The organism is Pseudomonas sp. RIT-PI-o (assembly GCF_001297215.1).
GTDB classification, from domain to species: Bacteria; Pseudomonadota; Gammaproteobacteria; order Pseudomonadales; family Pseudomonadaceae; genus Aquipseudomonas; species Aquipseudomonas moraviensis_A.
This window is the reverse complement of record NZ_LHPA01000037.1, coordinates 55,718-111,403: the sequence shown is the minus strand read 5'-3', so window position 1 is coordinate 111,403 and position 55,686 is coordinate 55,718. Positions and strand designations below refer to the sequence as shown.

The 55,686-nt window shown below is 61.5% G+C and carries 52 protein-coding genes, 1 other RNA gene and 1 pseudogene (2 of these 54 only partly in view); 23 read left to right on the top strand and 31 right to left on the bottom strand.

Annotated elements, in window-relative coordinates; genetic code table 11:
• Together AEQ63_RS21685 and AEQ63_RS21680 are read left to right on the top strand one after the other, a co-directional pair.
• A protein-coding gene (locus tag AEQ63_RS21685) for a GspE/PulE family protein (protein WP_064364691.1) crosses the window boundary here: on the top strand, positions 1-1,033 show its 3' portion. It extends 752 nt beyond the left edge of the window; the window shows 1,033 of its 1,785 coding nt (coding positions 753-1,785); its start codon lies beyond the left edge, outside the window; it ends in the stop codon at positions 1,031-1,033.
• A 66-nt stretch (positions 1,034-1,099) separates the two neighbouring features.
• Positions 1,100-1,420 carry a DUF2388 domain-containing protein gene (locus AEQ63_RS21680; RefSeq protein ID WP_172667868.1) on the top strand — a complete coding sequence of 107 codons (321 nt, stop codon included), beginning with the start codon at positions 1,100-1,102 and terminating at the stop codon, positions 1,418-1,420.
• A gap of 177 nt (positions 1,421-1,597) precedes the next feature.
• Here the strand turns inward: AEQ63_RS21680 and gcvP are convergent, their stop codons facing one another.
• The 9 genes from gcvP to AEQ63_RS21635 form a co-directional block, all read right to left on the bottom strand.
• Positions 1,598-4,471, bottom strand: a complete 2,874-nt coding sequence (gene gcvP, locus AEQ63_RS21675; protein WP_064364690.1) for an aminomethyl-transferring glycine dehydrogenase — start codon at positions 4,469-4,471, stop codon at positions 1,598-1,600.
• A gap of 236 nt (positions 4,472-4,707) precedes the next feature.
• Positions 4,708-5,091, bottom strand: a complete 384-nt coding sequence (gene gcvH / locus AEQ63_RS21670) for a glycine cleavage system protein GcvH (RefSeq protein ID WP_042607071.1) — start codon at positions 5,089-5,091, stop codon at positions 4,708-4,710.
• Positions 5,092-5,138: 47 nt separating this feature from the next.
• Positions 5,139-6,221: a glycine cleavage system aminomethyltransferase GcvT gene (gcvT, locus tag AEQ63_RS21665; RefSeq protein WP_064364689.1), complete on the bottom strand. Its 1,083-nt coding sequence runs from the start codon at positions 6,219-6,221 to the stop codon at positions 5,139-5,141.
• 155 nt (positions 6,222-6,376) lie between these two features.
• Positions 6,377-7,993, bottom strand: coding sequence for an ABC transporter permease (locus tag AEQ63_RS21660; RefSeq protein WP_064364688.1), 1,617 nt, complete (start codon positions 7,991-7,993; stop codon positions 6,377-6,379).
• A gap of 244 nt (positions 7,994-8,237) precedes the next feature.
• On the bottom strand, positions 8,238-9,242 hold the full coding sequence (locus AEQ63_RS21655; RefSeq protein ID WP_064364687.1) for an extracellular solute-binding protein: 1,005 nt from the start codon (positions 9,240-9,242) through the stop codon (positions 8,238-8,240).
• Between the two features lie 221 nt (positions 9,243-9,463).
• Positions 9,464-10,681, bottom strand: coding sequence for a 2-octaprenyl-3-methyl-6-methoxy-1,4-benzoquinol hydroxylase (locus AEQ63_RS21650; protein ID WP_177330612.1), 1,218 nt, complete (start codon positions 10,679-10,681; stop codon positions 9,464-9,466).
• Between the two features lie 109 nt (positions 10,682-10,790).
• Positions 10,791-11,978, bottom strand: a complete 1,188-nt coding sequence (gene ubiH / locus AEQ63_RS21645) for a 2-octaprenyl-6-methoxyphenyl hydroxylase (protein WP_064364685.1) — start codon at positions 11,976-11,978, stop codon at positions 10,791-10,793.
• Positions 11,975-13,309, bottom strand: a complete 1,335-nt coding sequence (gene pepP, locus AEQ63_RS21640) for a Xaa-Pro aminopeptidase (RefSeq protein WP_064364684.1) — start codon at positions 13,307-13,309, stop codon at positions 11,975-11,977. Before pepP ends, ubiH begins: the two co-directional genes overlap by 4 nt.
• Before the next feature lie 27 nt (positions 13,310-13,336).
• Complete coding sequence (locus AEQ63_RS21635; RefSeq protein WP_064364683.1) at positions 13,337-13,897, bottom strand: YecA/YgfB family protein; 561 nt, start codon at positions 13,895-13,897, stop codon at positions 13,337-13,339.
• 124 nt (positions 13,898-14,021) lie between these two features.
• Between AEQ63_RS21635 and AEQ63_RS21630 the strand changes: the two genes are divergently transcribed.
• The 4 genes from AEQ63_RS21630 (at position 14,022) to AEQ63_RS21615 (ending at position 15,440) form a co-directional block, all read left to right on the top strand.
• A complete protein-coding gene (locus AEQ63_RS21630; RefSeq protein WP_007911197.1) occupies positions 14,022-14,231 on the top strand; it encodes a TIGR02449 family protein in 210 nt (69 codons plus the stop codon).
• Positions 14,228-14,545, top strand: a complete 318-nt coding sequence (locus AEQ63_RS21625; RefSeq protein WP_042607079.1) for a cell division protein ZapA — start codon at positions 14,228-14,230, stop codon at positions 14,543-14,545. Before AEQ63_RS21630 ends, AEQ63_RS21625 begins: the two co-directional genes overlap by 4 nt.
• 30 nt (positions 14,546-14,575) lie before the next feature.
• A non-coding RNA gene (gene ssrS, locus AEQ63_RS21620) (6S RNA) lies at positions 14,576-14,754 on the top strand.
• A gap of 80 nt (positions 14,755-14,834) precedes the next feature.
• A complete protein-coding gene (locus AEQ63_RS21615; RefSeq protein ID WP_064364682.1) occupies positions 14,835-15,440 on the top strand; it encodes a 5-formyltetrahydrofolate cyclo-ligase in 606 nt (201 codons plus the stop codon).
• A 35-nt stretch (positions 15,441-15,475) separates the two neighbouring features.
• Here AEQ63_RS21615 and AEQ63_RS28815 read toward each other — a convergent pair whose 3' ends face one another.
• Positions 15,476-15,631: a hypothetical protein gene (locus AEQ63_RS28815; protein WP_007911192.1), complete on the bottom strand. Its 156-nt coding sequence runs from the start codon at positions 15,629-15,631 to the stop codon at positions 15,476-15,478.
• 197 nt (positions 15,632-15,828) lie between these two features.
• Between AEQ63_RS28815 and AEQ63_RS21610 the strand changes: the two genes are divergently transcribed.
• Positions 15,829-16,278, top strand: coding sequence for an EVE domain-containing protein (locus tag AEQ63_RS21610; RefSeq protein ID WP_042607080.1), 450 nt, complete (start codon positions 15,829-15,831; stop codon positions 16,276-16,278).
• 93 nt (positions 16,279-16,371) lie between these two features.
• Here AEQ63_RS21610 and AEQ63_RS21605 read toward each other — a convergent pair whose 3' ends face one another.
• A complete protein-coding gene (locus tag AEQ63_RS21605; RefSeq protein ID WP_039757432.1) occupies positions 16,372-16,779 on the bottom strand; it encodes a flagellar basal body-associated protein FliL in 408 nt (135 codons plus the stop codon).
• Positions 16,780-16,929: 150 nt separating this feature from the next.
• Between AEQ63_RS21605 and AEQ63_RS21600 the strand changes: the two genes are divergently transcribed.
• A complete protein-coding gene (locus AEQ63_RS21600; protein ID WP_064364681.1) occupies positions 16,930-17,907 on the top strand; it encodes an NADPH:quinone oxidoreductase family protein in 978 nt (325 codons plus the stop codon).
• Positions 17,908-18,164: 257 nt separating this feature from the next.
• Positions 18,165-19,514: a glycerol-3-phosphate transporter gene (gene glpT, locus AEQ63_RS21595; protein WP_039757430.1), complete on the top strand. Its 1,350-nt coding sequence runs from the start codon at positions 18,165-18,167 to the stop codon at positions 19,512-19,514.
• Here the strand turns inward: glpT and AEQ63_RS21590 are convergent.
• The 7 genes from AEQ63_RS21590 to AEQ63_RS21560 all read right to left on the bottom strand — a co-directional run bounded on the left by AEQ63_RS21590 (position 19,490) and on the right by AEQ63_RS21560 (position 27,631).
• Positions 19,490-20,158 (bottom strand): gamma-glutamylcyclotransferase, encoded by a 669-nt coding sequence (locus tag AEQ63_RS21590; RefSeq protein WP_042607082.1) that lies wholly within the window; start codon positions 20,156-20,158, stop codon positions 19,490-19,492. The two genes, glpT and AEQ63_RS21590, sit on opposite strands and share 25 nt — an antisense overlap.
• Before the next feature lie 195 nt (positions 20,159-20,353).
• The gene (locus AEQ63_RS21585) at positions 20,354-21,322 is read right to left on the bottom strand and encodes a CDP-6-deoxy-delta-3,4-glucoseen reductase (protein WP_064364680.1); all 969 of its coding nucleotides are present in this window, start codon (positions 21,320-21,322) and stop codon (positions 20,354-20,356) included.
• Positions 21,322-22,788, bottom strand: a complete 1,467-nt coding sequence (gene ubiD / locus AEQ63_RS21580) for a 4-hydroxy-3-polyprenylbenzoate decarboxylase (protein WP_042607084.1) — start codon at positions 22,786-22,788, stop codon at positions 21,322-21,324. The genes AEQ63_RS21585 and ubiD overlap by 1 nt, the downstream gene beginning before the upstream one ends.
• Before the next feature lie 80 nt (positions 22,789-22,868).
• Positions 22,869-24,830 (bottom strand): acyltransferase family protein, encoded by a 1,962-nt coding sequence (locus tag AEQ63_RS21575; protein WP_064364679.1) that lies wholly within the window; start codon positions 24,828-24,830, stop codon positions 22,869-22,871.
• Positions 24,831-24,969: 139 nt separating this feature from the next.
• Positions 24,970-26,229 carry a transcription termination factor Rho gene (gene rho, locus AEQ63_RS21570; protein WP_003229334.1) on the bottom strand — a complete coding sequence of 420 codons (1,260 nt, stop codon included), beginning with the start codon at positions 26,227-26,229 and terminating at the stop codon, positions 24,970-24,972.
• Between the two features lie 247 nt (positions 26,230-26,476).
• Positions 26,477-26,806, bottom strand: a complete 330-nt coding sequence (trxA, locus tag AEQ63_RS21565) for a thioredoxin TrxA (protein WP_064364678.1) — start codon at positions 26,804-26,806, stop codon at positions 26,477-26,479.
• A gap of 120 nt (positions 26,807-26,926) precedes the next feature.
• Positions 26,927-27,631 (bottom strand): FadR/GntR family transcriptional regulator, encoded by a 705-nt coding sequence (locus AEQ63_RS21560; protein WP_064364764.1) that lies wholly within the window; start codon positions 27,629-27,631, stop codon positions 26,927-26,929.
• 256 nt (positions 27,632-27,887) lie between these two features.
• Between AEQ63_RS21560 and AEQ63_RS21555 the strand changes: the two genes are divergently transcribed.
• From AEQ63_RS21555 to ppx, 5 genes are all read left to right on the top strand, one after another.
• Positions 27,888-28,673 carry a transporter substrate-binding domain-containing protein gene (locus AEQ63_RS21555; RefSeq protein WP_042607087.1) on the top strand — a complete coding sequence of 262 codons (786 nt, stop codon included), beginning with the start codon at positions 27,888-27,890 and terminating at the stop codon, positions 28,671-28,673.
• A 21-nt stretch (positions 28,674-28,694) separates the two neighbouring features.
• On the top strand, positions 28,695-29,363 hold the full coding sequence (locus AEQ63_RS21550; RefSeq protein WP_064364677.1) for an amino acid ABC transporter permease: 669 nt from the start codon (positions 28,695-28,697) through the stop codon (positions 29,361-29,363).
• The gene (locus AEQ63_RS21545) at positions 29,360-30,010 is read left to right on the top strand and encodes an amino acid ABC transporter permease (RefSeq protein ID WP_016772621.1); all 651 of its coding nucleotides are present in this window, start codon (positions 29,360-29,362) and stop codon (positions 30,008-30,010) included. Before AEQ63_RS21550 ends, AEQ63_RS21545 begins: the two co-directional genes overlap by 4 nt.
• Entirely contained in the window at positions 29,997-30,734 is a 738-nt protein-coding gene (locus AEQ63_RS21540) for an amino acid ABC transporter ATP-binding protein (RefSeq protein ID WP_064364676.1), read from the top strand. The genes AEQ63_RS21545 and AEQ63_RS21540 overlap by 14 nt, the downstream gene beginning before the upstream one ends.
• 208 nt (positions 30,735-30,942) lie before the next feature.
• Positions 30,943-32,445, top strand: coding sequence for an exopolyphosphatase (ppx, locus tag AEQ63_RS21535; RefSeq protein ID WP_042607090.1), 1,503 nt, complete (start codon positions 30,943-30,945; stop codon positions 32,443-32,445).
• 310 nt (positions 32,446-32,755) lie between these two features.
• Here ppx and ppk1 read toward each other — a convergent pair whose 3' ends face one another.
• Both ppk1 and hemB read right to left on the bottom strand, forming a co-directional pair.
• On the bottom strand, positions 32,756-34,981 hold the full coding sequence (ppk1, locus tag AEQ63_RS21530; protein WP_042607091.1) for a polyphosphate kinase 1: 2,226 nt from the start codon (positions 34,979-34,981) through the stop codon (positions 32,756-32,758).
• A gap of 18 nt (positions 34,982-34,999) precedes the next feature.
• Positions 35,000-36,013, bottom strand: coding sequence for a porphobilinogen synthase (gene hemB, locus AEQ63_RS21525; RefSeq protein WP_042607092.1), 1,014 nt, complete (start codon positions 36,011-36,013; stop codon positions 35,000-35,002).
• A 207-nt stretch (positions 36,014-36,220) separates the two neighbouring features.
• Between hemB and AEQ63_RS21520 the strand changes: the two genes are divergently transcribed.
• Both AEQ63_RS21520 and elbB read left to right on the top strand, forming a co-directional pair.
• Positions 36,221-36,880, top strand: a complete 660-nt coding sequence (locus AEQ63_RS21520; RefSeq protein ID WP_064364675.1) for a DedA family protein — start codon at positions 36,221-36,223, stop codon at positions 36,878-36,880.
• 167 nt (positions 36,881-37,047) lie between these two features.
• Entirely contained in the window at positions 37,048-37,716 is a 669-nt protein-coding gene (gene elbB, locus AEQ63_RS21515) for an isoprenoid biosynthesis glyoxalase ElbB (protein ID WP_064364674.1), read from the top strand.
• Between the two features lie 104 nt (positions 37,717-37,820).
• On the opposite strand, the gene AEQ63_RS21510 is transcribed toward elbB, so the two are convergent.
• Together AEQ63_RS21510 and AEQ63_RS21505 are read right to left on the bottom strand one after the other, a co-directional pair.
• Positions 37,821-38,276 carry a YaiI/YqxD family protein gene (locus AEQ63_RS21510; RefSeq protein WP_064364673.1) on the bottom strand — a complete coding sequence of 152 codons (456 nt, stop codon included), beginning with the start codon at positions 38,274-38,276 and terminating at the stop codon, positions 37,821-37,823.
• Between the two features lie 103 nt (positions 38,277-38,379).
• Positions 38,380-40,278: an FTR1 family protein gene (locus AEQ63_RS21505; protein WP_064364672.1), complete on the bottom strand. Its 1,899-nt coding sequence runs from the start codon at positions 40,276-40,278 to the stop codon at positions 38,380-38,382.
• 168 nt (positions 40,279-40,446) lie between these two features.
• Between AEQ63_RS21505 and AEQ63_RS21500 the strand changes: the two genes are divergently transcribed.
• The 5 genes from AEQ63_RS21500 (at position 40,447) to AEQ63_RS21480 (ending at position 45,213) form a co-directional block, all read left to right on the top strand.
• Positions 40,447-41,850, top strand: a complete 1,404-nt coding sequence (locus AEQ63_RS21500) for a COG3014 family protein (protein ID WP_064364671.1) — start codon at positions 40,447-40,449, stop codon at positions 41,848-41,850.
• Between the two features lie 206 nt (positions 41,851-42,056).
• Positions 42,057-43,451: a COG3014 family protein gene (locus AEQ63_RS21495; protein WP_042607098.1), complete on the top strand. Its 1,395-nt coding sequence runs from the start codon at positions 42,057-42,059 to the stop codon at positions 43,449-43,451.
• Between the two features lie 16 nt (positions 43,452-43,467).
• Positions 43,468-43,839 (top strand): YcfL family protein, encoded by a 372-nt coding sequence (locus AEQ63_RS21490; protein ID WP_016772611.1) that lies wholly within the window; start codon positions 43,468-43,470, stop codon positions 43,837-43,839.
• 36 nt (positions 43,840-43,875) lie between these two features.
• Entirely contained in the window at positions 43,876-44,463 is a 588-nt protein-coding gene (gene lpoB / locus AEQ63_RS21485) for a penicillin-binding protein activator LpoB (RefSeq protein WP_039757415.1), read from the top strand.
• A 3-nt stretch (positions 44,464-44,466) separates the two neighbouring features.
• The gene (locus AEQ63_RS21480) at positions 44,467-45,213 is read left to right on the top strand and encodes a penicillin-binding protein activator LpoB (RefSeq protein ID WP_064364670.1); all 747 of its coding nucleotides are present in this window, start codon (positions 44,467-44,469) and stop codon (positions 45,211-45,213) included.
• Positions 45,214-45,273: 60 nt separating this feature from the next.
• On the opposite strand, the gene AEQ63_RS21475 is transcribed toward AEQ63_RS21480, so the two are convergent.
• The 3 genes from AEQ63_RS21475 to AEQ63_RS21465 form a co-directional block, all read right to left on the bottom strand.
• Positions 45,274-45,906: a LysE family transporter gene (locus AEQ63_RS21475; protein WP_064364669.1), complete on the bottom strand. Its 633-nt coding sequence runs from the start codon at positions 45,904-45,906 to the stop codon at positions 45,274-45,276.
• 212 nt (positions 45,907-46,118) lie between these two features.
• Positions 46,119-46,682: a mechanosensitive ion channel family protein gene (locus tag AEQ63_RS21470; protein WP_064364668.1), complete on the bottom strand. Its 564-nt coding sequence runs from the start codon at positions 46,680-46,682 to the stop codon at positions 46,119-46,121.
• Positions 46,682-48,592, bottom strand: a complete 1,911-nt coding sequence (locus tag AEQ63_RS21465; RefSeq protein WP_016772606.1) for an ATP-binding cassette domain-containing protein — start codon at positions 48,590-48,592, stop codon at positions 46,682-46,684. The genes AEQ63_RS21470 and AEQ63_RS21465 overlap by 1 nt, the downstream gene beginning before the upstream one ends.
• Positions 48,593-48,642: 50 nt before the next feature.
• Here AEQ63_RS21465 and AEQ63_RS21460 point away from each other — a divergent pair, with 50 nt between their 5' ends.
• Positions 48,643-49,104 (top strand): TIGR02444 family protein, encoded by a 462-nt coding sequence (locus AEQ63_RS21460; RefSeq protein WP_064364667.1) that lies wholly within the window; start codon positions 48,643-48,645, stop codon positions 49,102-49,104.
• Here the strand turns inward: AEQ63_RS21460 and AEQ63_RS21455 are convergent.
• Positions 49,101-50,300 carry an AlgP family protein gene (locus AEQ63_RS21455; RefSeq protein WP_064364666.1) on the bottom strand — a complete coding sequence of 400 codons (1,200 nt, stop codon included), beginning with the start codon at positions 50,298-50,300 and terminating at the stop codon, positions 49,101-49,103. The genes AEQ63_RS21460 and AEQ63_RS21455 overlap by 4 nt on opposite strands.
• Before the next feature lie 192 nt (positions 50,301-50,492).
• Here AEQ63_RS21455 and AEQ63_RS21450 point away from each other — a divergent pair, with 192 nt between their 5' ends.
• Complete coding sequence (locus AEQ63_RS21450; protein WP_064364665.1) at positions 50,493-51,158, top strand: FKBP-type peptidyl-prolyl cis-trans isomerase; 666 nt, start codon at positions 50,493-50,495, stop codon at positions 51,156-51,158.
• Between the two features lie 57 nt (positions 51,159-51,215).
• Here AEQ63_RS21450 and AEQ63_RS21445 read toward each other — a convergent pair whose 3' ends face one another.
• The 5 genes and pseudogenes from AEQ63_RS21445 to AEQ63_RS29035 form a co-directional block, all read right to left on the bottom strand.
• Positions 51,216-51,674 (bottom strand): Rsd/AlgQ family anti-sigma factor, encoded by a 459-nt coding sequence (locus AEQ63_RS21445; RefSeq protein ID WP_039757408.1) that lies wholly within the window; start codon positions 51,672-51,674, stop codon positions 51,216-51,218.
• Between the two features lie 182 nt (positions 51,675-51,856).
• On the bottom strand, positions 51,857-52,408 hold the full coding sequence (locus tag AEQ63_RS21440; RefSeq protein WP_064364664.1) for a disulfide bond formation protein B: 552 nt from the start codon (positions 52,406-52,408) through the stop codon (positions 51,857-51,859).
• Between the two features lie 217 nt (positions 52,409-52,625).
• Positions 52,626-53,864, bottom strand: a complete 1,239-nt coding sequence (locus AEQ63_RS21435; protein ID WP_064364663.1) for a heme biosynthesis protein HemY — start codon at positions 53,862-53,864, stop codon at positions 52,626-52,628.
• The gene (locus tag AEQ63_RS29040; RefSeq protein WP_064364762.1) at positions 53,861-55,003 is read right to left on the bottom strand and encodes a uroporphyrinogen-III C-methyltransferase; all 1,143 of its coding nucleotides are present in this window, start codon (positions 55,001-55,003) and stop codon (positions 53,861-53,863) included. The genes AEQ63_RS21435 and AEQ63_RS29040 overlap by 4 nt, the downstream gene beginning before the upstream one ends.
• 36 nt (positions 55,004-55,039) lie before the next feature.
• A pseudogene (locus AEQ63_RS29035) lies at positions 55,040-55,686 on the bottom strand (uroporphyrinogen-III synthase) (its annotated part continues 100 nt past the right edge of the window); the annotation flags it as partial.

Below are 55,686 nucleotides of genomic sequence, written 5' to 3'. Positions count from 1 at the left end.
CCCGCCGCAGGTGACCATGGCAATTGTCAGTCGCCTGAAAAGCCTCGGTCGCATGAACGTCGCGGAAAAGCGCAAACCCCAGGACGGCCGGGTCAAGACCAAGACCCCGGATGGCGGCGAAGTGGAATTGCGTCTGTCGACCCTGCCGACGGCGTTCGGCGAAAAAATGGTCATGCGGATTTTCGACCCGGAAGTGCTGCTGAAGAATTTCGACCAGTTGGGTTTCAGCGCCGACGACCTGCGGCGCTGGCAGGACATGACCCGCCAGCCCAACGGCATCATTCTGGTCACCGGGCCGACCGGTTCGGGCAAGACCACCACCCTCTACACCACGCTGAAAAAACTGGCGACGCCGGAGGTCAACCTCTGCACCATCGAAGACCCGATCGAAATGGTCGAGCCGGCCTTCAATCAGATGCAGGTGCAGCACAACATCGAACTGAGCTTCGCCTCCGGGGTGCGCGCGCTGATGCGACAGGACCCGGACATCATCATGATCGGCGAGATCCGCGATCTGGAAACCGCGGAAATGGCGATTCAGGCCGCGCTCACCGGGCACTTGGTTCTGTCGACGCTGCACACCAACGATGCGCCAAGCGCCATCAGCCGTTTGCTCGAGCTCGGCGTGCCGCATTACCTGATCAAGGCGACCGTGCTGGGGGTCATGGCCCAGCGGCTGGTGCGCACGTTGTGCCCGCACTGCAAGGCGCCGCTGACGCTCGAAGAGGAAGATTGGCAAACCCTGACCCGGCCATGGCAGGCGCCGCTGCCGAGCCATGCGCAACGGGCGATCGGTTGCCTGGAATGCCGCGACACCGGCTATCGCGGCCGCGCCGGGGTCTACGAAATCATGCAACTGAGCGACAGCCTGAAAGCGCTGATCACCCCGGACACCGACCTCACCGCGATTCGGCGCCAGGCCTTCAAGGAAGGCATGCGCAGCTTGCGCCTGTCCGGCGCGCAGAAGGTCGCGGCGGGCCTGACCACGGTGGAGGAAGTGCTGCGGGTGACGCCACAAAGTGAGTTGAAATAAGTCGCCACGGAACTGGATCGATGGATCGCCGATCCAACGCCGTAGTCAATCCCCAGGAGTCACCCCATCATGCGTCTCAAACTTGCTGTCGCCACCTTGGCCCTGCTGTCGCTTCCCGTTGGTTCGGCCATGGCGGACAGCTTTTGGCGTAACGTCATCTCTTCCGGCGCCACCACCGGTTCGACCTACCTGACGTTCAAGGATCACAAGCTGATCGTCGCCGCCCAGGACGATGCCGGCAGCTTCGTCGCCAGCGACGGCGGCATCCGTGGCCCGTACCTGGAAGCAGCGATGCAGAAAGTCCGCGCCGACAACCCGGGTCTGCAGGCCTCGGACATGGAACTGGCGAACGCGATTCTGGCGAAGAACGCCGTGGCTTCCGAGTAACAAAAAATGCCGCTCGATCGAGCGGCATTTTTTTTGCCCGGATTTCAGCTCCACCACAATCCCTTGTAGGAGTGAGCCTGCTCGCGATAGCGGTGTATCAGGCAAATTCTCCGGTGACTGATTCACCGCTATCGCGAGCAGGCTCACTCCTACAGGGGAACTGTGTACACCTATGTATCAGCGATAATCATCCACCGGCACACAGGCGCAATACAGATTGCGATCGCCGTAAACGTTATCCACCCGATTCACTGCCGGCCAGTACTTGTGGGCTCGGGTGTGCGCATCCGGGGTGATGGCCTGTTCGAGGCTGTAGGGCCGCTCCCAGATCCCAGTGACATCGGCCAGCGTATGCGGGGCGCGTTTGAGCGGGTTGTCTTCGCCCGGCCAGTTGCCCTTCTGCACTTCATTGATCTCTGCGCGAATACTCAGCATCGCCGCGATGAACCGGTCGAGTTCCGCCTTGGATTCGCTCTCGGTCGGCTCGACCATTAACGTCCCGGGCACCGGAAAAGACATGGTCGGCGCGTGGAAACCGTAATCCATCAGACGCTTGGCCACGTCTTCCTCACTGATGCCGGTCTGCGCCTTCAGTGGTCGCAGATCAAGAATGCATTCATGCGCCACGCGGCCATTGCGCCCGGTGTAGAGCACCGGAAACGCGCCGGATAAATGCTGCGCCAGATAGTTCGCCGCCAGAATCGCCACCTCGCTGGCATCCGCCAGTTGCGGACCCATCATGGCGATGTACATCCAACTGATCGGCAAAATGCTCGCACTGCCCCACGGTGCTGCACTGACTGCGCCGTTCTGCGCCAGTGGCCCGTCAATCGGCACCACCGGGTGGTTAGCGACGAAGGGCGCCAGATGCACGCGAACGCCGATCGGGCCCATGCCCGGCCCGCCGCCGCCATGGGGAATGCAGAAGGTCTTGTGCAGGTTCATGTGCGACACGTCGGCGCCGATGTCCGCCGGACGGGCGAGACCAACCTGGGCATTGAGATTGGCGCCATCCATGTACACCTGGCCGCCGTGCTGGTGAATCACTGCGCAGATTTCGCTGATGCCTTCCTCGTACACGCCATGGGTCGATGGATAGGTCGCCATCAGACACGACAACTTGTTCCCGGCCTCGGCGGCTTTCAGCTTCAAGTCGTCCAGATCAACGTTGCCCGCCTCATCGCACTCGACAATGACCACGCGCATCCCGGCCATCTGCGCCGAAGCCGGATTGGTGCCGTGGGCCGACGACGGAATCAGGCAGATCTCCCGCGCGCCCTCGCGCCGGCTCTCGTGATATTTGCGAATTGCCAGCAAGCCTGCGTACTCGCCTTGGGCGCCGGAGTTGGGCTGCATGCAGATCGCATCGAAACCGGTAATTGCACACAGCCAACGCTCGAGCTCTTCGATCATCAGCGTGTAACCGGCGGCCTGCTCTCTCGGCACGAACGGATGCAGATTGGCGAACTGCGGCCAGGTGATCGGGATCATCTCGCTGGTGGCGTTGAGTTTCATCGTGCAGGAGCCGAGGGGAATCATCGACTGGTTGAGCGCCAGATCCTTGTTTTCCAGTTGTTTGAGGTAACGCAGCATCTCGGTTTCGCTGTGGTGAGCATTGAATACTGGATGGCGCAGGTACGGCGTGCTGCGCTGGAGCTCACTTGGAATTCCCGAGGCGATGTCTTCGGCATCCAGCGCGTCGACGCTCAAGCCATGATCGGCACCGAGCAGCACATCGAACAGTTTCGCCACGGTGTGTTCATCACAGGTCTCGTCCAGACTCAGACCGACGCGGCCGCGACCGAGAATGCGCAGGTTGATCTGCGCTGCCTGAGCGCTTTCGATGATCGCCGTTTGTGCGCCGCCGACTTCCAGAGTCAGCGTGTCGAAGAACTGGGCGTTGAGCCGTTTGATGCCGTTGCGCTCAAGTCCAGCCGCGAGGATGCAGGTCAGACGATGCACGCGCTGGGCGATACGCTTCAAGCCCTCGGGGCCGTGATACACCGCATAGCAACTGGCGATATTCGCCAGCAGCACCTGTGCCGTGCAGATGTTCGAGTTAGCCTTCTCGCGGCGGATATGTTGCTCGCGAGTCTGCAGGGCCATGCGCAGCGCGACGTTGCCGCGAGCATCCTTCGACACGCCGATGATCCTTCCCGGAATCGCCCTCTTGTACTCTTCGCGGCTGGCGAAGAACGCCGCGTGGGGGCCGCCATAACCCATCGGCACGCCAAAACGCTGGGACGAACCAAACACCACATCGGCACCCAACTCACCCGGCGGCGTCAGCACCAGCAGGCTGAGCAAGTCGGTGGCAACGCAGGCCAGGGCCTGCTGCGCGTGCAGGTGATCGATCAGCGGTTTCAGATCGCGGATTTCGCCGTGGGTGTCGGGATATTGCAGCAGCGCACCGAACACCTCGTGCTGCGCCAGGTTATCCACCGCGTCGACGATCAGCTCGAAGCCGAAACCTTCGGCGCGGGTCTGCACCACGGAGAGGGTTTGTGGATGACAGTTTTCATCGACGAAAAACGCATTGCTCTTCGACTTCGCCACGCGCTTGGCCAGAGCCATGGCTTCGGCGGCAGCGGTGGCCTCATCGAGCAGCGAGGCGTTGGCCAGCTCCAGGCCGGTGAGGTCGATGGTCAGCTGCTGAAAATTCAGCAGCGCCTCGAGCCGGCCTTGGGCGATCTCTGGTTGGTATGGGGTATACGCGGTGTACCAGCCGGGATTTTCCAGCACGTTGCGCAAGATCACGGTTGGCGTGACGGTGCCGTGGTAGCCCATGCCGATCAGGCTGGTGAACAGCAGATTCTGCTCGGCGTAACCGCGCAGTTTCGCCAGCGCAGCTTGCTCGTCGAGGGCCGGCGGCAGATCCAGTGCGCGATTGAAGCGAATGCCCGGGGGCACGGTCTGCTCGATCAGCTCGGCGCGACTGCCCAGGCCCAGGCTGTCGAGCATCGCCTGCTGCTCGGCAGCATCCGGGCCGAGGTGACGGCGCAGAAAGGCTTCGGGATCGCGTAACTGGCTCAGGGACGGCGACTGGGGCATGACGGGCTCTCCTGGCTGGGGCTTGGCGTCAATCGACACGGTCAAACCAGCATAGCAGGCGAATTTTCAAGATCACGCCAGCCCTGTGGGAGCGAGCCTGCTCGCGAAAGCGGTGTTTCAGACACATTGGCATTGACTGATATGGCGCTTTCGCGAGCAGGCTCGCTCCCACAAAGGGATATTCGTCGCCCATAAAAAAACCCCGACGAATCGGGGCTTTGGGTCATGCCGGCAGGTTACTCGCCGATGGCAGCCTTGTAAGCCGCCGCATCCAGCAGCTTGTCCAGCTCGGCCTTGTCGCTTGGCTTGAGCTTGAAGATCCACGCGCCGTACGGGTCGGAGTTCAGCAGCTCGGGCGAGCCACTCAGCTCTTCGTTGATCGCGATGACTTCGCCGCTGACCGGGGCGTAGATGTCGGAGGCGGCTTTTACCGACTCGACCACGCCGGATTGGTCACCGGCGGCGAACACCTTGCCGACTTCGGTCAGTTCGACGAACACCACGTCGCCCAGCGCTTCCTGTGCGTGATCGCTGATGCCCACGGTGACGGTGCCGTCAGCTTCCAGACGCGCCCATTCATGACTTTCGGCAAAACGCAGTTCGGCAGGGATATCGCTCATCTTCGGTTCCTCGGAAATTGGTCAGCGGTCATGCCCGCCAGAAAAGGTTAGATCAAGGTTTTGCCATGGCGTACGAAGGTCGGTTTGACCACCCGTACCGGGTACCACTTGCCACGGATTTCCACTTCGGCGCGGTCGGCAGTTGCCATCGGCACACGCGCCAGGGCAATCGATTTGCTCAGCGTAGGAGAGAAACTACCACTGGTGATCTCCCCTTCGCCAACATCGGCGATGCGAACCACCTGGTGAGCGCGCAGAACCCCGCGTTCTTCGAGCACCAGACCGACCAGTTTGTGCGCCACGCCGGCGGCTTTTTCCGCCTCCAGCGCCGCGCGGCCGATGAACTGACGCGACGCCGGTTCCCAGGCGATGCTCCAAGCCATGTTCGAGGCCAGCGGCGAAACGTCCTGGTGGATGTCCTGACCGTAGAGGTTCATCCCGGCCTCGACGCGCAAGGTGTCGCGGGCGCCAAGGCCGATCGGCGAAATGCCGGCGCCGACCAGGTCGTTGAAAAAACCCGGCGCCTGATTCGCCGGCAGGCAGATCTCCAGACCATCCTCGCCGGTGTAACCGGTGCGCGCGATGAACCAGTCGCCGTCGATGGCGCCTTCGAAAGGTTTGAGTTGCTGGATCAGCGTGGCGCGGGACTGAGTCACCAGTTCGGCGATCTTGTGCCGGGCCTGCGGGCCCTGGATGGCAAGCATCGCCAGCTCGGAGCGCTCGTGCAGTTGCACGTCGTAAGCACCGAGCTGGGCGTTCATCCAGGCCAGATCCTGATCGCGGGTAGAGGCGTTGAACACCAGCCGGTAAGCGTCGTCGAGGCGGTAGACGATCATGTCGTCGACGATGCCGCCACGCTCGTTGAGCATGGTGCTGTACAACGCCCGGCCGGGATGCTGCAGGCGCTCGACATCATTGGCCAGCAGATGCTGGAGCCAGGCCTTGGCCTGGGCACCGGTGACATCGATCACGGTCATGTGGGAAACATCGAACACCCCGCAATCGCGGCGCACTTCGTGGTGCTCCTCGACCTGCGAGCCGTAATGCAGTGGCATGTCCCAACCGCCAAAATCGACCATCTTCGCGCCGAGCGCGAGGTGCAGGTCATACAGAGGCGTACGCTGTCCCATGGGTTTCTCCTTCCGGGCGTGGCGAGGGTGCGGACCGCCGCTATACGGCTGAAAGCCTTGATGGATAAGGCTTGCAGCCGATTCCAGCGCACGGGTCTGTCAGACGAACCGCACCGAATGCCGCGCATTGTAGCCGCATGATGTAGGACTCACTACTAAGTGTTTCGGTGCGCTGAGCGTCGAATCAATCCGATCACTGGCAATAGACCAACCAGCACCAGGGTCAATGCCGGCAATGAGGCGCGCGCCCATTCGCCTTCGCTGGTCATTTCAAAGATGCGCACCGCCAGCGTGTCCCAGCCAAACGGGCGCATCAGCAGCGTCGCGGGCATTTCCTTGAGCACATCGACGAACACCAGCAACGCGGCGCTCAGCGTGCCGGGCAGCAACAGCGGCAGATACACTTTGAAAAACAGTCGCGGCCCACTGACACCCAGGCTACGTGCTGCTTCGGGCAAAGATGGCCGTATACGCGCCAGACTGCTTTCCAGCGGCCCGTAAGCGACGGCGATAAAACGCACCAGATAAGCCATGAGCAAAGCGGCGAGGCTGCCGAGCAACAGTGGTTTGCCGGCACCGCCGAGCCACGCGGAGAGTGGAATCACCAGTTCCCGATCCAGATAACTGAAAGCGAGCATGATCGACACCGCCAGCACCGAACCGGGCAACGCGTAGCCGAGATTGGCCAGGCCGACGCCGGAGTTTATCGTAGGGGTCGGCGCCAGACGCCGGGCGAACGCCAGCAACAACGCAACGCTGACGGTAATCAGCGCCGCCATCGCGCCCAGATACAGCGTGTGCAGGATCAGCCCGGCGTAGCGCTCGTCCAGATCGAAGCGCCCGCGCTGCCAGAACCACACGATCAGTTGCAGCACCGGAATGACGAAGGCGCAGGCGAACACCAATCCACACCAGCCCGTCGCCGCGAATGCCTTGATTCCCCGCAGGTGATACAGCGCTTTCACCCGTGGCCGCTCATTACTGGCCCGATTCGCTCCGCGTGCCCGGCGTTCGCCGTACAGCACCAGCATTACCACCAACAGCAACAGACTCGCCAATTGCGCGGCGCTGGGCAGGCTGAAGAAGCCGTACCAGGTTTTGTAGATGGCGGTGGTGAAGGTGTCGAAATTGAACACCGATACCGCGCCGAAATCGGCCAGGGTTTCCATCAGCGCCAGCGCCACGCCCGCGCCGATCGCCGGACGCGCCATCGGCAACGCGACCCGCCAGAACGCCTGCCACGGCGATTGCCCGAGCACCCGCGCCGCCTCCATCAAGCCTTTGCCCTGGGCCAGAAACGCGGTGCGCGCCAGCAGGTAAACGTAGGGATAAAACACCAGCACCAGCACCACAATTACCCCGCCGGTGGAGCGCACCCGGGGCAGGCGCAGGCCCGTGCCGAACCATTCGCGCAACAGGGACTGCACGGGGCCGGCGAAATCCAGCAGGCCGACGAAAACGAACGCCAGTACATACGCCGGAATGGCAAAGGGCAGCATCAGCGCCCAGTCGAGCCAGCGCCGGCCGGGGAATTCGCAGAGGCTGGTCAGCCAGGCCAGGCTGACACCGAGCAGCGTCACGCCGACACCGACGCCGAGGATCAGCGTCAGCGTATTGCCGAGCAGACGCGGCATCTGGGTTTCCCACAGGTGCGACCAGATCTGCTGATCGATGGTCTGCCACGACAGCAGCAACACGCTCAGCGGCAACAGCACCAGCGCAGCGATGGCGAAGACGATGGGGTACCAGCGGCGTTGGGCGGGGTGGGCCACTTTTGGGTCTCTGGAGGTATTGGCGTGGTCTTGGATTGCGTATTCCAGGTTGAGAGTGCTGCCCTCACCCTAGCCCTCTCCCGGAGGGAGAGGGGACCGACCGCGTCGCTTGTACGTATTATGCCGATCTGAGGTAGCAAGCCGAACTCAGGTTCGAATCCAACACAAATCGGCTCCCTCTCCCCCCGGGAGAGGGCTGGGGTGAGGGCAGCGATCTAAAGTAAACGGTGTTATCGGAACAGACTCAATTCCACCCCGCCCGATCCATCATCCGGATCGCTTCGGCCTGGCGTTTGCCCGCGACCTCGACCGGCAAGGTATCGGCCACGAACTTGCCCCACGCCGCGACTTCTTCCGAGGGCGCCACCGCCGGGTTGGCCGGGAACTCCTGGTTCACGTCAGCGAAAATCTTCTGCGCCTCAGGCGTGGTCATCCATTCAACCAAAGCCTTGGCCGCTTCCGGGTGCGGCGCGTGTAGGGTCAGGCCGATGCCCGAAAGATTCACATGCACACCGCGATCGGCCTGATTGGGCCAGAACAGCTTCACCGGCAATTCCGGCTTCTGCTTGTGCAGGCGACCGTAGTAATAAGTGTTGACGATGCCGACGTCACACTGCCCGGCGTTGATCGCTTCCAGCACCGCAACGTCATCGGAGAACACGTCAGTGGACAGGTTGTTGACCCAGCCCTTGAGGATTTTCTCAGTCTTCTCGGCGCCGTGGACTTCGATCATGGTCGCGGTCAGCGACTGGTTGTAGACCTTCTTCGCCGTGCGCAGGCACAGGCGACCTTCCCAGTTCTTGTCGGCCAGCGCTTCGTAGGTGGTCAGTTCGCCCGGTTTCACCCGCTCGGTGGAATAGGCGATGGTCCGGGCGCGCAGGCTCAGGCCGGTCCAGGCGTGAGTGGAGGAGCGATATTGCGGCGGAATGTTGGTGTCGATGGTTTTCGAGGTGAACGGCTGCAGAATGCCCATCTGCTCAGCCTGCCAGAGGTTGCCGGCATCGACAGTGAGCAGCAGGTCGGCGGTGGCGTTTTCACCTTCGGCCTTGATGCGCTGCATCAGCGGCGCTTCCTTGTCGGTGATGAACTTGATCTTCACCCCGGTCTTGGCGGTGTAGGCATCGAATACCGGCTTGATCAGCTCATCGATACGCGACGAGTAGACCACCACCTCATCGGCAGCCTGGGCAGTGGTGCTGCCGATCAGGGTCAGGGCCAGTGCGGTCAGAAGACGCTTGGGTGCCAACATGGGAGTGGTCTCTCGGTCGGAAAATGTGAGCCAAATGATAAGGACTCACATTTACCACCACAATCGAACACTGGGGGAAGGCGTTACCAGATGTTGCACAGTCCGAATGCTGTGGTTGAATCGACTGGCGCCATCGCGAGCAGGCTCACTCCTACAATTGGAATGCATTCCCCTGTAGGAGCGAGCCTGCTCGCGATGAGGCCATCAGCCTTGAACAGATTTCAGGGCTTTGCCAGGGTGGGGAGATCACCCGTCAACCCCAGCGCCTCGCGCACAAACAACGCCTTGGCCTCAGGCATCTGCTCGACCAGTTTCAGCCCGGTATTGCGCAGCCAGCGCAGCGGCAGCGGATCGGCCTGGAACAAGCGCTCAAAGCCTTCCATCGCCGCCATCAGCGCCAGGTTATGCGGCATGCGCCGACGCTCGTAGCGGCTCAGCACTTTCACGTCCGCCAATCGCTCGCCGCGCTCATGCGCTTGCAGCAACACTTGCGCCAGTACCGCTGCATCGAGGAAACCGAGATTCACGCCCTGCCCCGCCAATGGGTGAATGGTATGTGCCGCGTCACCGATCAAGGCCAGGCCTTCCGCGACGTAGCGCTTGGCATGGCGCTGACGCAGCGGCACGCACAGACGCGGATCGGCGCTGATCACTTCACCGAGGCGTCCCTCAAAGGCTCGCTCCAGTTCGGCGCAAAACCCAGCGTCGTCCAGAGCCATCAAGCGCTCGGCTTCACTTGGCGTGGTCGACCAGACGATCGAGCACCAGTCCTGCTGGCCATCGCGTTCCAGCGGCAGAAACGCCAACGGCCCGTGATCGGTAAAGCGCTGCCACGCGGTTTTGCGGTGCGGCTGGCTGCAGCGCACGCTGGTGACGATGGCGTTATGCAGGTAATCCCACTCGCGAGTGGCCACGCCGGTGAGACGGCGCACTGCAGAGTTGGCGCCATCCGCCGCGATCACCAGCGGCGCGCGCAGGGTGCGGCCGTCAGCCAGGGTCAGCAGCCAGTCATCGCCGGAGCGACGCATCTGCTCCAGCCGCGCATTGGCGAGCAGGCCCAGATCGCAGTTGTGCAAACGTTCGAGCAGGGCGTCCTGGACCACGCGGTTTTCAACGATGTGGCCGAGCACATCGGCATGCACGCTGCTCGCCGAGAAATGAATCTGCCCGGTGCCGCTGCCGTCCCAGACGTGCATGTCGGTGTACGGACTGCTGCGCCGTTGGGCGATGCCATCCCACACGTCGAGGCGTTCGAGGATGCGCTGGCTCGCCGCCGACAACGCACTGACCCGCGATTCAAACGCCGCTTCGGCATCGAACGGCTTCACGCTCAACGGGCTGCCATCGAGCAGCAGCACTTCCAGGCCGCTGTCCTGTAGTGCCAGCGCCAAGGCGCTGCCGACCATTCCGGCTCCGACAATCAGCAGATCTGCGCGCATTTCCATGCTTTAGGCCTGTCTCGCTTGCGGCTTGCGCCGCACGTAATGGGTTTTACCGAGCGCGCCAGTGGGCGGCGCGATCCTGAAAATGAAAGTGCCGGGCAGCCACTCAAGCATCCGGACGCGTCCCCAAGCCCATCGCCTGACGGGCGAACCAGCGTTTCGCCGGCGGCAGCAGATCGAGCCCGAGCAGGCCGAGGTTGCGCCCCAGCGACACCAGCGGCTGGGTGCTGCCGAACAACCGCGTGACCTGATCGGAGAAGCCCACGGTCAGGTCCTGATCGAGGCGCTGCCGCTCGCGGTAGGCCTGCAACGTGGCGAAGTCGCCCAGCGGCTTGTCACTGGCCAGCAGCGCAGCCGCCAAGGCGTCGGCGTCACGCAGCGACAGGTTGAAACCCTGGCCGGCGATCGGATGCAGGCTGTGTGCGGCGTTACCGAGCACAGCCAGGCGCGAACGCACCTGTTCTTCAGCCTCGATCAGTGACAGCGGATACAGATGCCGCGCGCCGACCTGTTTCAAGGTGCCGAGGCGGTAACCGAACACGCCTTGCAGCTCGCTGAGAAATTCGCGCTCGCTCAACTCGGTCAGGCGCTGCGCATCCATGCCCAGTCGGGTCCAGACCAGCGCGCAGCGGTTGTCCGGCAGCGGCAGCAGGGCCATTGGCCCTTCGTCGGTAAAGCGCTCGAAGGCCATGCCGTTGTGCGCTTCACTCGGGGTGATGTTGGCGATCAGCGCGCTCTGGTTGTACGGGCGCTTGCGCACGTTGATGCCCAACTGTTCGCGCAACCCGGAGCGGCCGCCATCGGCGAGCACCGCGAGGTCGCATTCCAGGGTGGTTTCATCGTTGAGGGTCAGGCGATAGCCATCGGCCAACGGCTCCATGCGCGTGACTTCCGCCGGGCAGCGCCAAGTGATCACGTCTTTGTCGAGGTGCTGCCACAGGCACTGGCCGAGCCAGGCATTTTCCACCACGTAACCGAGCGCGGGCACGCCCTCTTCCATCGCCGACAAACGCGCGGTGGAGAAACGGCCCCGGTCGGAGACGTGAATCTGTTTGATCGGCTCGGCGCGGCGGGAGATTTCCTGCCAGACGCCGAGGCGCTGGTAAATCTGCCGCGAGCCGAACGACAGCGCCGAAGAGCGTGCGTCGTAGCTCGGCTGCCAGCTGTCTCCGGGAGCGAACGGCTCGATCAGGACGATTTTCCAGCCTTGCGCCTTGGCTCCGGCCTGCAAGGCCAACGCCAGACTGGCCCCGACCAGACCGCCACCGATAATTGCAAGATTGACTCGACTCATGCTGCGTGTGTCCTTGCCTGTGCCATCAGCGCTTCGATCTCGGCGACGGTTTTTGGCACACCGCTGGTGAGAATTTCACAACCGGATCGCGTTACGACCACGTCGTCCTCGATGCGCACGCCAATGCCGCGCCATTTCTTCGGCACGCTCTGATTGTCCGGGGCGATGTAGATGCCCGGTTCCACGGTCAGCGCCATACCGACTTCCAGCACGCGCCATTCGCCGCCGACCTTGTATTCGCCGACATCATGCACATCCATGCCCAGCCAGTGGCCGGCGCGGTGCATATAAAAAGCCTTGTAGGCTTCGCTGGCGATCAACTCGTCAACTTCGCCCTGCAACAAGCCAAGTTTCACCAGACCCGTGGTAATGATTCGCACCGTGGCTTCATGGGCCTGGTTCCAGTGCTTGTTCGGGGCGATCTCGGCGAATGCTGCTTCCTGGGAAGCCAGCACCAATTCGTAGATCGCTTTCTGCTCGGGCGAAAACTTGCCGTTGACCGGCCAGGTGCGGGTGATGTCGCTGGCGTAGCAGTCGATCTCGCAACCGGCGTCGATCAACACCAGATCACCGTCCTTGAGCAGCGCGTCATTCTGCTGGTAATGCAGGATGCAGCTGTTGCGTCCGGCGGCGACGATCGAGCCGTAGGCCGGCATCTTCGCCCCGCCCTTGCGAAATTCGTAATCCAGTTCGGCTTCGAGGCTGTATTCATACAGTCCGGGACGGCTGGCCTGCATCGCGCGGATATGCGCCTGCGCGGAAATCCGCGCGGCTTCGCGCATCACCTTCACTTCTGCCGCCGATTTATACAGGCGCATGTCGTGCAGCAGATGATCCAGGGCAACGAATTCATTCGGCGGCTGCGCACCAAGGTGCGCCTTGGAGCGGATCACGTTGATCCACTCCATCAGGTGCCGATCGAATTCCGGGTTGCTGCCCATCGCCGAATAGACCCGGTCGCGGCCTTCGATCAGGCCCGGGAGGATGTCGTCGATGTCGGTAATCGGAAACGCATCATCGGCGCCGTATTCGCTGATCGCGCCTTCTTGCCCGGCGCGCAAGCCATCCCACAATTCGCGCTCGGCGTTGCGTTCACGGCAGAACAGGATGTACTCGCCATGCTCGCGCCCGGGCATCAGCACGATGACGGCTTGCGGCTCGGGAAAACCGCTGAGGTACTGGAAGTCGCTGTCCTGACGGTAGACGTGCTCGACGTCGCGGTTGCGAATAGCGACCGCGGCGGCGGGCAGGATCGCGATGCTGTTGGGTTCCATCTGCGCCATCAGGGCCTTGCGGCGACGGCTGTATTCCGCTTTGGGGATATGGGTCATGGGCAGATGGCTTTCCCTGGCACGCGATTAATGCAGCGACGGCTTGGCGGCTGGCGGTACATCGGATTTCTTGGTTTCCGAGAACAGCAGCAGCGGCGCGACCCGCAGGTATTCCATGACTTCCATGTAGTCGGATTCGCCGTCTTCGGATTCTTCCAGCGCATCCTGGACCTGAGAGATCGCCGCCAGATCCTGCAGCACTTCGGTGGCCTCGGTGCTGAGCATGCTGCTGTCGCGGCAGTTCAGGCCGAAACCGCTGAGGAAGCCCTGGCACCATTCGCCCAGAGCAGCGGCGCGGTCGGCCAGCGGTGCATCGTCGGTCGGCAGCAGCAGAACGACGGTGACATCGTCGCCGGTCAGCTCGCCCCTGACCATCTCCTGCAGGCCGATCAGGGCGTTGCGGACGTTGTCCTGGATATCGCCTTCGAGCAGTTCGGCGGCGTCGATCAGCCAGCCTTCATGATCGAAGCCGGCCCCGGCGCAACTGCGCCCGAGCAGCACGCCGTGCAGTTCGGCAGGCGAGACGTTGTGGCCGCTGGCAGTCAGCAGGGTGGCAAAGGCTTGGTACGGGGAATTCGCAATGGTCATGGGCAGCTAGGCGCCAGACGGCGCTATGTCTAGAATGAAGGCCTTGTATCCTACATCGACAGCCCCGCCAAGACCATTAAAGGCTGTCCGCCAGTCACCCCCATCAGACGAACACGTGGACCCAATGGAAGACACCGACCTGCAAGCGCTGATGGCCAGACTCGAACTGCTGATTGGCCGAGTCGAGCAACTTAAGAGTCAAAACGCACTCTTACTAGCTCAGGAAAAAACCTGGCGCGAGGAACGCGCTCACCTCATTGAAAAAAACGAAATCGCCCGGCGTAAGGTCGAATCGATGATTTCGCGCCTCAAGGCCCTGGAGCAAGACTCATGAGTTCAAGCAATAGCGTTACCGTGCAGATCCTCGACAAAGAGTATTCGATCATCTGCCCGCCGGAAGAACGCAGCAATCTGGTCAGTGCCGCCCGCTACCTGGACGGCAAGATGCGCGAGATCCGCAGCAGCGGCAAAGTCATCGGTGCCGACCGCATTGCCGTGATGGCCGCGCTGAACATCACCCACGACCTGTTGCACAAAGAAGAGCGCCCGGATATCCAGGCCAGCGGTTCGACCCGCGAACAGGTGCGCGACTTGCTCGATCGTGTCGATCTGGTCCTCGCCGACGATCAGAGTACCGCCAAGGGCTGATTCGACTGGCAGCTTGAGGTATACTCGCCCCACTCCCTGGGGTGCTTGCCAGTTGACGATGTCCCGGAGCCGATTCGCACTACCCTGGAAGTTGCACGTTGGGCTGGTGTGCATGTCCGCTAGACGGAAAGCCTTAAAGTCTACTGCTTCTTCCACCTTGAACTTTCGGGTTCAAGGGCTGAGTTGACAGCGGTTCATCCGGGGAGCCTGATTCGAATCCGATGTCGGTACATGCCGACATCGGATTTTTTATGCGTACGTTTTTGCATCCACCTGCCGAAGCCGAACCATGACCGAACCCGCCCTGCTGCCCCGCCCGCAACTCCGCCGCCTGCTGCGCAAGGCGCGCCGCGCACTGACGCCGGGCGAACAACGTCAGGCTGCCAAGGGTCTGTTCCGGCAATTGGCCCAAGACCCGCATTTTCGCCGGGCGAAACATATCTCTCTGTATTTGCCCACCGACGGTGAGATCGATCCGCGCCTGTTGCTGCGTGAAGCCCAGCGTCGCGGCAAGGCAACTTATCTGCCGGTACTCAGCGCCTGGCCACGAACGAAGATGGTTTTCCAGCGTATTCGTCCCGGCGAAAAGCTCAATCCCAATCGTTTCCGCATCCTTGAGCCTCGGGCCAATCTGGCTCGACAACGCAAGGTCTGGGCGCTGGATCTGGTGCTGTTGCCGCTGGTCGGGTTTGACGATGTTGGCGGGCGCCTGGGCATGGGCGGCGGATTTTATGATCGCAGCCTCGCCTATCTGGCCCGACGCAAGAACTGGCGCAAGCCGACGCTGCTGGGCCTGGCCCATGAATGTCAGAAGGTCGAGCGTTTGGCGCAGGCGAGCTGGGATGTCCCGTTACAAGGCACGGTCACCGACAAGGCATGGTATTTCGCAGAGTAGACGCCGCACAGAACAGCGGCGTCGAAGAGACAGGTTCAGCGTTTGAAAGCGGTCGACTGTTGCACCTGTTGCGCCACTTCAATCGGCGCGTCGGCCTTGTTGGCCCACAGGCTCTGCGCGTAACCGGTGGTTACCACGCCCAGGCCAAACAAAATTACCAAAGTCCATAGCAAATCCGGTTTGCGTTTCATCGATTGCCCCCCTCAAGGCACATCATCACGATGACAGCAGCGGTTTCCGTTCGTAGGCCGTGCAGCAGCGTCAAGCTTTAAAGGCCGGCATTTTGCGGCAACGTGAACCTGTGCGCAAACGCTGACGTCAACCGACTGTCGGTTTGTCATAAAATTGCCCGACAACCTGCCCAATGACCGCTTCAGGAGCAAATGACATGGCCTACTGGCTGATGAAATCGGAGCCCGACGAACTCTCGATCAAGGGTCTGGAAAAGCTCGGCAAGGCGCGCTGGGACGGCGTTCGCAATTATCAGGCGCGCAATTTCCTGCGGGCGATGGCGGTGGGCGATGAGTTCTTTTTCTATCATTCCAGCTGTCCGGAGCCGGGGATTGCCGGAATCGGCAAGATAATCGAAGCGGCGTACCCCGATCCGACCGCACTTGAGCCCGACAGTCACTACTTCGATCCGAAAGCTACGCCGGAGAAAAATGCCTGGAGCGCGATCGATGTCGAGCATGTCGAAACGTTTGCGCGGGTGTTGAAGCTGGATTATCTGAAGCAGCAGACGGCGCTGGCCGAGATGCCGTTGGTGCAGAAGGGCTCGCGGTTGTCGGTGATGCCGGTGACGGCGGAGCAATGGGCCGCGGTAATTGCGTTGCGTTAACGCGCAAAAAGATCGCAGCCTTCGGCAGCTCCTACAGGGAAACGTATTCCAGGGTAGGAGCTGCCGAAGGCTGCGATCTTTTGATTTTATGTCTTACTGGATGATCAGGTTGTTGAACAACAGATCCTCAACCACTGGCTTGCCGGTCTCGTCATTCATGACCTGCTGGGTCTGCTTCAACGCTTCCTGACGCAGCTTTTCCTTGCCCTCGATGCTGCCCATCGCCTCGGTGGTCTGCTGAGTGAACAGCGCCACCAGTTGATTGCGGATCAGCGGCTCGTTGGCCTTGACCAGTTTGGTCGCCTCTTCGCCAGTGACGCGCAGGGCCACGTCGGCCTTGTAGACCTTGAGCTTGGCGGTGCCATCGAGGCCGTAATTGCCGACGAACGGCGGGCTCAGGGTGATGTAATTGACCTTCGGCGCCTCGCCTTCTTTGGCTTCTTCGGCCAGTGCTGCCACAGGCAGAGACAGGGCCAGCAACAACATGATCCACGCTTTCACAATTCGCTCCTTATCCGGTTTGCGGCCTAGCATAACGACCCGCCGCGCAAGCACAAGCTTATGGCTGACTATCAGGGTCGGGCATGCTCGTTGACCCGTTGATTCACACACCTACACTTATCGGCCATCACTCCCAAAGGAATAGCCCTGATGAAAGCCGTGCTGTGCAAAGCCTTCGGCCCTGCCGAATCGCTGGTGCTGGAAGACGTCGCCAGTCCTGTCGCCAAGAAGAACGAAATCCTGCTGGACGTGCACGCCGCCGGGGTCAATTTCCCGGACACGCTGATCATCGAGGGCAAATACCAGTTCAAACCGCCCTTCCCGTTCTCGCCGGGCGGTGAAGCGGCCGGGGTGGTGCGCGAAGTCGGGGAGAAGGTCAGTCACCTGAAAGTCGGCGACCGGGTCATGGCGCTGACCGGTTGGGGCAGTTTTGCCGAGCAGGTTGCGGTGCCGGGCTACAACGTGTTGCCGATTCCGCCGTCGATGGACTTCAACATTGCCGCTGCGTTCAGCATGACCTACGGCACCTCCATGCACGCGCTCAAGCAGCGCGCCAACCTGCAAGCAGGCGAAACCCTGCTGGTTCTCGGGGCATCCGGTGGTGTGGGCCTCGCCGCGGTGGAGATCGGCAAAGCCATGGGCGCCCGGGTGATCGCCGCCGCCAGCAGCGCCGAGAAACTCGCGGTGGCCAAGGCTGCCGGGGCTGACGAGTTGATCAACTACAGCGAAAGCAATCTGAAGGACGAAATCAAACGCCTCACCGACGGCCAGGGCGCCGACGTGATTTACGACCCGGTCGGCGGCGACCTGTTCGACCAGGCCATCCGCGCCATCGCCTGGAACGGCCGCCTGCTGGTCGTCGGCTTCGCCAGCGGACGCATCCCGGAACTGCCGGTGAACCTCGCCCTGCTCAAAGGCGCGGCGGTGCTTGGCGTATTCTGGGGCTCGTTCGCCCAGCGCCAGCCCCAGGACAATGCAGCGAACTTTGCGCAACTGTTCGGCTGGTTCGCCGAGGGCAAACTCAAACCGCTGGTGTCGCAGGTGTATCCGCTGAGCAATGCCGCGCAAGCGATCGATGATCTTGGCCAGCGCAAGGCTGTGGGCAAGGTTGTCGTTCAGGTTCGTTAAGACTACGGCGCGATCCGGGCCCGCAACCCGGATCGCTTCAATACTGAGATCCGCCTCTTCAATACGTTAAACCGCAGAAAGCCACCTGAGCCACCATTCCCTCCGCGCCGCATAGTTATCTCAGAGCGACATGTTCATAAAGGAACGCTCAACTGCGCAAATTTCCGCTGTTTTGCCGACGTGAAGCAATGCTATTTTCGGTAACGAAACTGTAACATTCGCATCCGCAGTCAAAACAAGAAAACTGGAGCTCTTGAATGTTTGCTTTCTTTCGTCCTGCCGCACATCAGGCTCCTTTGCCTGAAGAAAAAATAGACAGCACCTACCGACGCCTGCGCTGGCAGATCTTCGCCGGTATCTTTATCGGCTACGCCGGTTACTACCTGCTGCGCAAGAACTTCTCCCTGGCCATGCCCTACCTGATCGACGAAGGCTACAGCCGTGGCGACCTCGGCCTGGCGATGTCGGCGATCGCCATTGCCTACGGTCTGTCGAAGTTCCTCATGGGCCTGGTGTCCGACCGTTCCAACCCGCGTTTCTTCCTGCCGTTCGGTCTGCTGGTCTCGGCCGGGGTGATGTTCATTTTCGGTTTCGCGCCGTGGGCAACATCCAGCGTGACGATGATGTTCATCCTCCTGTTCATCAACGGCTGGGCGCAGGGCATGGGCTGGCCGCCGAGCGGACGGACCATGGTGCACTGGTGGTCGCAGAAGGAACGCGGCGGCGTGGTGTCGGTGTGGAACGTGGCGCATAACGTCGGCGGCGGTCTGATCGGCCCGCTGTTCCTGATCGGTATGGGCCTGTTCAACGACTGGCACGCGGCGTTCTACGTCCCGGCAGCGGTCGCGCTGGGCGTTGCGGTGTTTGCGTTCATCACCATGCGCGACACCCCGCAATCGGTCGGCCTGCCGCCGATCGAGCAGTACAAGAACGATTATCCGGAAGGCTACGACGCCAGCCACGAGGACGAATTCAGCGCCAAGGAAATCTTCGTCAAATACGTGCTGCGCAACAAAATGCTCTGGTACATCGCCATGGCCAACGTTTTCGTCTACCTGCTGCGCTACGGCGTGCTGGACTGGGCGCCGACCTACCTGAAGGAAGCCAAGGGTTTCACCGTGGATAAAACCTCGTGGGCCTACTTCTTCTACGAGTGGGCGGGCATTCCGGGGACGCTACTGTGCGGCTGGATGTCGGACAAGATCTTCCGTGGCAACCGTGGCCTGACCGGCATGGTGTTCATGGCGCTGGTGACTGTGGCGACGCTGGTGTACTGGCTGAATCCGGCCGGCAACCCGATGGTCGACATGATCGCCCTGTTGTCGATTGGCTTCCTGATCTACGGCCCGGTTATGCTGATCGGCCTGCAGGCACTGGAACTGGCGCCGAAGAAGGCCGCCGGCACCGCAGCGGGATTCACCGGTCTGTTCGGTTATCTGGGTGGTTCGGTCGCGGCCAGTGCGGCGATGGGCTACACCGTTGACCATTTCGGCTGGGACGGCGGTTTCGTCCTGCTGGTCGGCGCTTGTCTGCTGGCGATGGCCTTCCTCGCGCCAACGCTATGGCACAAGCAGGTCGCCAGTCAGAGCCGCGAAGCGGTCGCCTGATCGCTGTGTGATTTACAGCGCTTGAGCCGCGCCTCCAGATTGCGGTCTGGCATGGCGTGGCTGCGCAGGGCGTGCACGGTCTGCTCGACATAATCGCGAGTGGTGCCGTAACGCCCGCTGGCGCTGGCGAACACCTGGCTGAGCACATGATCCGGCAAGTTGCCGGCATAGCTCGGCAGGTGACGCTCCAGCACGAATCCCAAGGCCTGCACCTGAGTGCCATCTTCGAGCCGGCAATTGAGCCAGTGCGGACGATACGAGGGAAACGGCATCTCGCGTTTCCACAGCGCGTACAGCGCGGTATCGAGATTGTCTTCCGGCAAGCGGTAGGCAAAACCGCTGCAGGAACCGCCACGATCCAGACCGAACACCAGACCGGGCATCTCCGGCGTACCACGGTGCTCATGCGACCACAGGTACAAGCCGCGATGGTAACCATGCACGCGACCGCGCATACGCTCAACGGCCGTGCATTCCGGACGCCAGATCAGCGAGCCATAGGCGAACAGCCACACCGGCCCGCCCTTGTGGCGCGCCATGGTCGATTGCATGGAAGCGAGAAGTTGTTCGTGCGTCAGCTGCGGCCCAAGATCGAGCCGCGGAGGGTAAGCCAGATTCAGAATTGCGTTTTCAATGGCGCTCATGGCGAATAGCGTTCAGCTCCCCGCGGGTGAAGAATTACTTAATAGAACGCACCGCTGTAACAATAAGGCACATATGTTTCGAGGCAAATTAAGTGCCATGACACTGGCGGTGATTAATTACCTGATTGATATATAACCTAGCGGTATTTGTGCAATTACATAAATACCGATCGGCTATATACCCAGTTATAAGTATCAGCCGCGCGGGGCATAGGCGAACACGTCGGCGCGCATCTGATGCGCATCCATTCCCGCCTCAACCAGCGCGTCCAGCGTGCCATAAACCATCGCCGGCGAACCGCTGGCATAGACGTGCAGCGGCTTCAGGTCAGGGAAATCCTCGCAAACCGCCTCGTGCAACATGCCGCAGCGCCCTTCCCAGCCGCACTGGTCGCTGACGACCTTGTGCAGAAACAGGTTGGGCAGCTTCAGCCATTCGTCCCAGTGCTCGATCTGATAGAAATCTTCCGGACGGCGCACACCCCAGTACAGATGCACCGGATGCTTGAAACCTTCGGCGCGGCAATGCTCGATCAGGCTGTGAATCTGGCCCATGCCGGTGCCAGCGGCAATCAGCACCAGCGGGCCTTCGGGCAGCTCCGCAAGGTGTGTGTCGCCAAACGGCAGCTCGACACGCACCATCGGGTTGCGTTGCAGCTGTTCGATCAGGCTCAGCGCACTGGCTTCGCGCGCCAGCACGTGGATTTCCAGATCACGCCCGCCGTGGGGTGCCGAAGCCATGGAGAACGCCGATTTCTCGCCGCTCTCACGCTCGATCATCAAATACTGCCCGGCGTGATAACGCGGTGGCTTGCCCGCCGGTGCACGCAGACGCACGCGCCAGGTATCGCCGCCCACCTCGCGGCACTCGATGACCTGACACGACAGGCTGCGCACCGGCAGCTCACCCAATGCGAGCACGCCATCCCACAACAGCACGCAGTCTTCCAGCGGTTCGGCGATGCAGGTGTAGAACTCGCCGTGGTCGTGGACTTTGCCGGCCTGCTCGACGCGGCCTTCGACCAGCAGCGCGGCACACACGTGGCAATTGCCGTTGCGGCAGCTTTGCGGGCAGTCATAGCCCAGGCGCCGCGCGCCGTCGAGAATCCGCTCACCGGGTTGAATCTCGAGCACCGCTCCGGAAGGCTGCAGGGTTACACGCATCAATCTATTCCTAACTGATTCCAGATGGCATCGATCCGTTGGGTGACGGCGTCGTCCTTGACGATCACGCGGCCCCACTCGCGGGTGGTTTCGCCCGGCCACTTGTGGGTGGCATCCAGGCCCATTTTCGAGCCCAGGCCGGAAATCGGCGAGGCGAAGTCGAGGTAGTCGATCGGCGTGTTATCGATCATCACCGTATCGCGCTTGGGGTCCATGCGCGTGGTGATGGCCCAGATCACGTCGTTCCAGTCGCGGGCGTTGATATCGTCGTCAGTGACGATAACGAACTTGGTGTACATGAACTGTCGCAAAAACGACCAGACGCCGAGCATCACGCGCTTGGCATGCCCCGGATACGACTTCTTCATTGTCACCACGGCCATGCGGTACGAGCAGCCTTCCGGCGGCAGGTAGAAGTCGGTGATCTCCGGGAATTGCTTCTGCAGGATCGGCACGAACACTTCATTCAGCGCCACGCCGAGAATCGCCGGCTCATCCGGCGGACGGCCGGTGTAAGTGCTGTGATAAATCGGTTTGATCCGGTGGGTGATGCGCTCGACGGTGAACACCGGGAAGCTGTCGACTTCGTTGTAGTAACCGGTGTGGTCGCCATACGGGCCTTCGTCGGCCATTTCGCCCGGATGAATCACGCCTTCGAGGATGATTTCGGCGGTGGCCGGCACTTGCAGGTCGTTGCCACGGCACTTGACCAGCTCGGTGCGGTTACCGCGCAAGAGACCGGCGAAAGCGTATTCGGAAAGGCTGTCCGGCACCGGGGTTACAGCGCCAAGGATAGTCGCCGGATCAGCGCCAAGGGCCACCGACACCGGAAACGGCTGCCCCGGATGCTTTTCGCACCACTCGCGGAAGTCGAGAGCACCGCCACGATGGCTGAGCCAGCGCATGATCACCTTGTTGCGAGCGATCACTTGCTGACGGTAGATGCCGAGGTTCTGACGTTCCTTGTTCGGGCCTTTGGTGACCGTCAGGCCCCAGGTGATCAGCGGGCCAACGTCGCCGGGCCAGCAGGTCTGCACCGGCAGCATTGCCAGATCGACGTCGTCGCCTTCGATGACCACTTCCTGACACACCGCGTCTTTGACGACTTTCGGCGCCATGGAAATGATCTTGCGGAAGATCGGCAGTTTCGACCATGCGTCCTTCAAGCCCTTCGGCGGCTCCGGTTCCTTCAGGAAGGCCAGCAGCTTGCCGATTTCGCGCAGTTCGCTGACCGACTCGGCGCCCATGCCCATGGCCACGCGCTCGGGGGTGCCGAACAGGTTGCCGAGCACCGGGATGTCGTAACCGGTGGGTTTTTCGAACAGCAGCGCCGGGCCTTTGGCCCGCAACGTGCGGTCGCACACCTCAGTCATCTCCAGCACCGGCGAGACGGGAATCTGGATGCGTTTCAACTCTCCGCGCTGCTCAAGCTGCTGCACGAAATCCCGAAGATCCTTGAATTTCATTGACGATGGCACCCTCAAAATAGGCGTACATCCTACCTGCTCTGACGGGCAAACAGCAGCCCGTCAGTGCCCGGCATCGCTCAATTGTGGCTAGCACCCAGCAGCATCGGCGCAAACAACGGGCTGAGTCTGGCGCTGCCGGCGTCGGAAAGATGGTCGGCATCCTTGTACTGCGAATGGCCGTCGACATCGATCATGCACAAGCCGTCCTTGCACATCAACGGCGTCGGATCGATGACGTGCACCCCGGCATCCGCGGCATTCATCGAGCCGAACAGCTCGGTGAAAAACTGCTGGCGAGCCAGATGCTCGGCGAGCGGGCGGCCCAATCCTTCGGCCGAGCGGCCAATACGCGCCAGACTGGTCAAGCGGCTGATGTAACTCTTGTGCTGCAGTGGCACCTCCTTGAACAACCAGACCTGCACGCCCGCCTCACGCAATTCGCTGACCTGAGCCTTGATCGCCGCTGCCATGCGCTTTTCCGATTGCGCGACATTGCGCGAAGGGTCGAGGAGGAACTGCTTGTCGCCGTCACCGTCCTCGCGGCCGTAGACATACAGACTCCAGTTCGCCGCCAGCACCACGTCCTTGATACCCAGCTCGCGGACCAGCTGCATATTGCGCTGGTTGAACTGCTTGCATTGCGCGCGCAGGGCGTCGTCGATGATCGGTGGGCATCCGGTGAGGCTGTACAGCCACACCGGCTGACCGTCACGCTGGCTATTGCCTTCGATGGCGGGCAGCAGCGCGGCGGTGTGGCTGTCACCCCAGAACATTTTCGTCGGCGCAATTTTCTGATCGCCGCCCACGCGACACGCCTTGTCCAGGGTTTTGTCCTTGCTCATGTGCATGCATTGCATCTGCCCGGCGTTCCACTCCTGGGACTGGGCATATTCCAGCGCTTTGCCGCTCAGGCGCTCAGGCACGCCGTCCGCCGAACGGATGGCCGAACCGACCACCGCCAGGACGGCAATCGACACCAGGCCACCGACCAACACCGAGTTTCGACTGGCGAACACGCGTTTTTCGCGAAACGGCAGCTCGACAAAGCGCAGACTCAGCCAAGCCAGTGCGACCGCCAGCGCGATCCAGCCAAGCGCTTCAAGCGGCTGGATGCCGTCGATCGAGATGGCATTGGCATACACGTAGATCGGCCAGTGCCACAGGTATAGCGAGTAGGACAACAGACCGATCCACACCATTGGCCGCAGGCTCAACACCTGGCCGGCCAGGGTCGGGCCGCGAGCGCCCGACCAGATCAATGCGCTGGTACCGAGCACCGGCAGCAACGCTGCCCAGCCCGGGAACACGGTGGTTTTGTCGAATGTGAAGATTGCCAATAGCACCGCCGCCAGTCCGGCCAGGCCGACGGTCTGCCGAAACCAAAGCCGCGGCGCATGTTTTGCTGCCGGCAACACTGCGAGCATGGCGCCGCAGAGCAATTCCCAGGCGCGGGTCGGCAGGGAGAAGAAGGCGAATTCCGGGCGACGCTCGATGTAGACGATGTTCAGCCCGAACGACACCAGCAGCACGGCGAACAGCATCCAGCGCCAATGCCGGACATAGCGCATCAGCAGCACCATCATCAGCGGGAAGAAGATGTAGTACTGCTCCTCCACGGCCAGCGACCAGGTATGCAGCAAGGGTTTGAGATCGGAGGCCGGGGCGAAGTAGCCGTCCTCGCGCATGAACAGGATGTTGGAAATGAACAGCGACTGATAGCGAATCGTTCGTCCCAGATCGGACAGATCCTTGGCGGTCAGCAGCAACCAGCCCAGCGCCAGAGTCACCACTACGACCAGCGTCAGCGCCGGCAGAATGCGTCGAGCGCGACGGCCCCAGAAGTCGAGAAAGCTGAAGCGCTGGGCGCTGATTTCGCGAAACAGGATCGAGGTGATCAGAAACCCGGAGATGACGAAGAAAACATCCACGCCGACAAAGCCGCCGCTGAACGTATTGAATCCGAAATGAAACAGCACGACGGGAAGAACCGCGAGCGCGCGTAAACCGTCGATATCACGGCGATTGCCAAACGTGTGCATGAAAAACCTTACCTGTTCTGGATACAGAATCCCTTGAAGGCGCGACGTTAGCAGCCGCGCAAACTTCAATCCAGATACAAATAATCGCGGGCAAAAAAAAGCGCCCCTCGCGGGACGCCTTTTTTAACAGCGCAGAATATTACTTGCGCTTCATCGACAAGAAGAACTCGTCGTTGGTCTTGGTCGTCTTCAGCTTGTCGACCAGGAACTCGATGGCGGCAACTTCGTCCATCGGGTGCAGCAGCTTGCGCAGAATCCACATGCGCTGCAGTTCGTCGTCGGCAGTCAGCAACTCTTCGCGGCGGGTGCCGGAACGGTTGATGTTGATGGCCGGGAACACACGCTTCTCGGCAATCTTGCGATCCAGAGGCAGTTCCATGTTGCCGGTACCCTTGAACTCTTCGTAGATCACTTCGTCCATCTTCGAGCCGGTTTCAACCAGCGCGGTGGCGATAATGGTCAGCGAGCCGCCTTCTTCGATGTTACGCGCGGCACCGAAGAAACGTTTCGGCTTCTCCAGGGCGTGGGCATCGACACCACCGGTCAGGACCTTGCCGGAGCTCGGGATCACGGTGTTGTAGGCACGGGCCAGACGGGTGATGGAGTCGAGCAGGATCACCACGTCTTTCTTGTGTTCGACCAGGCGCTTGGCCTTCTCGATCACCATTTCAGCTACCTGGACGTGACGGGTCGGCGGCTCGTCGAAAGTCGAGGCAACCACTTCGCCGCGCACGGTGCGCTGCATTTCGGTCACTTCTTCCGGACGCTCGTCGATCAACAGCACGATCAGGTGAACTTCAGGGTTGTTGCGGGCGATGTTCGCTGCGATGTTCTGCAGCATGATCGTTTTACCGGCCTTCGGCGGCGCAACGATCAGACCACGCTGGCCTTTGCCGATCGGCGCGCACAGGTCGATCACGCGGCCGGTCAGGTCTTCGGTGGAACCGTTGCCGGCTTCCATCTTCATGCGCACGGTCGGGAACAGCGGGGTCAGGTTCTCGAAGAGAATCTTGTTTTTCGCGTTCTCCGGACGATCGAAGTTGATCGTGTCGACCTTGAGCAGGGCGAAATACCGCTCGCCTTCCTTCGGAGGGCGGATCTTGCCAACGATGGTGTCACCGGTGCGCAAGTTGAAGCGGCGGATCTGGCTCGGCGAGACGTAGATGTCGTCAGGGCCGGCGAGGTAGGAAGCGTCTGCGGAGCGCAGGAAGCCGAAGCCGTCCTGGAGAATCTCCAGCACGCCATCACCGGAGATTTCCTCGCCGCTTTTCGCGTGCTTTTTCAGCAGGGAGAAAATCACGTCCTGCTTGCGCGAACGGGCCATATTTTCTATGCCCATCTGTTCGGCCAATTCGAGCAGTTCGGTAATCGGCTTTTGCTTGAGTTCAGTCAGATTCATATAGGAATGACGTAATCATTTATGGAGGGGGGAAATTAAGCTTTTGGCTTAATGAGGCCGCGCCGCGGAGAAGGCGACAGGATCGCGAACTAATTCGAAAAGGAGTGCGTCGGCGACGGCTAGCAGGGGGCATTGGAGAAACCAGTGCGGGGCCGAATGTACCACCTGAGTTTCGGAGCGTCCAGCCCTGAATACGCAAAAAGCCCCGCGAAGTGCGGGGCTTTTTTTCAGCGTTTTACTGCGACGCTCAGACGTTGGCGTCGAGGAAAGCCGCCAGCTGCGACTTCGACAGTGCGCCGACCTTGGTCGCTTCAACGTTGCCGTTCTTGAACAGCATCAGCGTCGGGATACCACGCACGCCATACTTGGCCGGGGTTTCCTGGTTTTCGTCGATGTTCAGTTTGGCGACGGTCAGCTTGCCTTTGTAGGTCTCGGCAATCTCGTCCAGAACCGGTGCGATCATTTTGCAAGGGCCGCACCATTCAGCCCAGTAGTCGACCAGGACAGCGCCTTCGGCCTCGATTACGTCAGCATCGAAGCTAGCGTCGCTAACGTGTTTGATCAGATCGCTGCTCATGGAGTTCTCCAGGTTGTAAGCAAAAAAACGTGGCCCATCATAGCCGCCCTTCCCTTGTTCCGGAAGCCGCAGATGATTGAGTGTTGCTATGGCCCCTGATGAGTTTGGGTATAGCTCAAGTCACGCCGTGGCGGGAGCGATGAAGGCGATTCCGGTGCGCAGGGCGGCGTTGCGCACGTGTTCCTGCATGGCTTTCTGCGCCGCCCCCGACGCGCGGCGCGCCAGGGCACGGAGGATCTTGCGATGTTCCTGCCAGGTTTCCATGGCGCGCTCGGCGCGGATGAACGGCAGTTTCTGGCTCTCGAGAAAGATTTCGGCGCTGGCGGTGAGGATGCTCAGCATCGCCTGATTGCCACTGGCCAGGAGGATGCGCCGGTGAAATTCGAAGTCGAGTTTCGCCGCCGCTTCGAAGTCGCCGCCGCGCAATTGCTCGCGCATCGCCGCGACATTGTCTTCCAGCGCATCCAGATCAAACGTGCTCAAGGTTGTCGCGGCAAGCCCGGCGGCAAAGCCCTCCAGCGCGTAGCGCAACTGAAAGATGTCCAGCGGCGAGGCTTGCGCCGCGAATGGCCAGCCCGGCGCTTCGCCGCGCGACAATTCGACCGGCGACTGCACGAACACGCCCTTGCCCGGCTGAATGCTGACCACGCCCAGTGCACTGAGCGACGACAGCGCTTCACGCAACGATGCCCGACTGACGCCCAGTTGCAGCGCCAGATCCCGTTGCGAAGGCAACGCGTCGCCGGCCCCGAAGCCCTGTTCGGTGATCAGTTTGCGGATCGCTTGCAGCGCCACTTCGGGTACGGCGCGGGAGATCGAATTCATGATGTGCGGACGCGTCAGTGCCAAGGTGCGGCTAGTTGTAAAGCTATTCGTCGAGTCCGGCAAGTCGTGCCCCAGCGGGGTTCGGCGCGCACTGCCGATGCGCCATCGCAGTGCGAAAACCGAGTTGACTGTTCAGACCAGTAAGACCGAACCAAGCCGCTGATGCCGCGGCCTGCCGGGGCGAAATCTGCCTCTTGGCACGGCCCATGCTCTGTCCGATCGCAGCAACCACTTCCCGCCGATCCGGAGATTGTCCATGACCCAGCGTTACAGCGCCCTCCTCGCTTCCCTGTTTGCCGGCCTGCTGCTGTGCCAGGCCCCCGCTCACGCCGACGGTCTGGACGACGTGGTCAAACGCGGCACGCTGAAAGTTGCCGTGCCCCAGGACTTCCCGCCGTTCGGCTCGGTCGGCCCGGACATGAAGCCGCGCGGCCTGGATATCGACACGGCGAAACTGCTCGCTGACCAACTCAAGGTCAAACTCGAACTGACCCCGGTCAACAGCACCAACCGCATCCCGTTCCTCACCACCGGCAAAGTCGATCTGGTGATTTCCAGCCTCGGCAAAAACCCCGAGCGTGAGAAAGTCATCGACTTCTCCCGCGCCTATGCGCCGTTCTACCTCGCCGTGTTCGGTCCGCCAGACGCCGCGATCACCAGCCTCGACGACCTCAAGGGCAAGACCATCAGCGTCACCCGGGGCGCCATCGAAGACATCGAGCTGAGCAAAGTCGCCCCCGAAGGCGTGACTATCAAACGTTTCGAAGACAACAACTCGACCATAGCCGCTTACCTGGCCGGCCAGGTCGATCTGATCGCCAGCGGCAACGTGGTGATGGTTGCCATCAGCGAGAAGAACCCCAAGCGCGTGCCGGCGCTGAAAGTGAAGCTCAAGGATTCGCCGGTCTATGTCGGCGTGAACAAGAACGAAGCGGCGCTGCTGGCCCGGGTCAACGACATCCTCAACAGCGCCAAGGCTGACGGCGCGCTGGAAAAGAACTCGCAGACCTGGCTGAAAGAGCCGCTGCCGGCCGATCTCTGATCGACTGCGTGGGAGACCTTCATGGCTTATCAATTCGATTTCCTGCCGGTGGTGGAAAACACCGACCTGCTGCTGCGCGGCGCGCTGTTCACCCTTGAGCTGACGGCCATCGGCGCACTGCTCGGGGTTGGCGTCGGCATTGTCGGCGCGCTGGTGCGGGCGTGGCACATCCGCCCGTTCTCGGCGATCTTCGGCGTCTACGTCGAGTTGATCCGCAACACGCCGTTTCTGGTGCAACTGTTCTTCATCTTCTTCGGCCTGCCGTCGCTCGGCGTGCAGATTTCCGAGTGGCAGGCGGCGGTGCTGGCGATGGTGATCAACCTTGGCGCCTATTCGACCGAGATCATTCGCGCCGGCATCCAGGCGATTGCGCGCGGGCAACTGGAAGCGGCTGCGGCACTGGCGATGACTCGCTTCGAAGCGTTCCGCCACGTCGTCCTGCTGCCGGCGCTGGGCAAGGTCTGGCCGGCGCTGAGCAGCCAGATCATCATCGTCATGCTCGGTTCGGCGGTGTGCTCGCAGATCGCCACGGAGGAATTGAGCTTCGCCGCCAACTTCATTCAGTCGCGCAACTTCCGCGCCTTTGAAACCTATGCGCTGACCACCCTGATCTATCTGTGCATGGCGCTGCTGATCCGCCAGTTGCTCAACTGGTTCGGCCGTCGCTTCATTGCCAGGAGCAGCCAATGAGCGATTTCACTTTCTGGGACATCCTGCGCAATCTGCTCACCGGTCTGCAATGGACGCTGGCGCTGTCGCTGGTGGCGTTCATTGGCGGCGGCCTGGTCGGCCTGCTGATTCTGGTCATGCGCATCTCGAAAAACACCCTGCCAAGCAGCATCGCCCGCACCTGGATCGAGCTGTTCCAGGGCACGCCGCTGTTGATGCAATTGTTTCTGGTGTTCTTCGGCGTGGCGTTGGCCGGGATCGAAATTTCGCCGTGGATGGCCGCGGCGATCGCTTTGACCTTGTTCACCAGCGCCTATCTGGCGGAGATCTGGCGCGGTTGCGTCGAGGCGATTCCCCACGGTCAGTGGGAAGCTTCGTCGAGCCTGGCGCTCAATCCGCTGGAGCAACTGCGCTACGTGATTCTGCCGCAAGCGCTACGCATCGCCGTGGCGCCGACCGTGGGGTTCTCGGTGCAAGTGGTCAAGGGCACAGCGGTGACCTCGATCATCGGCTTCACCGAGCTGACCAAGACCGGCGGCATGCTCGCCAATGCCACGTTTGAACCGTTCATGGTCTATGGCCTCGTCGCCCTCGGCTACTTCCTGCTCTGCTACCCCTTGTCCCTCAGTGCGCGCTACCTGGAAAGGAGACTGCATGCCTCTGCTTAGAATTTCCGCCCTGCATAAATACTACGGCGATCACCACGTGCTCAAAGGCATCGACCTCAGTGTCGAGGAAGGCCAGGTGGTGGCGATCATCGGCCGCAGCGGCTCGGGCAAATCGACCCTGTTGCGCACCCTCAATGGCCTGGAGTCGATCAACGATGGCGTGATCGAAGTCGACGGCGAGTACCTCGATGCCGCCCGCGCCGATCTGCGCAGCCTGCGGCAAAAGGTCGGCATGGTCTTTCAACAGTTCAACCTGTTCCCGCACCTGACCGTCGGCGAAAACGTCATGCTCGCGCCGCAAGTGGTGCAGAAAGTGCCCAAGGCCAGGGCAGCCGAACTGGCGCGGGAAATGCTCGAGCGAGTCGGGCTCGGGGAGAAATTCGATGCCTTCCCGGACCGCTTGTCCGGCGGCCAGCAGCAGCGGGTGGCGATTGCACGGGCCCTGGCGATGTCGCCGAAGGTGTTGCTCTGCGACGAAATCACCTCGGCACTCGACCCGGAACTGGTCAATGAAGTGCTCAGCGTGGTGCGGCAACTGGCCAAGGAAGGCATGACGCTGATCATGGTCACCCACGAGATGCGCTTCGCCCGGGAAGTCGGCGACAAACTGGTGTTCATGCACCATGGCAAGGTGCATGAGGTGGGCGATCCAAAGATGCTGTTTGCCAATCCGCAGACGGCGGAGCTGGCGAACTTTATTGGCACCGTGGAAGCGACAGCCTGAAGATTTTCTGAGGCAGTGATGCCCTCTTCGCGAGCAGGCTCGCTCCCACAGGGGGAATGCGCTCACCTGTGGGAGCGAGCCTGCTCGCGAATGGCCGCGCCGCGATCTCCAGACTTTCTGTGCTGAATCAAGGCTTTGCGCCATGCGCGTTGGCGTCGGCGTTTGATCGTGGCACGATGTCGGGGTTATCGACCGAGACCCCCTGACCATGCCGCAATCCCAAGCCAAGAATCTGTCCCTGATCGCCGCAATCGACCTGGGCTCCAACAGCTTTCACATGGTCGTGGCCAAGGCCCGGAACGGCGAAATCCGCATCCTCGAACGCCTTGGCGAGAAGGTCCAACTGGCCGCCGGCATCGACGATGCGCGCCAGCTCAATGAAGAATCGATGCAGCGCGGCCTCGATTGCCTCAAGCGCTTTGCCCAACTGATCAACGGTATGCCCCTGGGCGCCGTGCGCATCGTCGGCACCAACGCCCTGCGCGAAGCGCGCAACCGTGGCGAGTTCATCCGCCGCGCCGAGGAAATCCTCGGCCATACCGTCGAAGTCATCTCCGGCCGTGAAGAAGCGCGCCTGATCTATCTGGGCGTCTCGCACACGCTCGCCGATACGCCGGGCAAACGTTTGGTCGCCGACATTGGCGGCGGCAGTACCGAATTCATCATTGGCCAGCGCTTCGAACCATTGCTGCGCGAAAGCCTGCAGATGGGCTGCGTGAGTTTCACCCAGCGCTACTTCAAGGACGGCAAGATCACCCCGGCCCGCTACGCCCAGGCGTATACGGCGGCTCGGCTGGAAATCATGAGCATCGAACACGCTCTGCATCGCCTGACCTGGGATGAGGCCATCGGCTCCTCCGGTACGATTCGCGCCATCGGTCTGGCACTGAAGGCCGGCGGCCATGGCAGCGGTGAGGTCAACGCCGAAGGCCTGGCGTGGCTCAAGCGCAAGCTGTTCAAACTGGGCGACGCCGACAAGATCGATTTCGAAGGCATCAAGCCTGATCGCCGGGCGATCTTCCCGGCGGGTCTGGCGATTCTCGAAGCGATTTTCGATGCCCTCGAACTGCAACGCATGGATCACTGCGACGGCGCGCTGCGCGAAGGCGTGCTCTACGACCTGCTCGGTCGCCACCATCACGAAGATGTGCGCGAACGCACCCTGACCTCGCTCATGGAGCGCTATCACGTCGATCTTGAACAGGCGGCGCGGGTCGAGCGCAAAGCCCTGCATGCGTTCGATCAGGTCGCCGTGGACTGGGAGCTGGACGACGGCATCTGGCGCGAACTGCTCGGCTGGGCGGCGAAAGTGCACGAAGTCGGGCTCGACATCGCTCACTATCACTACCACAAGCACGGTGCCTACCTGATCGAGCACTCTGACCTGGCCGGCTTCTCCCGCGAGGATCAGCAGATGCTCGCGCTGCTGGTACGCGGGCACCGCCGCAACATTCCCAAGGACAAATTCGCCGAGTTCGGCGATGACGGCATCAAGCTGATTCGCCTGTGCGTGCTGCTGCGTTTTGCGATTCTGTTCCATCACATTCGCGGAACCCAGGCGATGCCGCAGGTGGTCCTGCATGCCGAGGGTGACAGCCTGGATGTGGAGTTTCCCGAGAACTGGCTGGAGGAGAACCAGCTGACCCAGGCGGATTTCGCGCTGGAGGCGGACTGGTTGACGCGGGTGGGCATCGTTCTCACGGTGCACTGATCTGCGTTGCAGGAACTGCCGCAGGCTGCGGTCTTTGATCTTGCCTTTAAAGATCAAGATCAAAAGATCGCAGCCACGTTGCACTCGACAGCTCCTACAGGCCATTCCAGGCACAAAAAAGGCGATCCGTCGGGATCGCCTTTTTTATTGGGTCCGGTTTGAGGAACTGCGTGAGCCTTGCCCCTCACCCCAGCCCTCTCCCGAGGGAGAGGGAGCCGATTTGTGGGCTTTTTAAATCCTGAGTTCGACTCGGTCAGTCCCCTCTCCCTCCGGGAGAGGGTTAGGGTGAGGGGCTTTTGACTTCCAGCACTTAACTGCTAACGGGCAATATCGGGCTGCCCAACCGCTCCAGCAACGTCGCCTGCGCACTGCGCGGGTTCTGGTTGCCGGTGGGCGTGTTGCGAATGTAGCGGCCGTCCGACTGCAGGCTCCAGCTGTGGGTGTTGTCGGTCAGGTACAGCTCCAGCTCTTTCTTGACCCGGGTCAGCAGCTTCTTGCCTTCCACCGGGAAGCAGGTCTCGACACGCTTGTCGAGGTTGCGCTCCATCCAGTCGGCGCTGGAGAGGAACATCTGCTCGTCGCCGCCGTTGAGGAAGTAGAACACCCGCGTGTGCTCGAGGAAGCGGCCAATGATCGAGCGCACATGAATATTGTGCGAGACCCCGGCAATGCCCGGACGCAGGCAGCACATGCCGCGCACCACCAGATCGATGCGCACGCCGGACTGGCTGGCCTTGTACAGCGCGCGGATGATCTTCGGATCGGTCAGCGAGTTGAACTTGGCGATGATGTGCGCCGGTTTGCCTTCGAGGGCGAACTGGGTTTCGCGGGCAATCATGTCGAGCATGCCCTTCTTCAGGGTAAACGGCGCGTGCAGCAGCTTTTTCATGCGCAGGGTCTTGCCCATGCCGATCAACTGGCTGAACAGCTTGCCGACGTCTTCGCACAAGGCGTCGTCGGAGGTCAGCAGGCTGTAGTCGGTATAGAGCTTGGCGTTACCGGCGTGATAGTTACCGGTGCCGAGGTGCGCGTAGCGGACGATCTCGCCAGCCTCGCGGCGCAGGATCAGCATCATCTTGGCGTGAGTCTTGAAGCCGACCACACCGTAGATCACCACTGCACCGGCCGCTTGCAGACGGCTGGCCAGTTGCAGGTTGGACTCTTCGTCGAAGCGCGCGCGCAGCTCGATCACCGCAGTGACTTCCTTGCCGTTACGCGCGGCGTCGACCAGCGCATCGACGATCTCGGAGTTGGCCCCGGAGCGATACAGCGTTTGCCGTACGGCGAGCACGTGCGGGTCTTTCGCCGCCTGACGCAACAGGTCGACCACCGGGGTGAACGACTCGAACGGGTGCAGCAGGAGGATGTCCTGCTTGCTGACCACACTGAAAATGTTTTCGCTGTTCTGCAGCAGTTTCGGGATCTGCGGGGTGAACGGCGTGTATTGCAGCTCCGGATGGCTGTCCAGACCGGTGATGCTGAACAGCCGCGTCAGGTTGACCGGGCCGTTGACCTGATACAGCTCGGTCTCGCTCAGGTTGAACTGCTTGAGCAGGTAGTCCGAGAGGTGTTTCGGGCAGGTGTCGGCGACTTCCAGACGCACCGCGTCACCGTAGCGCCGCGAGAACAGCTCGCCACGCAGGGCGCGGGCCAGGTCTTCGACATCTTCGGAGTCGAGGGCCAGGTCGGCGTTTCGGGTCAGGCGGAACTGGTAGCAGCCCTTGACCTTCATGCCCTGGAACAGGTCATCGGCGTGAGCGTGGATCATCGACGACAGGAACACATAGTTGTCGCCGGCGCCGCCGACTTCTTCCGGCACCTTGATGATCCGTGGCAGCAGACGCGGCGCCGGAATGATCGCCAGACCGGAGTCGCGCCCGAAGGCGTCGATGCCTTCGAGCTCGACGATGAAGTTCAGGCTCTTGTTCACCAGCAGCGGGAACGGGTGCGTCGGGTCGAGGCCGATCGGGGTGATGATCGGGGCGATTTCGTCGCGGAAATAACGACGTACCCAGGTCTTGAGCTTGGTGGTCCAGTTGCGCCGACGGATGAAGCGCACCTGATGCTTTTCCAGCTCGGGCAGGAGGATGTCGTTGAGGATCGCGTACTGACGGTCGACGTGACCGTGGACCAGCTCGCTGATCCGCGCCAGCGCCTGATGCGGCTGCAAGCCGTCAGCGCCGGCCTGTTCACGGGCGAAGGTGATCTGCTTTTTCAGCCCGGCAACGCGGATTTCAAAGAATTCGTCGAGGTTGCTGGAGAAGATCAGCAGGAACTTCAGCCGCTCCAGCAACGGGTAGGACTCGTCCAGCGCCTGTTCCAGCACGCGGATATTGAACTGCAATTGCGAAAGCTCGCGGTGGATGTACAGGCTGCTGTCATCCAGGCCGGGAATGGCGATCGCCGGCACCGCCGCGGCAGTTTCGGCAACCGGCGCGGGTGGCGCAGGTTCCATTTCCGGCGGGGTTTCGGTGATCTGCTCGACCACCGGCTGAGCTTCTTTTACGGCAACTTCAGTGAGTCCTTCGGTATTCATGGAATGTTCCTGGGAGGGCTATTTCTGCTCTCGTAACAATTGAGCGGCACGAACGGCAAAGTAAGTCAGGATGCCATCTGCACCGGCACGTTTAAAGGCGGTCAGTGACTCGAGGATCACCGCTTCGCTCAACCAGCCATTCTGGATAGCGGCCATGTGCATGGCGTATTCGCCACTGACCTGATAGACGAAAGTCGGCACCTTGAAGGCATCTTTGACCCGAAAAAGAATGTCCAGGTAGGGCATGCCCGGTTTGACCATGACCATGTCCGCGCCTTCGGACAAGTCCGCACCGACTTCGTGCAGCGCTTCGTCGCTGTTGGCCGGATCCATCTGGTAAGAGGCCTTGTTGGCCTTGCCGAGATTCGACGCCGACCCCACCGCATCGCGGAACGGGCCGTAGTAGGCGCTGGCGTATTTGGCCGAGTAGGCCATGATGCGCACGTTGACGTGACCGGCTATTTCCAGCGCTTCACGAATGGCCTGGATGCGGCCGTCCATCATGTCCGATGGCGCGACGACCTGAGCGCCGGCCTCAGCGTGGGACAGCGCCTGACGTACCAGCGCATCGACGGTGATGTCGTTCTGCACGTAGCCGTCTTCGTCGAGAATGCCGTCCTGACCATGGGTGGTGAACGGGTCCAGCGCCACGTCGGTGATCACCCCCAGTTCAGGGAAGCGCTCGCGCAGAGCGCGAGTGGCACGCTGAGCGATACCTTCGCGATTCCACGCTTCGGCGGCATCCAGGGATTTCAGTTCGGGCGGAGTGACCGGGAACAGCGCCAGCGCTGGAATCCCCAGCTCGACCCACTTCGCCGCTTCTTCCAGCAGCAGATCAATCGTCAGCCGCTCGACGCCCGGCATCGAGGCTACGGCTTCGCGGCGATTCTCACCGTCGAGCACAAATACCGGCAGGATCAGGTCATCGACCGTCAGCACGTTTTCACGCACCAGCCGCCGGGAAAAATCATCACGACGATTGCGACGCAGGCGGGTGGCGGGAAACAGACGATTGGCGGGGGTAAAGCTCACGGCAGACTCCTGAGCCCGGGCAAACGGGCGAGCGTGACAGTTATAGACGGCCATTATGACCAACAGATGACAGTTGTGTGAGACCTGTGACGGGTAGCCGCTTTCCATTCTCGGTGTAGGAATTGTTCACGTCGAGACACATTTGGACACTTTCATGAATGTGCCCGAAGGGTTAGGCTGCGCGTTCATTTCGCCAGCACCCAGACAATGCTCCAACAATTTCTGCACGACTTTGGCTACTTTGCCTTGTTTCTCGGCACGTTCTTCGAAGGCGAAACCATCCTGGTGCTCGCAGGCTTCCTCGCGTTCCGTGGATACATGGACATCAACCTGGTGGTGGTCGTGGCGTTCTTTGGCAGTTACGCCGGCGATCAGCTGTGGTACTTCCTGGGGCGCAAGCACGGGCGCAAGTTGCTCGCGCGCAAACCGCGCTGGCAGATGATGGGCGACCGCGCGCTGGAGCACATCCGCAGGCATCCGGACATCTGGGTCCTGAGCTTCCGTTTCGTCTACGGCCTGCGCACGGTGATGCCGGTGGCGATCGGTCTGTCCGGCTATCCGCCGGGACGCTACTTGCTGCTCAATGGTATCGGCGCGGCGATCTGGGCCAGTGCACTGGCTGCTGCGGCTTACCACTTCGGCGCAGTACTGGAAGGCATGCTCGGCAGCATCAAGAAGTATGAGCTGTGGGTGCTCGGTGCGTTGCTGATCCTCGGCCTGGGTCTATGGCTGCGGCGCCGCTTCAAGAATGCGCAACTGGCGAAGAAGATCTATGAGGATGAGCAGATCGCCAAAGCCGCCGCGACCGAGCAGTTGCGTCAGGCCGAAGCGACCCATCCCGCCGAGCCTAAAACGCCAGCCGAATAAGCCTCGCGCTGGCGGCTGACGCGCGCAGCCAAGGCAAATAATGAACACCCCGCCGCCGTTGCGATCCATTGAGAGAGCGCTCTGCCCCCGCGTGCGTCGCCCATGCCCCTATGGCAACGCGTGACGATTTAAGGGACATTGAGCGCCATGAATCTGGAGAGAAGCCCATGAGCAAAAAAGTTGCAGTGATCCTGTCCGGCAGTGGCGTGTACGACGGCGCCGAAATCCAGGAAAGTGTCATCACCCTGTTGCGCCTCGACCAGCGCGGCGCGCAGGTACAGTGCTTCGCGCCGAACATTGCGCAACTGCATGTGATCAATCACCTGACCGGCGAAGAAATGCCGGAATCGCGCAACGTGCTGGTGGAGTCGGCGCGGATTGCCCGCGGCAACGTCAAGGATATCCGCGACGCCGATGTCGAGGACTTCGATGCGCTGCTCGTGCCCGGCGGTTTCGGTGCGGCGAAAAACCTGTCGAACTTCGCCATCGAAGGCGCCGGTTGCACCGTGCAACCTGAGGTGCTCGCCCTGGCCGAGGCGTTTGCCGAAGCGGGCAAACCGGTCGGGCTGATCTGCATCTCCCCGGCGCTGGCAGCAAAAATCTACGGCCCCGGGGTGACCTGCACCATCGGCAACGACGCCGACACCGCTGCGGCAATGAACAAAATGGGCGCCACCCACGAAGAGTGCGCCGTCACCGACATCGTCGAAGACAAGGCGCGCAAACTGGTGACCACCCCGGCGTACATGCTGGCGCAGACCATCAGCGAAGCGGCTTCGGGCATCAACAAACTGGTCGACCGTGTGCTCGAACTGACCCACGAAAACGACGCCTGAAATCAAAAGATCGCAGCCTTCGGCAGCTCCTACAGGTTTCGTGTCGCGCCGTGATATTGCGGCATACACCGCCCCTGTAGGAGCTGCCGCAGGCTGCGATCTTTTCAGGGCTTGCGGATGAGCCGGGTCAGAATCCGGTCCAAAGCATTGGCAAACGCCTGCTTCTCGCGCTCGCCAAATGGCGCCGGGCCGCCGCTCATCTGACCCTGTTCGCGCAAATCGGTAAACAGATTCCGCACCGCCAGACGCTCGCCCATGTTCTGCGCATCGAACTCCTTGCCGCGCGGATCCAGCGCCGCCACGCCCTTCTTCACCAGCCGATCGGCCAATGGAATATCGCTGCAGATCACCAGCTCACCCGGCACCGCGTGCTCGACCAGATAATCATCCGCCGCGTCCGGCCCGCTCGGCACTACGATCAGTTTGACGATGGCCAAACCCGGTTTGATCTGCGGCTGCCCGGCCACCAGGACCACTTCGAACTGGCGCTTGAGGGCGAACTTCACCACCAGATCCTTCGCCGCCCGCGGACAGGCGTCGGCATCGATCCATACACGCATGTTCTTGCCTCCAAAAAAATTCGCGAGCAGGCTCGCTCCCACAGGATACAGACCGAACCTGAGGGAGCGAGCCTGCTCGCGAATATGAGCGCAGCGAATGCTTTCAGGCAGCCGCAACCCGGCGCTTCTCCGCCACCCAACTACGCCCATACAACAGCACAATCGCCACAATCGCTATCGCCTGCGCAATGAGCGAATAGGCATCGGCGTGGATCCCCAGCCAGTCGAATTCAAAGAACGCCACCGGCCGCGTGCCGAAGATCCCGGCTTCCTGCAAGGCCTTCACGCCGTGCCCGGCGAAGACCACCGACAACGCGCACAGCAGCGCGGCATTGATGCTGAAGAACAAGGTCAGCGGCAGCTTCGCCGAGCCACGCAGAATCACCCAGGCCAGACCGACCAACAAAACCAGAGCCGTCGCGCCGCCGGCCAGCACGGCGTTGTGCCCGGCAGGCCCGGCCTGCAACCACAGGGTTTCGTAGAACAGGATCACCTCGAACAGCTCGCGGTACACCGAGAAAAACGCGAGGATCGCGAAGCCGAAACGTCCACCGCCGCCGACCAGGCTGCTCTTGATGTAATCCTGCCAGGCCGCGGCATGACGCCGGTCATGCATCCACACCCCAAGCCACAGCACCATGACGCTGGCAAACAGCGCAGTGGCGCCTTCCAGCAGTTCACGCTGCGAACCGCTGACATCGATCACATAAGCCGCCAGTGCCCAGGTGCCCAGGCCCGCCAGCAATGCCAGCCCCCAACCCACGTTGACGCTGCGCACCGCTGACTGCTGGCCGGTATTGCGCAGGAAAGCGAGGATCGCCGCCAGCACCAGAATCGCTTCCAGGCCTTCACGCAGCAGGATCAGCAGGCCGGAGATGTAGCTCAGCGACCAGCTCAAGCCATCGCTGCCCAACAGGCCGGCGGACTCCTTGAGCTTGGCCTTGGCCGCGTCCAGACGCTGCTCGGCCTGCTCGACGGGCAGGCCGTCCTGCAGCGACTGCCGATACGCCATCAAGGATTTTTCGGTGTCCTTGCGCACGTTGGCATCGACGTTATCCAGCGAGCTTTCCACCAGTTCGAAGCCTTCCAGATACGCCGCTACCGACAGGTCATAGGCCTGATCGTGCTCACCGGCGCGATAGGCCGCGAGGCTCTTGTCCAGCGTGGCGGCGGTGTAATCGAGCAACTGCCCCGGGCCGCGTTTGACCTGCGGTGGTTGCGCGCGCTGGGCACGGAATGTCGCTGCGATCTCTGCGCCCTCGGCATTCTTCACTTCGGCCGGGGTCTGGCGGGCCAGATCGGCGATGTTGTAGACCTTGGCGGACTTGGCCGCTGCCGCATCGGCACTGAAGCCGGCGATATAAGTAGCCAGATCCCAACGCTGGCGATCATCGAGCTGATCGGCGAACGCCGGCATGTCGGTGCCTTCGACGCCTTGGCCAAGGGTGCTGTAGATCGCGTACAGGCTCAGGTGATCCATGCGCGCGGCGTCGCGCAGATTGGCTGGCGCTGGGGTCAGGCCGACGCCGGCCGGGCCGTCGCCAGCGCCTGTATCCCCGTGGCATACCGAGCAGTTCTGCGCGTACAGCGGCGCACCGCGCGTCGGGTCCGGGGTAATGATCGGCGCTTGGCTGACTTCATACGCCACGGCCAGTTTCGCCCCCAACTGTCGGGCCTGACGCGCAACATCGGCGCCATCCTGCTTCGCACTGATCGCGGAGTGCAAAGACTTCACGCCCTGCTCCAGAGCGACTTTTTCGGGTTTGGCTGGCAATGCGGTAATCAAGCCTTGCAGAACCTGGGTGAACTCCAGCTGTTCACGGTATTCACCATCGTCGATGACCTTGCCTGCCGCGACCGTCGGCGGGTAGTCGGCACTGATGTAATCGAGCAGGTGCAACGCTTGCGGCGCGCCTTCCACGGTATCGGCCAGCAGCGGCAGGCTGCTCAGGGACAATAACGGGAACAGCAGCCAGGCCAGCAATCGGGACGAGGCAGTCATGAACGAATCTCAAATGGAAATGCGAAGTTACATATTGTTCACTTCGCAGACGTTTCTCTCAAGCTTTGTCGGTGCTTACAGGGAATGATTCATATCGTTGAAGCGATGTGCCACCATCGGCTCCAATAACGTAAATGCTCCCGCTTTGTTCAAGGAAGACCCCACTCAATGCGCCCTTGCCTTCTGCTTCCCCTGCTGCTGACCGCTATTGCGCAACTGGCGGGTTGCGCGGCTTATCGCAATTACGATCTGGAGCTGGAACAGACCACCGAGCAATTGAAGCAAGGCAATGTCGCCGGCTCACTGGCTTTGCTTGAAACACATAACCCGGACGAGCAAAAAGATCTGCTCTATTACTTCGAGAAAGGCGCGGTGTTGAGTGCGGGCGGCGAACTGCCCCAGAGTCAGGTGGCATGGCGCAGTGCCGAGCAAATGGTGGTCGAGCGCCAGGACACCATTGAAACCACCGGCGACAAACTCTTGGCTGCCATGGGTAATCACTGGGGCAGCATCATCAATGACAAGTTGCGCCGCTACGACGGCTATGACTATGAAAAAGTCATGCTGACCACGCAGATGGCCCTCAACCAGCTGGCCGTGAATGATTTCGACGGCGCCCGCGCCGACATCAAGAAGACCCATGAACGCGAAGCGCTGATCGCCCGGCAGCGCGAGCTTGAATATGAGCGCGTCGAAGAGGTAGCGAAAAAGCAGGGCGTGCGCGTGCACTACAAGGACCTGCAGGGCTATCCGGTAGTCATGCTGGACGCGCCGGCGGTGATCGCCTTGAAGAACGGTTACCAGAGCGCGTTCAGTCACTACCTCGCGGGCTTTACCTATGAAGCGCTCGGGGAAAAGAATCTCGCCGCGCCGGGCTATCGCCAGGCCATCGAATTACGCCCGGACCTGCCGTTCTTCCAGCAGGCATTGCGTGACCTCGACAGTCCCGGCCTCAAGGGTGACGAAAGTGACGTGCTGATCATCGTGCAAAGCGGCCTCGCTCCTGCACGCAGTTCGCTGCGTGTGCCGTACCCGGTGAAGCTGGCAGACGGTCAGGTCATTGTCGCCAACATCTCGTTCCCGGTGATGGTGCCCGACACTTCAACGCCGTCGTTCAATCAGATCGGCATCGATGGACGGCAGAAGAAACTGATACCGGTCAACAGCATCACCGACATGTCCTTGCGTACGCTGCGCGATGACATGCCCGGCATCATCCAGCGCACCACCTACCGAGCCTTTCTGGCAGCCGATGTGCAAGCCACCGACAACCGACGCGACCCGAGCAAAGCATCGTACGTGACCCATTGGGATGGTTTCGAACAGGCCGATACGCGTACCTGGCGCACACTGCCCAACCTGACTCAGGTGCTGCGCCTGCGCCTGAAGAAAGGCGAACACGCGATCACCCTGCCCCACGTCAACAACGCCGCGCCGCTGAAGATCCGGATTGATCAGAACCGCCAGGTCATCACCCTGCGCGCCCTCGGCGATCGGGTTTTCGCCAATGGCAGCGCGTTCGGACCCGGTAAAACAGCGGCCGAACGCGTCGTGAGCAACTTGCCGAAGTGATGGCACGACCGTTCGTTAAGCCATCAAAAAGACATTACATAGCCACCACCCAACGCTTATAATGCCGCGCCCTCGCCCAGCGAGCCGGCACCAAAGCTCCTCTCCCGTGAGGAATTGGCAGGAGGCCAGTGCCGCCGTCGATAGGTCACACCAGCCCGACCAGCACCCGCGGCTGCAAGTTTTCGTCACTCAGGGAAGAAGTACCCATGGCATTCCGCGCTCCCATGCTGCTCGCGCTCAGCGCCGTCACGCTGTTGTCCGGCTGTGCAGCGTTTCGCAACTACGATTCCGAACTGGCCCAGACCAACCAGCAACTGGCTTCCGGCAACGTCGACGCTGCTCTGACCCTGCTGGAAAAGAACAACACCGGCACCGATAAAGACCTGCTCTATTACTTCGAGAAAGGCGAACTGCTGCGCGCCAAGGGCGACCTGTCGGGCAGCCAGAACGCCTGGGGCAGCGCCGATCAGGTGGTCGGTCAGTGGGAAGACGCGGTCAAGCTCGACTCGGCCAAGTACCTGGCGCAGTTCGGCAGCTTCATCGTTAACGACAAGGTGCGCCGCTACGAAGGCTATGACTATGAAAAAGTCATGCTGACCACGCAGATGGCCCTGAACCTGTTGGCGGTCAACGATTTCGATGGCGCCCGCACTGCGATCAAAAAGACCCACGAACGCGAAGCGGTGATCGCCGACCTGCGCGACAAGGAATACCTCAAGAGCGAAGAACAGGCCGAGAAGGAAGGCATCAAGACCCAGTACAAGGATCTGCAGGGTTATCCGGTGGCCAGTCTCGACGCACCGGAAGTGGTCGGCCTGAAAAACAGCTACCAGAGTGCGTTCAGCCATTACCTCGCCGGCTTCGTCTACGAAGCTCTGGGCGAGAAGGATCTGGCTGCGCCGGGTTATCGCAAAGCCGCCGAACTGCGCCCGAACACACCGCTGCTCGAGCAGGCGCTGGTCAATCTCGACAAGCCTTCGAAGTCTGACGACAGCGACATTCTGATCGTGGTCCAGAGCGGTCTGGCCCCGGCGCGCGACTCGATTCGCGTTCCGCTGCCGCTGCCGATTTCCAACAACGTGGTGATCACCCCATTATCGTTCCCGATCATCAAACCGGACACCTCCACCGCGCCGTTTGCGCAGATCGGCGTCGACGGCAAGCAGGTCGACCTGACCGCGCTGAACAGCACCACCGCCATGTCCCGCCGCGCCCTGCGCGATGACATGCCGGGGATCATCGTCCGCACCACCGTACGCGCAATCACCAAAGGCGTGGCGCAGAAGCAGATCAACGAAACCAACCCGCTGGCCGGCCTCGCCGTAGGCATTTCTTCAGCAGTGCTCGAAGGTGCCGATACCCGTACATGGCGCACCCTGCCGGACAACACCCAAGTGGTGCGTCTGCGCCTGAAAAAGGGGGAGCATCAGGTTACCCTGCCGAGCGCCGTCGGCGGCTCGGTGGTCAGGGTCACCGTCGATCAGCGCTATCAAGTGGTCAGCCTGCGTGCCGTGGGCAACCAGGTATTCGCTGGCGGCATCGCCGCACACGTTATGCCGAGCGCTGGCGCGACCAACGTCGCCAGCCTCAAACAACCTTAAGAACGGAGTCTTTGCAATGCGCTTGAAGATCATCGCCGTCGCCGCCCTCGCCTTGCTGGCAGGCTGCGCCACCCCGCCACCGCCAGAGCCGGGCAGCGCCGCGAGCAAAGTCGTGGCCATGGGCCCGCAGAAACACATCGTCGTCGGCGCCATGCGCGTCGCCCGCGAAAACGGCTTCATGACCGTCAACGTGCAGCTGAGCAACACCCTCAACAGCAACAAGATCTTCTACTACCGCTTCGCCTGGCTTGGCGCCGAAGGTTTTCCGGTTGCCGAAGAAGAAGTCTGGAAAAGCCAGATGATGTACGGCGCCCAGACCAGCTTCATTCAGGCCATCGCCCCGACCCCGAAAGCCGTGGATTTCCGTTTGGAAATCAAGACGCCTTAAGCCCGCCACCCTATTTCTGATTGAGAGAGCTTTCTCATGTTTGCACGCTTTTCCTGCATCGCCGTCATCGCCCTGCTCGCCTCCGGTTGCGCCAACACCTCGCCGACTCTGGGCAGCAAGAACATCAGCTACGGCGACACCAAAGCGGTTGAAACCGTGACCAACGAATTCGGTTCGACCGACCTGCAAATGATCGCCGAGTCGATGACCCGCTCGCTGGCCCAGTCCGGCATCCTGCAGGGCCGTCCGGTGGTTCAGGTCTACGACGTGAAGAACAAGACCAGCGAGTACATCGACACTCGCGAAATCACCACCAGCATCAAAACGCAGTTGATGAAGACCGGTGTCGCGCGCTTCGCCAGCGACAACAATGCGATGCAGAGCCAGGTTGATCAGCTCAAGCTGCAGAACCAGAGCGGTCTGTACAAGAAAAGCACCGTGGCCAAGACCGGCAACATGATCGCTGCCAAGTACCGCATCGAAGGTTCGATCAGCTCGATCGTCAAGCGCAGCAGCGATTACAAGGACGTCTTCTACAAATTCAGCCTGCAGTTGATCGACGTCGAAAGCGGTCTGGCCGAGTGGATGGACGAAAAAGAGATCCGCAAAACCACGGAGCGTTAATCGATGCGCACATGGATTGGCATGATGGCCCTGGCTTGCGCGTTCAGCGTGCAGGCGGCCCCGAAAGTGGCGGTGACGGATCTGGCGTATCAGGAGCGCGTGGAGCAATACATCCACATCGTTTCGGCGCAGAGCAATCACCGCGAGAGTTACTACAGCGCCAGCGGATCTTCGAGCTACAACGAGATCGAAGCGACCACCAGCTACATCGAACAGGGCGAGTTGCGCAAATTCACCGGCGACATCAAGGGTGAAATCCTCCGTACCGGCATGTTCCAGCTGGTGCAGGGCACGCCGTACACCGCGTCCTCCAAGGGCGATGTGTATGACGTGATCAAGCGCATCAAGGCCGGCAACTTCAAAGGCGCCGACTACGTGCTGTTCGGCACCGTGTCCGACATCGATTTCACCCAGGACATCAACGAGCTGGCGCACACCGACAGCTATTCGGCGGTGCTGGGCCTGACGCTGGTGGCGGATTTCAGCCTGATCAACACCAAGACCTACGAAATCACCTCGGCCTTCACGGCGAGGGGTGAAGCGCAGGACACCAAACTGGTGAACCATCGCGACATCAAGATCTCGCTGAACCGCCCTCGAGTGGTGCGTGAGGTGTCCAAAGCTTTGGGCGAGGACGTGGCCGGGCAATTGAGCATGCAGCTCGGTGGCGGTGACGCTTATGAGCAGCCGCGTGAAGCGTCGCAGCGCAATAATCTGCCGCGTGATACGGCGCCGGTGATCCTGCGCTGACTGACCGAGAGAAACAAAAAAGGCGACCCGCAAAGGTCGCCTTTTTTCTGCCCGGGCGGTTTACGCCGCCGCTTTGCGCAACGTCGCCATGAACGCCGCCGCGCCAATGAACAATCCGGCAAAGGTGCGGTTCATGCGCTTCTGCTGCTTGGGCGTGCGCAACAGGCGCAGCACCTTCGACGCCAGCCCGGTGTAGCCGGCCATGACGATCAGATCGACGAACACCATGGTCACGCCGATCACCACATATTGAATCAGCAGCGGCGCGTGAGGGTTGATGAACTGCGGCAACACCGCGAGCATGAAGATCAATGCCTTGGGGTTGCTGATGTTCACCAGAAAGCCACGGAATACCAAGGCCAGCGGCTTGCCGATCGGCCGCACCGCGGCGTCATCGTTCATGTCCATGGGCAGCGCCCGCCACTGCTTGATCGCCAGATAAACCAGATAGGCAACGCCGAACCATTTGATCGCGTGGAACGCCGTGGCCGAAGCGGTGAGCACAGCGCCAACACCCGCGCCGACAATCGCGATCTGCATCGCCAGACCGATCTGCAGGCCCAGCGCGTTCCAATAGCCGCGCCAGAACCCGTATTGCAGGCCGCTGGACATCGACGCAATGGCGCCCGCGCCCGGGGACAGACTGATCACCCAGCAGGCGGCAAAGAATGCCAGCCATGTTTGAAGCTCCATCGCATACCTCGGCTGATGCTTGTGACAAATGCCTAAGCTAATGCGGCTTCGTGAGGATGACTACCGATTTCTTGCTGAATGTTGCAGGTGTTGCTGATGACCCCTTCGCGAGCAGGCTCGCTCCCACAGGAGAACGCATTTCGAATGTGGGAGCGAGCCTGCTCGCGAAGGCGTCCGAACCGACGACGCGAAAGCTACTTCTCGAAGCCACTCTACGGAAACACATCGGTCCCGCGCCAACGCCGCACCGAACGCTGGAAGAACAGGCTGTTGGGCACCTGCACCATGGCGCTGCCGGTGCCCAACTCTTCGGCTTCGACCAGCGTGGTGTAGAGCAGATTGATCGCGATCACCCGACCTTTGACGCCAGGCTTGTCGGTGGTGTCCACCAGCTCGACTACGTCGCCGAGGCGGAACGGCCCGACGGTGAAGATGAGAATCGCGCACAGCAGGTTCGACAGCACGCTCCACATGGCGAAGAACGCCACCGCCGCCACCGCGACAAAACCCGATAGCGCCGTCCACAACACCGTGGCGGAGACGCCAAGGCGCTCGAGCACGAAGAGCAGCGCGCTGCCCATGATCAGCCAGCGCAACACGCCGCGCAGTGGCATCAGCAATTGCGGCGGGAACGGATAGCGCTCACCCAGGCGAGTCAGGCCTTTGGCAACGAAACGCTGGGTCAGGTAACCGGCCAGCAGAATCAGCAGAATCTGCGCGGTGAACCAGATCGGCTCGACCCATACCGCCGAGAACGGCAGTTTGAAGGCTTCCATCAGGACAACGCCTCCAGCTCCGCCTGCATGCTTTCCAGGGTTTCCAGCGCTTCCATCCAGGCCTCTTCCAGCTCGGCTTCACGAACCTTCAGTTTCGCCTGCTCGGCCAGCAGGTCGCGCAATTCGTTCTTGCGCGCCGGCTCGTAGATGTCGCTGTCACCGAGGCTGGCATCAACCTTGGCGAGTTTTTCGTGAAGCTTGCCCAGTTCAGCTTCAAGCTTGTCGGCCTCGCGCTTGTGCGGCGCCAGTTGCTGACGCAACGCTGCCGCTGCCTGACGCTGAGCTTTCTTGTCAGTCTTGTCCGGATTGACCGGCGTGTTGCTGACCGGCGCATTGCGCTGGCGGTATTCCACCAGCCAGCGCGCGTAGTCTTCGAGGTCGCCATCGAACTCTTCGACCTTGCCGTCGGCGACCAGATAGAAGTTATCGGTGGTGCTCTTGAGCAAGTGCCGATCGTGAGACACCACCAGCACCGCACCGCTGAATTCCTGCAGGGCCATGGTCAGCGCCAGGCGCATTTCCAGGTCGAGGTGGTTGGTCGGTTCGTCGAGCAGCAGCAGGTTCGGCCGTTCCCAGGCGATCAACGCCAGGGCCAGACGCGCCTTCTCGCCACCGGAGAAATTCAGCACCGGCTCATCGATGCGCGCCCCCCGGAAGTCGAAGCCGCCGAGGAAGTCACGCAAAGTCTGCTCGCGCTCACCCGGCGCCAAACGCTGCAAGTGCAGCAACGGGCTGGCCTTGGAATCCAGCGAGTCGAGCTGATGCTGGGCGAAATAGCCGACCACGGTGTTCTCGCCACGGGTCAGGCGCCCGGCCAGCGGTTCGAGCTCGCCGGCGAGGTTCTTGATCAGCGTCGATTTGCCCGCGCCGTTCGGCCCGAGGAGACCGATCCGCGCACCTGGGGTGAGTTGCAGCTTGACCTTCTCGAGGATGGTCTTGTCGCCATAACCCAGGCGTGCGTCGGACAGATCGATGAGCGGGCTGGAGATCTTCGTCGACTCGCGGAAGACGAAGTCGAACGGCGAATCGACGTGGGCCGCCGACAATTCTTCCATGCGCTCCAGCGCCTTGATCCGGCTCTGCGCCTGACGGGCCTTGGTCGCTTGCGCCTTGAAGCGAGCGATGTAGCTTTCCATGTGCGCACGCTGCGCCTGCTGCTTCTCGTAGGCCTGTTGCTGCTGGGCCAGACGCTCGGCACGGGCGCGTTCGAACGCGGTGTAGCCGCCACGGTAGAGGGTCAGTTTGCGCTGATCGACATGCGCAACGTGATCGACCACCTCATCGAGGAAATCGCGGTCGTGGGAAATCAGCAGCAAGGTGCCCGGATAACTCTTCAGCCACTCTTCCAGCCAGATGATCGCATCGAGGTCCAAGTGGTTGGTCGGTTCGTCGAGCAGCAGCAGATCCGACGGGCACATCAGTGCCTGCGCCAGATTCAGACGCATCCGCCAGCCACCGGAGAAATCGCCTACCTGGCGGTCCATCTGCTCGTTGGTGAAGCCAAGACCAGCGAGCAGCTTGCGCGCCCGCGCATCGGCGGTGTAACCGTCGGCACTGTCGAGTTCGGCATGCAGGCGCGCCAGCGCGGTGCCGTCGTGCGCCTCCTCGGCGGCGGCAAGCTCGCGCTGCACCTCGCGCAGACGCAGGTCGCCATCGAGCACATAATCGACCGCAAGGCGCTCGAGGGTGTCGACCTCCTGACGCATGTGCGCGATGCGCCAGTCGGCCGGCAGCAGGCAGTCGCCCGAATCCGGGTGCAACTCGCCGCGCAGCAAGGCGAACAGGCTGGATTTGCCGGCACCGTTGGCGCCGATGAGGCCGGCTTTGTGGCCGGCGTGCAGGGTCAGCTCGGCGTCTTCTAGCAGACGTTGCGGGCCACGCTGTAAAGTCAGGTTCTGAAGTCGGATCATAATGGCGGCGGAGTCTACCAGCTTCGCTCACAACTGGCGCGAGTAGCACGATGTCCTCTGACCTGTGGAGCTTTGCCCTTGATGTCTACGCCCGACCCGGCGTGGAAGATGCCTGCCTGCGACTGCAAACGGCGGGCGCCAATGTTTGCCTGCTGCTGTGCGGTTTGTGGCTGGAGCAGCGTGCAGTGGCCTGCGATGAACCGCGCGTGGATTTGCTCAAGGCCCTGACTGCGCCTTGGGATATCGAAGTGGTGCAGCCGCTGCGAACCCTGCGCATGCAATGGAAAGCGCGGGCCGTCGATGATGCGGTGGTAAAAGGCATGCGCGAGCAGATCAAATCACTCGAGCTGGAAGCTGAACGAACCTTGCTGTCGCGGCTTGAAGGTGTGGCGCAGGAATGGACGCGCAACGAGGGAGGTTCGGTGACCTGGCTTGAAGGTTTGGCCGGCACTGCCGCCAGCCTGGACCGCGACGCGCTGCAAGTGCTGCGCGTCGCGGCAACCGGCACTTAGGAAGCGCTGGTTGGCGTGCTGCTGGCGTTCGACGAAGCGGCTGGCGCTGGCGCAGTCGAAGGGGTCGAGTGAGCAGCGGACGACGGTGCCGACGCGGCAGGAGCAGCCGGGGTTGCCGGGGTGGCTGGCTTGGCCGCTGGAGTAGTAGCCGGTTTGCTGGCAGCTGGCTTGGCAGCGGCAGCCTTTTTCACCGCTGGTTTAGCGGCTGGCCTGGACGCTGGTTTGGTTGCAGCAGGTTTCGCAGCAGCGGTCGCAGGCTTGGCAGCAGCCGGTTTCGCAGCAGGTTTGGTGGCCGGTTTCGCGGCGGTTTTTGCCGCAGGTTTTGCCGCGGATGTTGCCGCTGGTTTCGCAGCCGGTTTTACCGCTATTTTCGCAGCAGGTTTGACGGCGGCCGGCTTAGCCGCAGTCTTGGCAGCTGGCTTCGCAGCGGCCGCTCTGGCAGCGGGTTTTACCGCGGCTTGGGCCGCAGGTTTGGCGGCTGCGGTTTTAGCTGGCGCGGCTTTGGTTGCGGCCGGTTTTGCAGTCGATCTGGCAGCGGTGGTCTTCGCTGCTGGCTTGGTTGCAGCGGGTTTGGCTGCAGCCGTTTTCGCCACTGGGTTGGCCGCGCTGGCCGCAGCGGGGTTCTTGGCGGCGGGTTTCGCTACAGGTTTGGCAGCCGCTTTCAACGGCGCCTTGGCCGCTGGTTTGGCAGCGGCGCTGGCATCAACAGGCTTGGCCGCAGCGGTCTTCGCCGAAGCTTTGTTTGCAGCAGGTTTGGCAGTGACTTTCTTCGCCGGCACTGCTGCCGGTTTGGCCGAGCGCGACGACAATACTTTGCCCACTGCTTCTTGAACACGGCCAACACCCTGGGCCAGTTTCAGGCTTTCCTGAGCATCACGCTTGAGTTGCAGAATGTAGCTGCGGGTCTCGGACTGACGATCTTTCAGTGCGTCGAGCAGCTCTTCGAGTTCTTTCACGGAAGACTTGGCTTTGTTCTGAGCCTTGGCTTTGCCGGCAGTGGCGGCGTCCTGCAATTTGGTGCGCGACTTGTGCAGTTTTTCCTGCGCCTTGCCACGCTGTTTTTCCAGCTTGGCGAGCAATTTTTCAGCATCAGCCAAGGCTTGCGAGCAAGCGTTTTCCAAATGCTCGAGCAGGCTGCCCGACAACTGTTGGAGTAGGTGCAACGGAGTATTTACAGGCTTCTTGGTGGCCGACATGGTTTACCTCCTGGCTGACGTGAGTGCGGCTCATACTAGACCTCTGCTGATACCGCCGCTAGGGCATGTTGACAGTATCTCTGCCGTTGCGTTGCACCGACGCCGAAATGTTCTGCACCGATGAAAAAGCAGTTCACCGATGCAGGCGTTCGCACTGGCATAATCCCCCGCATCTCAGGTCGGAGAGTGCCCATGTCGCGCTACATTATTTTGTCCCTCTGCGTGTTTTTTTCGGCGGCGTATGCTGATGAAAAAACTACCGCGAACGATGCTCATGACCTGGCTTACAGCCTCGGTGCGAGCCTAGGCGAACGACTGCGTCAGGAGGTTCCGCAGTTGCAGATCCAGGCGCTGATTGAAGGTCTGCAACAGGCTTATCAGGGCAAGCCACTGGCATTGAGTGAAGCGCGCATCGAACAGATTCTGGCCGATCACGAATCGCGCAATGCCGAGCAGGCCTCACGCCAATCGAGCGACGCCGCGATGGAAAACGAGCAACGTTTTCTCAGTGCGGAAAAAGCCAAACCGGGGGTGAAGGAACTGGCCGATGGCATCCTCCTGACCGAGCTCGTTCCGGGCAGTGGCGCCAAGGCCGGCCCCGATGGAAAAGTGCAGGTGCTGTATGTCGGCAAGCTGCCGGATGGCACCGTGTTCGATCAGAACACCCAGCCGCAGTGGTTCAACCTCGACAGCGTGATCGCCGGTTGGCGCACCGCCTTGCAGAACATGCCGGTGGGTGCGAAGTGGCGGCTGGTGATTCCATCGGATCAGGCCTATGGCGCCGACGGTGCCGGCGACCTGATCGCGCCCTTCACGCCGCTGGTATTTGAAGTGGAACTGCGTGGTGCGACGAGCTGATCGGGCATAAAAAAACGGTGCGCTTTCGGGCGCACCGTTTTTCATGAAGGTCGTGGATCAGGCCTGAACCGGATCTTCTGCCTTGTGTGCCGTGTGCAGCACTTCGATCAGGCAGTCTTCAAGTTCGAAGCGCTCGTGCAGCAACCCCCCGAGCTCCTTGAATTTCTCTGCAACGCATTTGCCTTCATCGCACAGGTCGTTGAACGCGAGCAGCTTCTCGGTAATGACGTCGATGCGCGGGTAGATCGTTTCGGCGAGTTCCAGACCGCGCTTGTCGTTGAACGCCTTGGCTTCGCCAGTCAGCTGTTCATAGATTTCGAAGTGCCCCGCCGATACGTAATCGACCAGCACACCGCAAAATTCCAGCAAAGGCTTGCGGCTTTCGGACAGCGAATCAGGCTGCGCACCGAGTTTGTCGTAGGCGCCGATCAGCTCTTCACGCTCCTGCAACCAGCGGTCGATCAGCAGATGAACCCCACCCCAACGTTCCTGAGCATTCTGACAACTTTCGAGCATGGCGATCTCTCTTCCCTTGTGGGTCATGCTGCTCTACACCCGCGCCCCTGTTCTGATTTGACTGGGTGGACGATCGGGCAGAGCGTCATCGAGCAACATAAATCCAATGACACGTGCCGGCCAGATTATGCCCGCACGCCTATGGCTTCAAGGTACGCAGGAGATAAAGTTCATACAAGTGTTTAATCCCTGACCAGCGAGTGATGCGACGCTTCGTCGCTGACCGGTCGCTGCAGAGCGCTCCAGATCAGACGCAGCAACTGATAAACCGCAAGAATCGAGACACCGACAAAAAACAGCAGACTCCATTCCGGGATGCTCAGATCGAACAGCGTCCATGAGATTTCCGCGCAATCGGCGCCACCGTTGAACATCCGTTGCAAAGCACATATCCACGGCAAGCCGCTGAAAAGCGATTCCACGGTGGGCGAGCATTTGACCAGTTGCAGCATGGAGTCACTCTGGATCAACACCTGCCGCCAGGCAGCGGTGGTTCCGCCCAGACTCGCGCCCAGCGCAAACAGCCAGTACCACCACATGCCCACACGCCGCGGACCGTGCACCGCCGCCACGCCGCTGACAATGCACAGCAGAGTGAGGAACAGCCGCTGCACCAGGCACAAGGTGCAAGGCGTCAGGCCGACCACGTATTCGAGATAATAGGAAGCTCCCAGAGCAAAGGCCCCCGCAATGAAAGCCATGAAGAACAAGGAGCGTGAGCAGGCCAACGACATGGCTTTTCCGTAACAGTAGAGACAGACGGTTACGGTAGAGGAAAGCGTGTCAGCCTTTCAAGGCGAGGGCCTGCCGACAGTTCACCAGAGGTGTAGGGAAAACCCGACAGGGCCGGAGGGAAACGGTGAACCACCCTGTAGGACTTTGCCTCAGGCACCTGAAGAAGTGGAATTTTCACTCATTGAAAGTTCGCGAGGGAGCCAGCTCCCCCGCCTTTCAGACCTTCGCTGCAACCGGCAAAGGCGCCGCCAGTAGCCGCTCATCGAGCAGCCCCAGACCTTCCTGGAACAACTGATTGCTGCGTTCGGTATCGCCGAGCTGTGCAAGCAGACGCGCCAACTCCGCACAGGTTTCTGGATTGCGCTGCACACGCAGACTGCTTTCCAGATAATCACGGGCCTTGCCCCACAGACTGGTTTGCAGACACAGACGCCCGAGGGTCAACAGCAGGCTTGGGTCGGCCGGATGCTCCTTGAGCCAGCCTTCGGCAGTCTGCAACTGACGCGCAGGATCACTGCCACGAACCAGGCCATACAGACGCGCCAGATGGCTGTCGTATTTGCGCTTGAGCGCGGTGCGCAGCACTTCTTCGGCCTCGACCTGAGCACCAAGCTGGCGCAGTTGCTCAGCATAGGCGAGCACCAGCGGCGCTTCCTGACGCTGCGCCGAAGTCAGCTGCTCCCACGCACGCTTGAGCGATTGCAGACCGACCGTGCCGTCTTCTTCGCGATGCGCGGCCAAGGACAGGTTTTCACCCCAGGCGCGGCGCTCGAGTTCAGCCAGTTCTGCTGGCGGCAGCACTTTGTCTTTGCGCAACTCTGGCAGCAGACGAATCACCGCCGACCATTCGCCACGCTGCTGATGCAGACGCTGCAATTGACGCAACGTTTGCGCGCTGCGCGGATGCCGTTCGTGCATCGCCTGCAAGGTCACCAGCGCACCGTCGGTGTCGCCGCGATCGGTCTGCAGTTGGGCATGACTCAAGGCAATCGCCAACTCGGCTTGCGGCTGACGTTCCAGCGCACGCTCGAGCAAACGGTCGCTTTCGTCGTACTGACCCTGTTCGTTCGCCGCACGTGCGGCGCCGAGGTAGTAAAGCAGTGGCTGGCGCTCGGCTTCCGCAGCGCGGGTCAAATGCCGTTGCGCACTGGCCCAGCGACCTTCAGCCAGATCCAGTTGCCCGTGTTCGATCGCTACTTGCACGCGGCGGCTGCGATTGCGCCGCGACCATGGATTGACCACGCCGGTAGAGGTCATCACCAGCTCGACCAACACCTTGATGCCCCAGAACAGCAGCCACAGCACCGCGATCACTGCCAGTGTCGCCCACAGGCTCGACTCGTAGCGGAAGCTCTTGTACGCCACCAGCACGTAACCGGAATGCTCGGCGATCGCCAGGCCCAGCGCTGCTGTCGCAGCGATGACCAGAAACACGATTACATAGAGGCGCTTCATGGGGTCGCCTCCTGCGCCGGGTTGGCGGCAGGCTTGGCGAACGGTTTCACCGATTCTTCGGCATTGACGTTACGCCGCTCGAGATACCCCTGCACCGCACTCAAGGTGCCGGTCAGATCCGGGGTTTTGACCGTGACCGGTTCCTTGCTCAGTTCGCCGACCTGCTCCAGCATGGTTTTGCTTTGCGGGTTGTCCGGGTTGAAATTGCCCTTGAGCACATCGCGCGCCTCGGCCAGCGCCTGGGTGTAAACCGCCGCCTGACCGTTGAGCGCCGCCCACTGCGCCTGCTCCAGCGCCAGGCTCAGGGCCAGGCGCACCTGGCTCAGGCTTTGCCCGGCGAGCAGCGGTTTGACGTTCTTGTCAGCGTTGAAATCGATGCGGATATAGCGCGACACCTTGTCCCACCACTGCGCCCAGCGACTGGCGCCATCGCCGTCGGCGGTCAGGCCCAGCAGCGACTCGCCGCGATCCTTGTATTCAGGCGCCAGCTCGGTCAGCTCGATGACCTGATCGCGCAACGCGCCCAGGCGCAGGAACAGTCCGGTACGATCCGGCTGTTCGGTGCTGCGCAGGGCGACCAGGGTTTTCGCCACTTGCTCGCGCGCGGCGAAGGAGCCCGGGTCGTTCTGTTCACGGAGGATTTCGTCGGCGCCCTGCACCAGTGCCTGCGCGCTGCTGATGTCCTGCAATGCCGACAGGCGCAGGCTGGCCAGACGCAGCAAGTGCTCGGCCTCGGCCAGACGCCAGTCCTTGCGGCTCGCGCCGAGGACGGTTTCCAGACGTTGATTGAGGCGCTGCTGATCGCCCTGCAATTGCGTGACCAGACGCTGACGCTCGGCGAGCTCGTCGGCACCGGGCAACTGCGCCAGGCGCTCGGTCAGGCGTTGTTCGTTGAGCTTCAGACTCTGCGCCTGATCATTCAACGCCTGCACCTGACTCGACTGCTGCTGCGTGTTGTTCTGCAGGTGGCGCACCTGCCAGACACCCCAGCCACCGATGGCGACACCGGCGGCGCCGAGGAGCAGGGCAACAATCGCCAGTCCATTGCCTCGGCGCGGCTCTTTGGCCGGTGGTGGAGTTTCAACCTGGGCATCGAGCGCAGGCTGGACGTCATCTTTTGGCAAGGCTGTTTCGCTCACGTATCCATCCTTTGCATTAGAAAACGGCAGCGGAAATTCCCGTAATGCCGTCAGCAAAGCCGCGGCACTCGCGCCGCGGCAATCCACAACTGTTTGAGCCCCGGCGGCACGTGCCAGCTCGGCGACCCTCGGGCTTGGAACAAACAACGGCAACTGCGCGATCTTCGGCCAGGCATCGCCGGCCATCTGCCGCAGGTGCTCGAAACCCTGTCCACTGCTGACCACCAGCCCGTTCAAGCGTTCCGCTTCGATCCGCCGCGGCAGCTCGTCTGGCGGGTAGGCTGGCAGGTCGCGGCGATACAACTCCAGATACTCGACACTAGCACCAAGCGCACGCAGGCGCTCGGCGAGCAGCTCACGACCACCCTCGCCGCGCAGGATCATCACCTGCGCACCGGGCTGGCCGACCGCCTCGCGCAGACGCGGCAATTGCAGCAAAGCTTCACTGTCATCGCCATCCGCCGGGAAGCTCACATCCAGACCGTGCTCGCGAAGAATCTCGGCGGTCGCCGCGCCGACGCTGAACCACGGCATGCTCAATGGTGCCGCGCCTGCGTACTTGAGCAGATCAACCGCGATCCGCGCCGCCGGCTTGCTGACCACGATCACTGCGCTGCAGGCCGACAATCGCCTGATCGCCTGACGAATACTGTCAGAGACCGGCAGCGGGACAATGTCCAAAA

What these genes read in the sequence shown, in the direction of transcription:
- AEQ63_RS21545 (WP_016772621.1), top strand. Translation starts at nt 29,360, where the DNA reads ATGAGCGATTTCACTTTCTGGGACATCCTGCGCAATCTGCTCACCGGT.
- AEQ63_RS21480 (WP_064364670.1), top strand. Translation starts at nt 44,467, where the DNA reads ATGCGCACATGGATTGGCATGATGGCCCTGGCTTGCGCGTTCAGCGTG.
- AEQ63_RS21585 (WP_064364680.1), bottom strand. Translation starts at nt 21,322, where the DNA reads ATGCGTGTAACCCTGCAGCCTTCCGGAGCGGTGCTCGAGATTCAACCC.
- AEQ63_RS21590 (WP_042607082.1), bottom strand. Translation starts at nt 20,158, where the DNA reads ATGAGCGCCATTGAAAACGCAATTCTGAATCTGGCTTACCCTCCGCGG.
- gcvH (WP_042607071.1), bottom strand. Translation starts at nt 5,091, where the DNA reads ATGAGCGATATCCCTGCCGAACTGCGTTTTGCCGAAAGTCATGAATGG.
- AEQ63_RS21470 (WP_064364668.1), bottom strand. Translation starts at nt 46,682, where the DNA reads ATGGAAGCCTTCAAACTGCCGTTCTCGGCGGTATGGGTCGAGCCGATC.
- AEQ63_RS21610 (WP_042607080.1), top strand. Translation starts at nt 15,829, where the DNA reads ATGGCCTACTGGCTGATGAAATCGGAGCCCGACGAACTCTCGATCAAG.
- ubiD (WP_042607084.1), bottom strand. Translation starts at nt 22,788, where the DNA reads ATGAAATTCAAGGATCTTCGGGATTTCGTGCAGCAGCTTGAGCAGCGC.
- AEQ63_RS21505 (WP_064364672.1), bottom strand. Translation starts at nt 40,278, where the DNA reads ATGACTGCCTCGTCCCGATTGCTGGCCTGGCTGCTGTTCCCGTTATTG.
- ubiH (WP_064364685.1), bottom strand. Translation starts at nt 11,978, where the DNA reads ATGAGTCGAGTCAATCTTGCAATTATCGGTGGCGGTCTGGTCGGGGCC.
- trxA (WP_064364678.1), bottom strand. Translation starts at nt 26,806, where the DNA reads ATGAGCAGCGATCTGATCAAACACGTTAGCGACGCTAGCTTCGATGCT.
- pepP (WP_064364684.1), bottom strand. Translation starts at nt 13,309, where the DNA reads ATGACCCATATCCCCAAAGCGGAATACAGCCGTCGCCGCAAGGCCCTG.
- AEQ63_RS21500 (WP_064364671.1), top strand. Translation starts at nt 40,447, where the DNA reads ATGCGCCCTTGCCTTCTGCTTCCCCTGCTGCTGACCGCTATTGCGCAA.
- AEQ63_RS21475 (WP_064364669.1), bottom strand. Translation starts at nt 45,906, where the DNA reads ATGGAGCTTCAAACATGGCTGGCATTCTTTGCCGCCTGCTGGGTGATC.
- AEQ63_RS21490 (WP_016772611.1), top strand. Translation starts at nt 43,468, where the DNA reads ATGCGCTTGAAGATCATCGCCGTCGCCGCCCTCGCCTTGCTGGCAGGC.
- ppk1 (WP_042607091.1), bottom strand. Translation starts at nt 34,981, where the DNA reads ATGAATACCGAAGGACTCACTGAAGTTGCCGTAAAAGAAGCTCAGCCG.
- AEQ63_RS21600 (WP_064364681.1), top strand. Translation starts at nt 16,930, where the DNA reads ATGAAAGCCGTGCTGTGCAAAGCCTTCGGCCCTGCCGAATCGCTGGTG.
- AEQ63_RS21465 (WP_016772606.1), bottom strand. Translation starts at nt 48,592, where the DNA reads ATGATCCGACTTCAGAACCTGACTTTACAGCGTGGCCCGCAACGTCTG.
- gcvP (WP_064364690.1), bottom strand. Translation starts at nt 4,471, where the DNA reads ATGCCCCAGTCGCCGTCCCTGAGCCAGTTACGCGATCCCGAAGCCTTT.
- AEQ63_RS21460 (WP_064364667.1), top strand. Translation starts at nt 48,643, where the DNA reads ATGTCCTCTGACCTGTGGAGCTTTGCCCTTGATGTCTACGCCCGACCC.
- elbB (WP_064364674.1), top strand. Translation starts at nt 37,048, where the DNA reads ATGAGCAAAAAAGTTGCAGTGATCCTGTCCGGCAGTGGCGTGTACGAC.
- AEQ63_RS21625 (WP_042607079.1), top strand. Translation starts at nt 14,228, where the DNA reads ATGAGTTCAAGCAATAGCGTTACCGTGCAGATCCTCGACAAAGAGTAT.
- AEQ63_RS21650 (WP_177330612.1), bottom strand. Translation starts at nt 10,681, where the DNA reads ATGCGCGCAGATCTGCTGATTGTCGGAGCCGGAATGGTCGGCAGCGCC.
- ppx (WP_042607090.1), top strand. Translation starts at nt 30,943, where the DNA reads ATGCCGCAATCCCAAGCCAAGAATCTGTCCCTGATCGCCGCAATCGAC.
- AEQ63_RS21555 (WP_042607087.1), top strand. Translation starts at nt 27,888, where the DNA reads ATGACCCAGCGTTACAGCGCCCTCCTCGCTTCCCTGTTTGCCGGCCTG.
- AEQ63_RS21635 (WP_064364683.1), bottom strand. Translation starts at nt 13,897, where the DNA reads ATGACCATTGCGAATTCCCCGTACCAAGCCTTTGCCACCCTGCTGACT.
- gcvT (WP_064364689.1), bottom strand. Translation starts at nt 6,221, where the DNA reads ATGGGACAGCGTACGCCTCTGTATGACCTGCACCTCGCGCTCGGCGCG.
- AEQ63_RS28815 (WP_007911192.1), bottom strand. Translation starts at nt 15,631, where the DNA reads ATGAAACGCAAACCGGATTTGCTATGGACTTTGGTAATTTTGTTTGGC.
- lpoB (WP_039757415.1), top strand. Translation starts at nt 43,876, where the DNA reads ATGTTTGCACGCTTTTCCTGCATCGCCGTCATCGCCCTGCTCGCCTCC.
- AEQ63_RS21435 (WP_064364663.1), bottom strand. Translation starts at nt 53,864, where the DNA reads ATGAAGCGCCTCTATGTAATCGTGTTTCTGGTCATCGCTGCGACAGCA.
- AEQ63_RS21455 (WP_064364666.1), bottom strand. Translation starts at nt 50,300, where the DNA reads ATGTCGGCCACCAAGAAGCCTGTAAATACTCCGTTGCACCTACTCCAA.
- AEQ63_RS21630 (WP_007911197.1), top strand. Translation starts at nt 14,022, where the DNA reads ATGGAAGACACCGACCTGCAAGCGCTGATGGCCAGACTCGAACTGCTG.
- glpT (WP_039757430.1), top strand. Translation starts at nt 18,165, where the DNA reads ATGTTTGCTTTCTTTCGTCCTGCCGCACATCAGGCTCCTTTGCCTGAA.
- AEQ63_RS21615 (WP_064364682.1), top strand. Translation starts at nt 14,835, where the DNA reads ATGACCGAACCCGCCCTGCTGCCCCGCCCGCAACTCCGCCGCCTGCTG.
- AEQ63_RS21560 (WP_064364764.1), bottom strand. Translation starts at nt 27,631, where the DNA reads ATGAATTCGATCTCCCGCGCCGTACCCGAAGTGGCGCTGCAAGCGATC.
- AEQ63_RS21655 (WP_064364687.1), bottom strand. Translation starts at nt 9,242, where the DNA reads ATGTTGGCACCCAAGCGTCTTCTGACCGCACTGGCCCTGACCCTGATC.
- AEQ63_RS21450 (WP_064364665.1), top strand. Translation starts at nt 50,493, where the DNA reads ATGTCGCGCTACATTATTTTGTCCCTCTGCGTGTTTTTTTCGGCGGCG.
- AEQ63_RS21445 (WP_039757408.1), bottom strand. Translation starts at nt 51,674, where the DNA reads ATGCTCGAAAGTTGTCAGAATGCTCAGGAACGTTGGGGTGGGGTTCAT.
- AEQ63_RS21550 (WP_064364677.1), top strand. Translation starts at nt 28,695, where the DNA reads ATGGCTTATCAATTCGATTTCCTGCCGGTGGTGGAAAACACCGACCTG.
- AEQ63_RS21495 (WP_042607098.1), top strand. Translation starts at nt 42,057, where the DNA reads ATGGCATTCCGCGCTCCCATGCTGCTCGCGCTCAGCGCCGTCACGCTG.
- AEQ63_RS21510 (WP_064364673.1), bottom strand. Translation starts at nt 38,276, where the DNA reads ATGCGTGTATGGATCGATGCCGACGCCTGTCCGCGGGCGGCGAAGGAT.
- AEQ63_RS21540 (WP_064364676.1), top strand. Translation starts at nt 29,997, where the DNA reads ATGCCTCTGCTTAGAATTTCCGCCCTGCATAAATACTACGGCGATCAC.
- rho (WP_003229334.1), bottom strand. Translation starts at nt 26,229, where the DNA reads ATGAATCTGACTGAACTCAAGCAAAAGCCGATTACCGAACTGCTCGAA.
- AEQ63_RS21520 (WP_064364675.1), top strand. Translation starts at nt 36,221, where the DNA reads ATGCTCCAACAATTTCTGCACGACTTTGGCTACTTTGCCTTGTTTCTC.
- AEQ63_RS21575 (WP_064364679.1), bottom strand. Translation starts at nt 24,830, where the DNA reads ATGCACACGTTTGGCAATCGCCGTGATATCGACGGTTTACGCGCGCTC.
- AEQ63_RS21440 (WP_064364664.1), bottom strand. Translation starts at nt 52,408, where the DNA reads ATGTCGTTGGCCTGCTCACGCTCCTTGTTCTTCATGGCTTTCATTGCG.